Origin of the sequence: Lapidilactobacillus gannanensis (assembly GCF_003946675.1) — a bacterium.
In the GTDB taxonomy this organism is placed as follows: Bacteria; Bacillota; Bacilli; order Lactobacillales; family Lactobacillaceae; genus Lapidilactobacillus; species Lapidilactobacillus gannanensis.
This window is the reverse complement of record NZ_RHOT01000019.1, coordinates 1-43,615: the sequence shown is the minus strand read 5'-3', so window position 1 is coordinate 43,615 and position 43,615 is coordinate 1. Positions and strand designations below refer to the sequence as shown.

At 42.3% G+C, this 43,615-nt stretch carries 36 protein-coding genes, 1 other RNA gene and 1 pseudogene; 28 read left to right on the top strand and 10 right to left on the bottom strand.

Translation table 11 applies throughout. The features are described 5' to 3' along the window. The first annotated feature begins 227 nt into the window (after positions 1-227). Genes EKM81_RS06570 through EKM81_RS06530 form a run of 9 tightly spaced genes read left to right on the top strand, consistent with a single transcriptional unit; the run spans position 228 to position 9,035 of the window. Complete coding sequence (locus EKM81_RS06570; RefSeq protein WP_164509237.1) at positions 228-905, top strand: tRNA (adenine(22)-N(1))-methyltransferase; 678 nt, start codon at positions 228-230, stop codon at positions 903-905. Continuing rightward, complete coding sequence (locus tag EKM81_RS06565; RefSeq protein ID WP_125650076.1) at positions 899-1,714, top strand: Nif3-like dinuclear metal center hexameric protein; 816 nt, start codon at positions 899-901, stop codon at positions 1,712-1,714. The genes EKM81_RS06570 and EKM81_RS06565 overlap by 7 nt, the downstream gene beginning before the upstream one ends. A gap of 42 nt (positions 1,715-1,756) precedes the next feature. Further along, the gene (pepT, locus tag EKM81_RS06560) at positions 1,757-2,992 is read left to right on the top strand and encodes a peptidase T (RefSeq protein ID WP_125650074.1); all 1,236 of its coding nucleotides are present in this window, start codon (positions 1,757-1,759) and stop codon (positions 2,990-2,992) included. Then, a complete protein-coding gene (locus tag EKM81_RS06555; protein WP_125650072.1) occupies positions 2,982-3,869 on the top strand; it encodes a shikimate dehydrogenase family protein in 888 nt (295 codons plus the stop codon). The genes pepT and EKM81_RS06555 overlap by 11 nt, the downstream gene beginning before the upstream one ends. Positions 3,870-3,880: 11 nt before the next feature. Next, entirely contained in the window at positions 3,881-4,891 is a 1,011-nt protein-coding gene (gene aroF, locus EKM81_RS06550) for a 3-deoxy-7-phosphoheptulonate synthase (protein ID WP_225420204.1), read from the top strand. Between the two features lie 9 nt (positions 4,892-4,900). Then, positions 4,901-5,980, top strand: a complete 1,080-nt coding sequence (gene aroB / locus EKM81_RS06545; protein WP_125650069.1) for a 3-dehydroquinate synthase — start codon at positions 4,901-4,903, stop codon at positions 5,978-5,980. Position 5,981: 1 nt separating this feature from the next. After that, positions 5,982-7,214, top strand: a complete 1,233-nt coding sequence (gene aroC, locus EKM81_RS06540; RefSeq protein ID WP_125650067.1) for a chorismate synthase — start codon at positions 5,982-5,984, stop codon at positions 7,212-7,214. After that, positions 7,192-8,538, top strand: coding sequence for a 3-phosphoshikimate 1-carboxyvinyltransferase (gene aroA / locus EKM81_RS06535; RefSeq protein ID WP_125650065.1), 1,347 nt, complete (start codon positions 7,192-7,194; stop codon positions 8,536-8,538). Before aroC ends, aroA begins: the two co-directional genes overlap by 23 nt. Next, a complete protein-coding gene (locus tag EKM81_RS06530; RefSeq protein ID WP_125650063.1) occupies positions 8,535-9,035 on the top strand; it encodes a shikimate kinase in 501 nt (166 codons plus the stop codon). The genes aroA and EKM81_RS06530 overlap by 4 nt, the downstream gene beginning before the upstream one ends. A gap of 198 nt (positions 9,036-9,233) precedes the next feature. On the opposite strand, the gene EKM81_RS06525 is transcribed toward EKM81_RS06530, so the two are convergent. Next, entirely contained in the window at positions 9,234-10,658 is a 1,425-nt protein-coding gene (locus tag EKM81_RS06525) for a C69 family dipeptidase (protein WP_125650061.1), read from the bottom strand. 57 nt (positions 10,659-10,715) lie between these two features. Here EKM81_RS06525 and EKM81_RS06520 point away from each other — a divergent pair, with 57 nt between their 5' ends. Further along, positions 10,716-10,904 carry a 2-hydroxymuconate tautomerase gene (locus tag EKM81_RS06520; protein WP_125650059.1) on the top strand — a complete coding sequence of 63 codons (189 nt, stop codon included), beginning with the start codon at positions 10,716-10,718 and terminating at the stop codon, positions 10,902-10,904. A gap of 166 nt (positions 10,905-11,070) precedes the next feature. Here EKM81_RS06520 and EKM81_RS06515 read toward each other — a convergent pair whose 3' ends face one another. Further along, positions 11,071-11,874, bottom strand: a complete 804-nt coding sequence (locus EKM81_RS06515) for a Cof-type HAD-IIB family hydrolase (RefSeq protein WP_125650057.1) — start codon at positions 11,872-11,874, stop codon at positions 11,071-11,073. Positions 11,875-12,216: 342 nt separating this feature from the next. Here EKM81_RS06515 and EKM81_RS06510 point away from each other — a divergent pair, with 342 nt between their 5' ends. Together EKM81_RS06510 and EKM81_RS06505 are read left to right on the top strand one after the other, a co-directional pair. Continuing rightward, entirely contained in the window at positions 12,217-12,576 is a 360-nt protein-coding gene (locus EKM81_RS06510; RefSeq protein ID WP_125650055.1) for a DUF1304 domain-containing protein, read from the top strand. Positions 12,577-12,684: 108 nt separating this feature from the next. Continuing rightward, on the top strand, positions 12,685-12,981 hold the full coding sequence (locus tag EKM81_RS06505) for a metal-sulfur cluster assembly factor (protein WP_225420205.1): 297 nt from the start codon (positions 12,685-12,687) through the stop codon (positions 12,979-12,981). Between the two features lie 69 nt (positions 12,982-13,050). Here the strand turns inward: EKM81_RS06505 and EKM81_RS06500 are convergent, their stop codons facing one another. Beyond that, positions 13,051-13,236 carry an LBP_cg2779 family protein gene (locus EKM81_RS06500; protein ID WP_125650051.1) on the bottom strand — a complete coding sequence of 62 codons (186 nt, stop codon included), beginning with the start codon at positions 13,234-13,236 and terminating at the stop codon, positions 13,051-13,053. A gap of 93 nt (positions 13,237-13,329) precedes the next feature. Between EKM81_RS06500 and EKM81_RS06495 the strand changes: the two genes are divergently transcribed. After that, positions 13,330-13,647 carry a bromodomain-containing protein gene (locus EKM81_RS06495; RefSeq protein ID WP_125650049.1) on the top strand — a complete coding sequence of 106 codons (318 nt, stop codon included), beginning with the start codon at positions 13,330-13,332 and terminating at the stop codon, positions 13,645-13,647. An 89-nt stretch (positions 13,648-13,736) separates the two neighbouring features. On the opposite strand, the gene EKM81_RS06490 is transcribed toward EKM81_RS06495, so the two are convergent. Further along, complete coding sequence (locus EKM81_RS06490) at positions 13,737-15,080, bottom strand: PALP domain-containing protein (RefSeq protein WP_125650047.1); 1,344 nt, start codon at positions 15,078-15,080, stop codon at positions 13,737-13,739. A 122-nt stretch (positions 15,081-15,202) separates the two neighbouring features. On the opposite strand from EKM81_RS06490, the gene EKM81_RS06485 reads away from it, so the two are divergent. From EKM81_RS06485 to EKM81_RS06475, 3 genes are read left to right on the top strand one after another with little or no spacing between them, the layout of a single operon-like run. Then, complete coding sequence (locus EKM81_RS06485) at positions 15,203-16,000, top strand: hypothetical protein (protein WP_125650045.1); 798 nt, start codon at positions 15,203-15,205, stop codon at positions 15,998-16,000. Continuing rightward, on the top strand, positions 15,997-17,022 hold the full coding sequence (locus EKM81_RS06480) for a hypothetical protein (protein WP_125650043.1): 1,026 nt from the start codon (positions 15,997-15,999) through the stop codon (positions 17,020-17,022). Before EKM81_RS06485 ends, EKM81_RS06480 begins: the two co-directional genes overlap by 4 nt. Further along, a complete protein-coding gene (locus EKM81_RS06475) occupies positions 17,019-18,446 on the top strand; it encodes an RsmF rRNA methyltransferase first C-terminal domain-containing protein (RefSeq protein ID WP_125650041.1) in 1,428 nt (475 codons plus the stop codon). Before EKM81_RS06480 ends, EKM81_RS06475 begins: the two co-directional genes overlap by 4 nt. Before the next feature lie 352 nt (positions 18,447-18,798). On the opposite strand, the gene fni is transcribed toward EKM81_RS06475, so the two are convergent. From fni to mvk, 4 genes are read right to left on the bottom strand one after another with little or no spacing between them, the layout of a single operon-like run. Beyond that, a complete protein-coding gene (gene fni / locus EKM81_RS06470; protein WP_125650039.1) occupies positions 18,799-19,902 on the bottom strand; it encodes a type 2 isopentenyl-diphosphate Delta-isomerase in 1,104 nt (367 codons plus the stop codon). Beyond that, the gene (locus tag EKM81_RS06465) at positions 19,899-20,981 is read right to left on the bottom strand and encodes a phosphomevalonate kinase (RefSeq protein ID WP_125650037.1); all 1,083 of its coding nucleotides are present in this window, start codon (positions 20,979-20,981) and stop codon (positions 19,899-19,901) included. The genes fni and EKM81_RS06465 overlap by 4 nt, the downstream gene beginning before the upstream one ends. A 24-nt stretch (positions 20,982-21,005) precedes the next feature. Further along, positions 21,006-21,977 (bottom strand): diphosphomevalonate decarboxylase, encoded by a 972-nt coding sequence (gene mvaD, locus EKM81_RS06460; RefSeq protein ID WP_125650036.1) that lies wholly within the window; start codon positions 21,975-21,977, stop codon positions 21,006-21,008. Further along, positions 21,970-22,974: a mevalonate kinase gene (mvk, locus tag EKM81_RS06455; RefSeq protein WP_125650034.1), complete on the bottom strand. Its 1,005-nt coding sequence runs from the start codon at positions 22,972-22,974 to the stop codon at positions 21,970-21,972. The genes mvaD and mvk overlap by 8 nt, the downstream gene beginning before the upstream one ends. 226 nt (positions 22,975-23,200) lie before the next feature. On the opposite strand from mvk, the gene EKM81_RS06450 reads away from it, so the two are divergent. The 8 genes from EKM81_RS06450 to EKM81_RS06415 all read left to right on the top strand — a co-directional run bounded on the left by EKM81_RS06450 (position 23,201) and on the right by EKM81_RS06415 (position 37,170). Then, the gene (locus tag EKM81_RS06450) at positions 23,201-26,770 is read left to right on the top strand and encodes a PD-(D/E)XK nuclease family protein (RefSeq protein ID WP_125650032.1); all 3,570 of its coding nucleotides are present in this window, start codon (positions 23,201-23,203) and stop codon (positions 26,768-26,770) included. Next, the gene (addA, locus tag EKM81_RS06445; RefSeq protein WP_164509236.1) at positions 26,763-30,542 is read left to right on the top strand and encodes a helicase-exonuclease AddAB subunit AddA; all 3,780 of its coding nucleotides are present in this window, start codon (positions 26,763-26,765) and stop codon (positions 30,540-30,542) included. Before EKM81_RS06450 ends, addA begins: the two co-directional genes overlap by 8 nt. Before the next feature lie 36 nt (positions 30,543-30,578). After that, positions 30,579-33,338 carry a helicase C-terminal domain-containing protein gene (locus EKM81_RS06440; RefSeq protein WP_164509235.1) on the top strand — a complete coding sequence of 920 codons (2,760 nt, stop codon included), beginning with the start codon at positions 30,579-30,581 and terminating at the stop codon, positions 33,336-33,338. Between the two features lie 111 nt (positions 33,339-33,449). After that, entirely contained in the window at positions 33,450-33,923 is a 474-nt protein-coding gene (locus tag EKM81_RS06435) for a cell wall elongation regulator TseB-like domain-containing protein (protein WP_125650026.1), read from the top strand. Between the two features lie 18 nt (positions 33,924-33,941). Then, the gene (gene asnS, locus EKM81_RS06430; protein WP_125650024.1) at positions 33,942-35,240 is read left to right on the top strand and encodes an asparagine--tRNA ligase; all 1,299 of its coding nucleotides are present in this window, start codon (positions 33,942-33,944) and stop codon (positions 35,238-35,240) included. Positions 35,241-35,271: 31 nt separating this feature from the next. Continuing rightward, the gene (locus EKM81_RS06425; protein WP_164509234.1) at positions 35,272-35,928 is read left to right on the top strand and encodes a DnaD domain-containing protein; all 657 of its coding nucleotides are present in this window, start codon (positions 35,272-35,274) and stop codon (positions 35,926-35,928) included. Positions 35,929-35,955: 27 nt separating this feature from the next. Continuing rightward, on the top strand, positions 35,956-36,603 hold the full coding sequence (nth, locus tag EKM81_RS06420; protein WP_125650020.1) for an endonuclease III: 648 nt from the start codon (positions 35,956-35,958) through the stop codon (positions 36,601-36,603). Positions 36,604-36,645: 42 nt separating this feature from the next. After that, positions 36,646-37,170, top strand: coding sequence for a hypothetical protein (locus EKM81_RS06415; protein WP_125650018.1), 525 nt, complete (start codon positions 36,646-36,648; stop codon positions 37,168-37,170). A gap of 396 nt (positions 37,171-37,566) precedes the next feature. On the opposite strand, the gene EKM81_RS06410 is transcribed toward EKM81_RS06415, so the two are convergent. After that, complete coding sequence (locus tag EKM81_RS06410; protein WP_125650017.1) at positions 37,567-39,921, bottom strand: PBP1A family penicillin-binding protein; 2,355 nt, start codon at positions 39,919-39,921, stop codon at positions 37,567-37,569. Between the two features lie 8 nt (positions 39,922-39,929). Further along, entirely contained in the window at positions 39,930-40,568 is a 639-nt protein-coding gene (gene recU / locus EKM81_RS06405; RefSeq protein WP_125650015.1) for a Holliday junction resolvase RecU, read from the bottom strand. 68 nt (positions 40,569-40,636) lie between these two features. Between recU and EKM81_RS06400 the strand changes: the two genes are divergently transcribed. From EKM81_RS06400 to EKM81_RS06385, 4 genes and pseudogenes are all read left to right on the top strand, one after another. Then, complete coding sequence (locus EKM81_RS06400; protein WP_125650012.1) at positions 40,637-41,200, top strand: DUF1273 domain-containing protein; 564 nt, start codon at positions 40,637-40,639, stop codon at positions 41,198-41,200. Positions 41,201-41,491: 291 nt separating this feature from the next. Then, a pseudogene (gpsB, locus tag EKM81_RS06395) lies at positions 41,492-41,803 on the top strand (cell division regulator GpsB); the annotation flags it as partial. A 124-nt stretch (positions 41,804-41,927) separates the two neighbouring features. After that, positions 41,928-42,285, top strand: an RNA gene (gene rnpB / locus EKM81_RS06390) — RNase P RNA component class B. Positions 42,286-42,369: 84 nt separating this feature from the next. Beyond that, positions 42,370-43,506, top strand: a complete 1,137-nt coding sequence (locus EKM81_RS06385; protein ID WP_125650008.1) for a THUMP domain-containing class I SAM-dependent RNA methyltransferase — start codon at positions 42,370-42,372, stop codon at positions 43,504-43,506. Positions 43,507-43,615 lie beyond the last annotated feature (109 nt).

The following is a 43,615-nucleotide window of genomic DNA, read 5'->3' as shown; positions in this document are numbered from 1 at the left end:
GATCTGAATGATTGATACAAGTTCATTCTAGACAATGGCGGTTGTGAATTATAGCCGTGTAATATTTACTCGCTTACGACTGATCTCACCAACGCTTACTTTTTTATTTTCTGAAGAATCTTATTTTACTAACGTCAACTGTTTTATGAAGGCTGGATTTGGTATAATAGTAGGTAAAAATTAATCAGAAATCGAGGCGAGTCTATATCGTCAAATTATCACAAAGATTGCAAGCAGTTGCTGATTTAACAGCCCCTTGGCGGCGAATAGCGGATATTGGTTCTGATCATGCTTACTTACCAATTCATTTAATAGCTACTCAGCAAATCGATTACGTGGTGGCTGGCGAAGTCATCCCCGGACCCTTTGAAATTGCTCAAACTCATATTCAAAAAGCTGGTTATCAAGCTCAGATTCATGTGCGCTTAGCTGATGGTTTAGCAGCAATTCATGAAGCCGACCAAATTCAGTGTGTGGTTTTGGCTGGTATGGGTGGTCGCTTAATTACCGAAATTCTTAATCGCGAACCAGCAATTTATCAGCGGTTACAGGGATTGGTTCTAGAACCAAATCAGGATGTTGCTGATGTTCGCCAGTGGGTGGCTGATCATGGTTGGCAAATTACTAAAGAGCGAATTGTTTTTGATGAGGGTCATTGCTATCAGATAATGTTGGCGCAACCACAACCAGTTGCTCGACCTTATACAGCAGTAGAACTTTTAATGGGACCGATTCTATTACAAGCGCAACCACGAGATCCGGTTTTTACTAAATATTGGACGTTTAAATTACAGCAACGGCAACAATTGGTGCAACAACTGCAACAGGCCCAACAATTACCAGTTGTTAAGCTTGCGCAATTGAATCAGGAAATTGCCTTAATTAAGGAGGGTTTAAAATGTTAAATCCAACTGTGGAACAAGTTATCGAACGCATTGAGTCATTTGCACCACCAGCTTTTGCGGAGCCTCATGACCCAGTCGGTTTGCAATTAGGTAATCGCCAACAACCAGTTAAGAAAATCATGGTGACGTTAGATGTGCGGCCAGAAGTTGTCGCCGAAGCAATTGCTAATCAGATTGATCTTATTATTGCTCATCATCCGATGATGTTTCATCCAGCACATAATCTCGATTTTCAAGATCCGCAAAATCAGATGTATGCTGATTTGATTCAACATTCAATCGCCGTTTTTGCGGCACATACGAATCTAGACGAAATTCCAGCGGGAATGAATCATTGGCTGGCGCAAGCTTTGGGACTAACTCAGTGTCAACCTTTTAATCGTCAGCTTAAAGCCGATCCAACGGTTAAAGCTTATTTGGGAGTTGTCGGGCAATTAGCCCAGCCCCAAACAGTTCAGCAATTTGCCAAATTCTGTCAGCAGCAGTTTCAGCTAACTGGCTTACGTATGATTACCCATAAACCACAGCAACTAGTTCAGAAGGTGGCAATTATTGGCGGTGATGGTGGCAAGTTCTATCCCGCAGCAATCGCGGCTGGTGCCGATGTTTTCGTCACTGGTGATGTTTACTACCATACAGCACATGATATGCTGGCTCACGGTTTGTCAGTGCTTGATCCTGGCCACCATATTGAAGCAATTATTAAACAGCAATTACCGCCATTATTGCGACAATGGGCGAAACAAGCCGGTTGGTCAGTCACGATTACTAGCTCGCAATTAAGCACTGATCCTTTTCAATTTATTTAACAATCTTTAACAATATGAGACTCATTTAGTGGAGGTTATCCCATGGAAAAATATGAAAATTTATTACCACGCTTTTTAGATTATGTCAAAACAGAGACACGTTCTGATGAAAATTCAACGACCATTCCTTCAACAGCAACTCAAGTAGCTTTCCAACAAAAATTGGCTGCTGAATTAAATGGTATTGGCTTAACTAAAGTTAACTATAACGACGTTAATGGTTATTTAACCGCATTATTACCAAGCAACTTAACGAAAAAAGTGCCCGCAATTGGTTTTTTAGCACATATTGATACCGCCGACTTTAATGCCGAGAATATTAACCCCCAGATTGTGGAAAATTATGATGGTCAAGCCATCATCAAACTGGATGCTGCTGGCGAGTTTGTGCTTGATCCTGCAGAATTCCCAAATTTAAAGAATTATGCTGGTCAGACTTTAATTACGACTGACGGTCGCACGTTATTAGGAGCCGATGACAAATCTGGTGTCGCCGAAATTATGACGGCCATGAGTTATCTGATTGCTCATCCTGAGGTTAACCATGGCGATCTTTGGGTTGGATTTGGTCCCGATGAGGAAATTGGTACTGGTGCTGATAAATTTGATGTTAAAGCTTTTCCAGCTGATTTTGCCTATACCGTCGATGGCGGTCCTTTAGGTCAACTAGAGTATGAAACCTTCAATGCTGCTTCGTTAGATGTTGAAATTAAAGGAAAGAATGTTCATCCTAGTACAGCCAAAGGCATTATGGTCAATGCACTGCAATTGGGGATTGATTTTCAAAATGCACTTCCTGCAGCCGAAGTGCCTGAAAAAACGGCAGGTCGGCAAGGTTTCTTCCATCTACTGAGTTTTAACGGGACGGTCGATGCTGCGAAGATGAGTTATATTATTCGCGATTTCGAGCGGACTGGTTTAGAACAGCGGAAACAATTAGCTCGTGAGATTGCTGATAAGATCAATCAAGATTATGGTGAAGAACGGGTCAAAGTGATTTTACATGATCAATATTACAATATGGTTGAAGTCATGAAGGATCATTTAGATGTTGTTCGATTAGCAGAACAAGCAATGAAGGCATTACAAATCACGCCTGATGAAGAACCTGTTCGTGGTGGAACTGATGGTTCAAAGATTTCATTCATGGGCTTACCAACACCTAATTTATTTGCTGGTGGCGAAAACATGCACGGCCGCTACGAATTTGTTTCACTCCAAGTGATGGCACAAGCAGTTGATGTTATTTTGAAGATTAGTGAATTAAATGCCCAATAATGCTGAAATAAGTTCAGCGCCATTACCAATTACGGGGCAAACAGCGCTGTATGGCTTAGTTGCCCATCCGGCCCATCATAGTCTGTCGCCAATGATTCACAATTATGGCTTTAAGGTGCAACAAATTGCTGCCAGATACATGGCCTTTGATAGTCAGGCCTCAGCCGCAGAAATCGCGACTAGTATCCGCGCACTAAATATCCGAGGCTTGAATTTATCATTGCCTTATAAGGAGACAATGGTACCACTAATGTCTGAACTAACGGCAAATGCCCAATTAATTGGTGCCATCAATACTGTCAAAAACGACCATGGTCATTTGATTGGCACCAATACTGATGGACTTGGTTTGGTAGCCGCATTAACTGCGGCCCAAGTCAATCTGGCCACGCAACAGGTGATTTTGTTAGGTGGTGGTGCCACCGCACGGGCTATTTTACTTGCTTTAGTTGAAGCTGGCTGTTCCCAAATCACTGTGATTCAGCGGGCCAATAGCCAGCATTATCAGCAAATGCAGGCATTATTAGCTCAGTTACAGCTTCCTCAAGTTATTTGCCAGCCGTGGTCGGCTTTGACTAATTTAGCTAAAACCAACGTTACTTTGGTGGTTAATGCGACCAGTATTGGCTTTGGCCAACAGCAGGGACATAGCCCCTTAACTGCAAATTGGTTAAGTTGTTTAGCCACAAGCTGTCAAGTTTGGGATGTGATTTATCAGCCTCGGCAATCAGCCTTGTTAACCTTGGCTGCGGCGCGAGGTTTAACGACTCATAACGGCCTAGCCATGCTTTGCTATCAGGCAGCAGCATCTTTCGAATTTTGGACAGGACAAGTATTTCCAGTTCCGCCAATTTATCAACTTATTAAACAGAAATGAGGTTTCTATCCTTGATTATTCAATTTAAACAACCATTGAACCAAGCCGTTGTGCAAAGCTTGCTACAACAACTAAAAGAGGAACATCATCATGGCATGTTAGTCGCTAATCATTTAGTGATTTTTGATGCTGATGAGTTAACCTTGAATGAACGTCAAAAATCCGTTATCAGTGAAGTAATTCATACACAACCGCGGTACGTGCTAGGTAGTCGAGTTTTTCATCCAGAAGATACAATAGTTAAAACCCCACATAATAAAATCGGTGGTCATAATTTTACGGTCATGGCCGGACCATGCTCCGTTGAAAATGAGGCGATGATCCAAGACTTAGCAGTTCAGGTAAAGGCTGCTGGAGCCACAGTTTTACGTGGTGGGGCCTTTAAACCACGGACTTCACCTTATGATTTCCAGGGACTAGGTGAAACTGGACTAAGTTATTTACGTAAGGCCGCTGATGCCACTGGATTAGATGTCATCACTGAGGTCATGTCACCTGAGCAAATTCCGATGATGTTGCCTTATACTGATATTTTTCAAATTGGGGCGCGCAATATGCAGAATTTCGCTTTGCTCAAAGCTGTTGGTCAAACAAATAAACCAGTTGCTTTAAAACGTGGTTTGGCGGCAACCGTCGACGAAATGTTAAACGCCGCTGAATATATTGCTAGTCAGGGAAACTTACAGATTATTTTGATTGAACGTGGGATTCGTTCTTTTGATGATAAATATAGTCGCAACGTACTTGATGTTGGCGCGATTCCAATTTTGCAGAAGTTAAGTCACTATCCAGTGCTAGTTGATCCTAGCCATGCAGCTGGTCACGCCGATTTAGTCCCGATTTATGGTCAAGCTGGGGTTGCGGCTGGCGCTCAAGGTATGATTGTCGAAGTTCATCAGAATCCTAGCCAAGCATGGTCTGATGCTGCACAACAATTAACGCCAGGAACTTTCAAACAAATGGTCGTTACAACGGCAAAAATTCACGATTTACTAGTTGCTGATCAAGCGGCCAAGAATTAAGGTGCGCTCGTGAAAACTTGGTCGGTTCAATTGGCAGAACACCAATCACAAATATATTTTGCACCTGGAATTGGGCAGAACCTGGCGACATATTTGCCAGAGTTAACTCATAAAAAAATTCTTTTACTAACTGATAGCAATTTAGCGCCACTTTATTTAGATGAAGTGGTGGCGCAGTTAAAGCTGCTACCAGCTGAAGTTACACCAATGGTTATTCCAGCAGGCGAGCATAGCAAGGAATTATCAACTGTCTTGCAAGTTTATCAAACCTTGATAGCGCAACAATTCTCGCGTCAAGATTATTTACTAGCCTTGGGTGGTGGTGTCATTGGTGACTTAGGTGGTTTAGTTGCCAGTACTTACATGCGCGGTATGAAATTGATTCAGCTGCCCACCTCGATTGTGGCGCAAAGTGACAGTAGTTTAGGTGGTAAAACAGCGATTGACTATCAAAATTATAAAAATCTAATCGGGACTTTTTATCCAGCTAGTAAGATTCTGGTTGATCCAGTTTACTTACAGAGTTTGTCGGCCCGGGAAATGAGTTGTGGCTTGGCGGAAGTGATCAAATCACTATTAGTTAGCCAACAGCAACCGGCTGACTACCACTTACTAACTACCAGCCACTTTCAGTCTGGTGTCTTACCTGCTCAAGTTGCACGGTTGATTCAAGCGGCTTTGCAAGTAAAAACCGAATTTGTTAGAGCTGATTTTTACGATTTTAAAGAGCGGCGGTTTTTAAATTTTGGTCATACAATCGGGCATAGTGTTGAAGCCTTGGCCCATGGTCAGTTGCACCATGGTGAAGCAGTTAGTATTGGCATGGTTACCATGTTAACTGCCTTGGTCGAACATCGATTACTCGCACCAGCAGTTCTTAATGTAGTTGTTAATTGCTTGCAACAATTACAGTTGCCGCTCACAATTCCGGCCGACTTACCGCGTCCTGCAATTATTCAACAACTTTATTTAGATAAAAAAGCCGCCAACGGCCAAATCGAGTTAGTGTTACTAAAAGGCCCAGGACAAGCTTATTTACAAACAATGGCAATTCCTGAATTTGCCAAGTGGTTAGGATGGTCAAAATAACATGTTCAATTATGTGACTGCCGGGGAGTCGCACGGACCCTATCTGTCCGCAATTATTACTGACTTTCCGGCCCAAGTTCCTCTTGATCAACACCAATTCTGGGCTGATTTACAGCAACGTCAGCGCGGTTATGGTCGTGGTGGCCGAATGAAAATCGAAACTGATCGCGTTCAGATAACGAGTGGTGTTCGCTACGGCTTAACTTTAGGATCACCAATTGGTTTACTATTAGCCAATCGCGACTTCGCTAACTGGCAAGAAGTGATGTCAGTTTGGCCCACTGAACATAATGATGCCGCAACTAAAAGTTCAGCAGATCGACGTAAACGAATCGTGACTCAGCCCAGGCCAGGTCATGCCGACTTAGTTGGTGCCTTAAAATATGATCATCACGATTTACGTAATGTTTTAGAACGAGCTAGTGCCCGCGAGACCACAATGAGAGTTGCGGTTGGTAGTCTTTGTCAACAATTCTTACGTCAGTTCAAGATTGAAATTCTTGGTCTAGTGACTAACTTAGGACCTGTTGATTTAGCCGCAACTGATCTGGCTGCAGTTTCCCAAACACAAAGTCAGGCTAATTTTCGCAAGTGGCAACAGCAGGTGGAACAAAGTGACCTACGAACAGTTAACCCACAAACCGCTAGTGCCATGAAACAAGCGATTGATCAAGCCCAAGCTCAGCGCACCACTCTAGGTGGCCAATTCTGTGTGGTCGTTCAAGGACTGCCCAGTGGTTTAGGTAGTTATACCACCGCAGCTGAAAAGATAGACGCACGGCTGGCAGCAGCATTAACTAGTATTAATGCCGTTAAAGGCGTCAGTTTTGGTGATGGGTTCGCTTTAAGTGCGATGCCTGGACGAGCGACGCTAGATGAAATTATTGCTGATCCTGACCAAGGCCTAGTTCGTAATCATAATCATCAGGGCGGACTTGAAGGTGGGATGACTAATGGTCAGCCTTTAATTATTCATGGCGTGATGAAACCGATTCCCACACAACCAATTGGTGGGGCGACTGTGGATTTGCGGACTGGTCAAGCCGCGCGCGCAACAGTAGAGCGCTCAGATGTGACCGCCGTCCCAGCTGTTTCGGTCATTGCCCAGAGTATGGTTGCTATCACATTGATGCAGGCTTTTTGCGAAATGTTTGGCAGCGATACTTTACCGCGTATTAAACGTCACTATCAAGATTACTTACAGGAGCTTCATGAACGAACAACAAATTATTGATACTTATCAAACTAAATTTCAACCACAATTAACTCGCGGCTTACGTGGCAATTATCAGGCGCCCAGTGACAAAAGTATTTCTCAACGGGCGCTTATTTTTGCGGCGTTGGCGCAGGGGACGTCAGAACTGACCAGCATATTACCTGCTGAAGATGTTCGTCATACTGCTAATGCACTCATGCAGTTAGGCATTCAGATTGTTCAGCGCGAACAACTGACTTGGGTCGTAGGACAAGGCGGCTGGCAGTTTAAGCCGTTAACCTCACATCCTCAATTGGATTTAGGCAACTCTGGTACCGGAACACGCTTACTACTGCCTTTATTAGCACGGCAGCCTTTTACAAGTCAATTAATTGGCGATGCCAGTCTTTCGCAGCGACCACTAACCCATTTTTTGACAGCCTTACAGAAAATGGGTGCTAAATTTGTGGGTGGTCCGGGATTACCGTTGACCATTTTACCTAATGGGCAATTACAGGGGCTTGATTATCAGTTGCCAGTTGCCAGTGCGCAATTAAAAAGTGCGCTAATTCTGGCTGCATTACAAGCCCAAGGTCCAAGCCATTTGGTGACTCTAGCACCCACGCGTGATCATACGGAGCGGCTATTGCATTTATTTGGCGCGTCAGTGGCTGTACATCAGCAGCAAATTAATGTGTTACCTTTGCAACAGCCACTACAAGCAACTGGCTTAACCATTCCTGGTGATCCGTCAAGCGCAGCCTTTCTGATCGTGGCGGCATTATTACTTCCGCAAAGCCAGTTACGCGTCACTAATCATAGCTTAAATCCAACTCGGACTGGTCTGCTGCAGTTATTACAACAAATTGGCGCGCCAATTCAGATTCAACCAGCGTTGGTCAAGACGGCTGAACCGGTAGGAACGATTGCAGTTGGCAGTTTAGGGGCACAAGCATATGCACCGCTTTTAATTGATCAGCGTAATTTGGGCCAAGTCATCGATGAAATTCCGATTCTGAGTTTATTAGCCACGCAGTTAACGGGAACCTCAATTATTCGGCAAGCAACGAGTTTGCGCCATAAAGAGACTGATCGCTTACATGTTGTGGCTGAACAGCTGCAACTATTAGGCGCTCAAATCAGTGAACAGGCAGATGGTCTGACCATTGTTGGACCAACGCCACTGCATCTGCCTGACCAGCCATTAAATGCGCATCAAGATCACCGCATTGCGATGACCTTGATTGTGGCTTGCCTAATACTTGGTCAAAAGGTACCGATTATCGGCTTAGCTAGCATAGCAACTTCTTATCCGCATTTTCTAGATGACTTAATTGCTTTAAATCAGGGGGCGAGAGCATGACCGTTATTTTAATTGGTTTCATGGGTGTTGGTAAAACGACTATTGCTCAAGCCTTAGCAGCAGAATTTCAACTTTCTCAGCTGGATAATGACCAATTTTTGTGTCAGCGAGAACAACAAACAATCGCTCAGCTTTTTCAACTTTATGGTGAAGTTGGTTTTCGCCAACGTGAGTTACAAGCTTGTCGTGCGGCCATTCAACAAGCACCACAAGTTTTGGCACTAGGTGGTGGCATCATCGAATCTGCAACAAGTCGTGAGTTTTTACAACAACAGGCTAACGTGTTGTGGCTCCAAAGCGATTTTGCAACATGCTGGCAGCGAATCCAAACAACCACTAGCCGACCTTTAGTCCAAAGTTTGCAAGAATCCGGCTTGGCCGATCGTTTTCAAAAGCGTCAGAAATGGTATCACCAAGTAGCAACTGATGTCATGGATATCGGCCAACAATCCCCCCTGGATCTGGCAACTCAAATTTATCAAAAGTATTTTAAATAAATGCTCGCAGGCGCCAAAAAACGTGTGACAAAAGCAGGTAGTTGGTGTGCATTAACGTCAAATGCCGAACAATTCGTTAGAATTGCTCGGCATTTTTGTGTTAAGCGGAACCGGTTGCCTTTTGAGAACATGTTTCAGCAGTTAAAGTGCGTTTTATTTTGATAAAATAACGGATGTCCCAGGCCTTTCAAAGCCGGGTTATAGATTAGGATCAACTTTAAAATTTAACGGTGATTGTTGCGTTTGTTTCGTAATCAAGCGACTGATTAGTGCTTGATAGCCAGTCAAAGCGATTTTGGCGACTTGTGCATTATGCTGATCCAATTGTGCTTGTTGCTCCTCGTGACTGCTTAAGTTTGAGTAAACTTGGTCAGTGGCTGCTAATTGCTGCCAAAGTTTAGTCGTCACCTGACTTTGGGTCTGACTTAAATCACGGGCGAAGCGGAAATGATCGCGGTCAACCAAAACCCCAGCATGCTTGAACACCCAGTAAGCAGAACTAGGACTGTAATCAGCTTTACCTCGTTGATACATCAGTGGAACGTGGCTACCTTGGCTATAGAAAGGAACGTAAACGCTTTGAGCACTGACACCCATGGCTAACCAATGAACCCCAACTAAATTTGGTGCGACATTGGGACGTAATTGTAAGACATGTGATTCTTGGGTAGTCGCCACGCTGATTGGACGAAAACGCTTTGCAACTGGGTCGGCACCCATTAAATCATACTCAGTACCGTTAAAATGATCACTCAAGACGCGTTGAACATTGCTGACGGTAATTGGATAGTCAGCCCGTTGAATAAAGGGCAAATCCTGACTTTGTGGCTGTTGTACAATTGATGGTGTTAATAAGTGCTGACCACTCCAAACTCGTGGCGTATTGTAAACAAGATCAGAATCATCATTAGTGCCAAAAATTCGCCGAAAATTAAATGGTTTTTCCGTTGGCCACAGCTGATGTTCAGCCACAAATGTGCGCAGATTAGGGGCGGTTATAAATTGATTAGGATCATTAAAGTCAATGATCTCAATGGAAATTTGATTGGCAACAACAGCATAAGCGTCGTCAGGAATCCGTTGAGCGACCCACTGATGGCCAGTGGCAACCTCAAAGTACCAGGCTTCCGTTTGGTCCGCAAATAAAATACCATTGGCTTCAGCACTACCAAATTGATCAATGATTTTGCCAAGACGCTGGACACCTTCGCGGGCTGTTTTAACGAAGGGGAGAATAATCGTGATCATTGCTTCTTCTAATAAGCCACTAGTTTCATTGAAGGGATCATGAGCTAAGGTCCGTTCATTCCCGTAGGCACTTTCCGTGGCACTCATGGCAACATGATATTCGTTAATGCCACCTTCAGCAAACACGCCATAACGATCAGTCCATTCGGGCATTGCCGAATATTGATAACTAAGCGTCGGTAAATCAAGGGCGAATTTATTTGCTTTTGATTTGAAGTGACGGTTGGCCACTTCTGACCGTGCATTAAACGATAAATGTTTAGGCCAGGCTGTTTGACTATCTTCATTTCGACCAATCATTACCGAACCATCATTAGTGGCTTTGCGGCCGACAAGAATTGACGTACAAGAACTTCTTGAAATTTTAGGTTGCATTTTTTACGCTCCTTGTTCATGATAAAGAGATACTGTTAATAAAAGGGGGACTCCAAGATGCCTTTAGTTCATATTGATTTAATTGCTGGTCGCAGTGATGACCAACTCCGCCAATTGGTTAAGGATGTCACGGCTGCCGTGACAAAGAATACTGGTGCGCCAGCTGAACATATTCATATCGTCTTAAACGAAATGCAACCTAACCGCTATGCTGATGGTGGTGTGCTTCGCAGCGACGAAAAATAATTTATCCAGTTAGCGGAAATGTGTTTTGGAAAAAGCACTTAGTTCCGCTTAATATCAAAATACCGAGCAATTCATTGCGAATTGTTCGGTATTTTGCGTTAGTGCGCACCGGCTAATCGCCATCGTCAGATGCTGTTCTTATTTTGGCCTTTAGTGTAAGAAAAGATTAGACTGCCAAATATTTTTCAAGATAAACTGCCAAGCCATCTTCATCATTTGGCAGTGCAGTCACATCATTAGCAACAGCTTTAACGCGGTCAACACCATTGGCCATTGCAACGCCCCAACCAACATGCGTTAACATTTCCAAATCATTCACCTCATCACCAAAGGCAATAATATCTTTGCTAGGAATTTTAAAGTAATCAGCCAAGTATTCAACACCGGTATATTTGTTGATGCCTTGATGAACGATTTCTAGCGCATTGACTTGACCACCCCAACTATTTAATTCAATCTGGGGATACTTACTAAGTAGGGCTTGTTTGATGTATTCTTGATCGCGATTATCCACGAAAATGGTAAGTGAAGTTGGATCTTGTTTTAGGGAGCTTGAGTTAAGAATTTGGTTTTTAGTTAGCGTATTAGGAAAAAAACCAATGTCTAAATCTGCAATTTGATCAGCATAGAGAAAGTTTTTGCCTTCAGCAGCGACCATTCGAATGGGTAAGTCTTTTTTCAGTTTAAGCACATCAAAGACCAAATCACGAGGAATCGTGGTGCTTTTTTCACCAGCCCAAGTGTGATTAGGCACGTGAATCAAGCCACCATTGAAATTAACCATTGGGGTATCAAGTCCCAATTGGAAATAATAATTTTCACTGATTCGATTTGGACGACCAGTAGCAATTGCCACCATATTACCAGCTGCGGCCGCGCGGTGGAGTACATCAATTGTTTTTGGGGTGATTTTTGATTGTTTATTTAAGGTTGTCCCGTCTAAGTCGAGGGCAATTAATTTTTTTGTCATCTTAATTTCCTTTGTTTTCAATTTGGCGAGCGAGTTAGATCAATAAAAAAATGGTTGCCATTTTCTGCGATTCGAAACAGCAACTTCTGATCTAATCATCTTTAATTGCATTGGGTGCCAGTCAATCTTCAAAGTACCTATCTATTTTAGCAAATCATGCTTGTATTATAAAGTCCTTTATTTTGAATGATAGCCTGAATAAGCCAGGGTTAATGGGTATTTGGCGTAATCATTTGAATATTTGACTCGTTTTTTCGCAGCGACAATCATCTTTGATTTACAAAAGCTGACCAGCTGGTTACGATAAATAAGACGATCAGTTTGCTGAAAGGAGCGACAATAATGTCAATTTTAACAAAAATTTTAGGGGTACTTGTAGCGCTGGAGTTTTTATACATTTTATATTTAGAAACATTTGCAACGACATCGCTTAGGACAGGGCGAGTTTTCAAACTCAGTCAGACAACTTTAAAACGACCAGAAGTCGGGGTTCTTTTTAAAAACCAGGGTGTTTATAACGGCTTGCTTGCTGTCGGATTACTGTACAGTCTGTTCTTGGCAACTGCCAACGTAGAAATGACGCGGGCAATTTTAAGCTATATTATTCTTGTTGCGGCCTATGGTAGTTTAACCAGTGATCGGAAAATATTATTCACTCAAGGTGGGCTGGCCATTTTAGCTCTGATCAGTTCTTTCTTTTAGTTTATTACTGAGGATTATTTTCAGAGACTCTTTTTGAGGGTTGATTGCGATTTTTTAGGGATATCAGTATAATTAATGCAAGGAGTTGATCATGTGACTGCAGATGAAATGAAAGATAAAATTTTAACTGCACTGGAAGCAGTTATTGACCCAGAATTAGGGATTGATATTGTTAATTTAGGCTTAATTTATGAAGTGGAACTGGACGAAGATGGGCTTTGTACGATTAAAATGACCTTAACGACCATGGGTTGTCCATTAACAGACTACTTATCAGATCAAATTAATCAAGCAGTTATGCAAATTCCCGAAGTCAAGGACGTGGAGATTGATTTGGTTTGGTATCCACAGTGGACACCAGAACTGATGAGTCGCTATGCCCGTATTTCGCTAGGAATTGGCTAATGGATCAAAAAAGACATTAAAAAAGGTCGCGTCCAGCGCAACCTGATTTAATGCCTAAAATGGTGAACATTACTTTTTACTAGCGAAGTATGCACTTAATCGTTGTGCTTCTTCATCAGTTGGTTCAACTTCACCAGCCTTAATTTGATGAATCTTTTCAACACTGAAATGACTTTCAAAAGCGATTTGCGTATCAGTTAGTTCTTTTTGCTTTTGAAAATTGATTAATTCTTGTCCGACCGTTGATAATGCCATCTTTATACCTCCTTAAATATCGCCAGCAACTTGACGCAACTTAATTTTACCATTATCGCGAAAAGATAGAAAATAAAAATGTAGGTGATTATCTTGACAACAAATCTAAATGACTTTCCTGCCAATGAATTTGCGGCATTTTCAACCACAAAAATGGCTTATTTCTTACCTTACACTGAAGCCACAACCCCAGAAATGATCAAAAATTTCTTTGGGGCTGACTTTGGTAAAAAGGCCGACCTCATCAACAATAAATTAGTTGTTCTAGGTGGCGAAGGCTGGTCACCAGTTGATTATAATACCATTATTGCGCGTTTCGTCAATAACAAGTATAAAGTGATGGACGTTGATTACTATCGTCGTAATTTTAACGATCCCATCACTGACAGCGAAGGTAAGGGCATTTTCTAATTTTAATTTCGTAAAAAGGTTGCCCCGATCATTCTTTAAGACGAATGATTGGGGCAACCTTAAGTCCGTTTCTTCAAATCGTTATTGGCTTATTGATCTAACCAAGCTGCCAATTCGTCAGCAATTTGTGCGTGGGAGAAAGCTTGAAATTCTTGGATCTGCTGACTTTTCAAGTGAGTAATCATTCGGGGCATTGGCGCAGCAATGACTTGCCGTAAAATTTGTGCGGCTTCAAAGTCCCGTTTATCAGTGGGATGATTAGTAATCCCCGCCAACACAACATCAGGTGTTAAATAGGGGTCAGCTGGCGCCAAAACTAGTTGTGGTTGTTCAGAATCAGCGGCAACTGCTAAAGCTAACGCCGCCTCAGGACCGACGGTAATTTGTTGTCGGGATTGAGCCTGTCGAATCTCAGGTAAGGCCGCTTCTTGATCAACGACTTTAATCGTCAGAAAGTCAACTAACTGATCCTGAATCTCAGTAGCTGTTAATACAGGGCTGGCTTGGCCAGTCAGTCCAACTAATAGACGTTGTAAGTTAACGGCAGCAACAGAGGTTAGCATTGGTTCGCCATTTTCAAAGAATCGAGCCACTGGCGTCATTTGCTTTAAAGCCACTGTGACACCACTAATTGGTGCGCCAAGTTGTTGGGAATAATAGGCCGCTAAAACATTGCTAAAATCATGAGTGGTCGTCACAATTTCTGTAGCGGATGTGGCTGCTAGGCTGACTTTGAGCAGATTGAAAATTTGGCCCATTAGCAGACTGAACTGGCAATTATCCAATACAATTAATTGTTCTTGATTGGTCGCTGCTAACTCTTGAAAATGAGGTTTATTAACAGTCAGCTCAAGCTCTTGCGCGGTGATTGGCTCCTCTAACTGGTAGAGCTTAACTAGGGGCTTGTCCAAAGCAGCTGCTAACTGCTGACGTTGTAAGCCATGAACTTGTTCGGGGGCAAAGAAACCAACCAAGCGAGCAGTTTCTGGTAAGAAATGAGCCAGACTGATCAATAATGCTGGGTCATTTGCCAGAAAAATGGGTTCAGTTTGATCATGATTCAGTTGCTGCTGTAAAGCAAATAATTTGAAATAAAGACTAGCCGCTAAATCGCGATCAGTCATCGTTGGCTGATGATACAGTTCAGCAATCTTCAGTGAAGTATCAGTTGAAGTAATTGACAGGTGAGCTTTAGCCGAGAATACCTCGGCCAAACTGGCCGCAGCAATTGTCTTAGCCTGTTCAGATGTTAAATCAGGTTGGAATGTGGTGAGCACAGCACTGAGCAAGTCAACGTCAGTGCCCTGCTGAATTTCAGGTGCTAATGGGGCAATGTTAGTCGCCGCAATTGCAGGTGAATTAGCAGTCGTTGCCCAAGCAACAGCGGGTGTTACTGGAGTTAAATCTTGGCAAGTTAGATATGAAATCGTCATTTATTTCGCATCCTTATCATTTTGTATCCGTTTTATTTAACGCTCAATTCCATTCTAACTTTAATCAGATCAAATTAACAGTCTAGTTTTCAAAAGCTAGCTAACACTTTAAGGAAAAAAATATGGATTATTTGAAACAATTGCGTCAAGCGAGTCAACCGTATCAAACAAATATTAGTTTACAAACCCAATTAGCAGAGATTCAACGTGCTTGCCATGAGCTAGCTGCAGGACAACTGCTATCACGGCCTTTGCCCCCATTACAACTAACTGATGATGACTGGTGGGAATTCTTGCGATTAGGCGCGCAACAACAGATTTGCCCTGAACAAATTCAGCGTGATTATCAACAATGCCAGCACTTATTACGAAATTGTCGTAAGTATTTGCAATATCATTATGGTCAGTGGACCTTGATCTCACAACAAGCACTGCGAGTTTGGACTAAACACTGGCCGTTTCGTCGTTATTTGGAATTAATGGCAGGTGATGGTCGTCTAGCTCGGGGGTTAACAGCACGAGGTCAAGCCGTGATTGCTACCGATAGTTTGACTTGGCAACAAGAAAATCAAACGGGACGCCAGCTTTTCTTTCCAGTTCAAAAGCTAACTGCTCAGGAAGCAGTTCAGCAAATTGGTCCGCAAGTAGACGCAATTATTCTCGCTTGGAGCCCCAATAATGATCCAATTGACTGGGTATTACGTCAGCAAATCGCTGCCTTGCCCAATCAGCCTGATTTAATTGTTATTGGTGAAAAGTTTGGCGTGACCAATAGTGAATTATTTTGGCGAACTGAACCGGCGCAATTTTCAGCCCAAATGTTGCAACTGCGACGATACTTACCGGCAACTAGTGATGGTGTTCAGGAAGCAATTTATTTATATCGAGCAACTGCGAAAGGTGGTCGCGATCAAAAATGAAACGGAAAATTTTTTTGGATTTATTGTTAGCCGTCTTAACTGGCTTACTGGTTTTATGCTTTCAACAAGACGAACAACGTAATAGTATTAGTCAATTAAATCGTAACGGGTTATCAGAGAATAGCTTACAAATTAACCAGCATAAAAAAATGGCCGTGGAGCCACTAATCAAGAGCTTAGCTGCCAGTAAATTGACTAACTTTCAGATTCAATTTATCGCTAAAGATAATCCAAATTTCTCCTACGTTTATGCCAAAGGGAAGACAAATGAAAATTTACCAGTTTTAAGTGGTCGGACTTTTAATACAAATGATTATCAATCAGAAGTGCCATTTGTCGTGCTGGGTAAGAACCAGATAGAGAATACTTATCAGCCCCAATCACAAATGTATTATCAATATCAGCAACAATACTTAGCGGTTATTGGCACGGTTGGCACCGCACAAACATCAGCAATCAACGACCATACTTTCATTTCATTATCACCAGAACAGCCAGATCAAAACCTATTGACTAGTTCTTTCCGAATTGTCTATGACCCAGTAACATTGAATACTGCCCATACTAAGCAAATTCTAAAGATGTTCCAAGCCAGCACAGCCACACGTTTAATTGATAGTTCAACTGTTAAACGGGAACGTCAAGGTTGGTTTGAACGATCCGGTATTTTATTGACGCAAGTCATTTTGATTTTTACTTTTATGGTCATTATTACTTGGGCGTTGGTATACTTGATTTTAGTTTCAGGTCGTCGTTTTCAGTTAGGTGGATTTTTACGAGACCAGTTAACACTGAAATTAATTGGTGAAATCGCCTTAAATGTCTTATTGAGTACCATCGCCGGTCTTCTAGTTGGTTGGCAAGTCTTCCAAGTTAGTCATTTACCGATAATTGCTGGTTTAGTTGGAATTTTCGATGCTTTAACCATCATTATTAGTTACTTATATATGACTAACTCACGTCACTATGCTAAGTTAAAAAAGGCCGCCCGAATTCTTTATCAGGAGCAAAAACAAGAATGAAGTTACCACAAGATTTTCAAACCAAATATCAAACCTTATTGGGAGCGGAAAGCACAGCCTTCTTGGCCAGCTTACAAGAACCAGCCGTTAAGGGGTTTCGTCTTAATCCGAAAAAAATCGCTGCCCAACCAGAACTGCAGCAACGATTTCAACAAAACTATTCAGCAATTCCTTGGAGTCACTGGGGATTTTACGGTCAAGTTCCAGGTGATGATATCGCCCAATTGGCAGGTGATTTATATAGCCAAGAACCTAGTGCTCAAGCTGTGGCCGCATTAGCGAATCCAGCGGCCAATAGTCGCGTGCTGGATTTATGCGCAGCGCCAGGTGGAAAAACCACGCAATTAGCCAGCATTTTGAACGAAACTGGTTTGTTAGTTGCTAATGAAATCGATCGCCAGCGGGCCAAAGTGTTATCAGAAAATGTGGAACGCTTTGGTTACAGTAATACTGTGGTCACAAATTATGCGCCCGATCAATTGGCCCAGTTATTACCACATTTCTTTGATGTGATTGTTGTGGACGCTCCTTGTTCTGGTGAAGGGATGTTTCGTAAAGATCCCCAAGCAATTGATTATTGGTCAGCGGCTTATCCCAAACAATGTCAACAACGCCAACGTCAAATCCTTTTAAGTGCCTTAGCCTTATTAGCACCCAATGGGACCTTAGTTTATTCAACCTGTACTTTTGCCCCGGAAGAAGACGAAGAGAATATTGATTGGTTGCTGCAACAAGCACCTAATTTTGAAGTGGTGGCACCTACTGGCAGTGGCTGGGAGTTGGCCGCTGCTGGTCGTCCTGAATGGGGCCATCAAAATCCGCAACTTAGTAAAACAGTGCGTTTCTGGCCGCAATCAGTGCGGGGGGAAGGGCATTTTATGGCAAAATTGGTGGCAAAGTCAGCTGTAACTAACACTCATAACACTCGGCAAGAAACAGCTGAAATAGTACGCGGAAAACAACGCCCCAATCATCATAAGGGTCGTTCAACTACTGGTCCGACTTCAGCACAATTAGCTCAATGGCAAGCCTTTCAGCAGGCAACCTTGAAGCAACTACCTGCAGGTTTGACCACAGCAACTATTGTTAGTCGAAAAGAACAGCTTTTTGCAATGCCTACAGCTTTGTTGGTTCAACCACAACTACGATTTGTTCGGCGCGGTTTATGGTTAGGGGCCGGGCTTAAAAATAGATTTGTTCCCAATCATGCCTTATTAATGAGTCTCCCTCGGTCTGCGTTTAAAAACGTTATCGATTTAACGGAAAGTGACTACCAACATTATCGTCATGGTGAGACTTTATCTTTCCCGGAAATGGCTGGCAAAGGTTGGTATGCCGTCTGCTATCAGCAACAGCCATTTAGCTGGGGATATTTGACCAATCATACGTTGAAGAACTTTTACCCTAAGAATTTTCGGCGCTAGGCTTTGCATTTCATAAAACTGAATGCTAATAAACTCAAAGATTATAACTGTGGCATGAGTTATTTTAACAGAATAAAATGAGTTGGAACTGTTGAAATCTGTTCTCAAAAGGTATCCGATTCAGCTTAACGCTAAAACACCGATCAATTCGTTAGAAGAATTGATCGGTGTTTTAGATTGATGCCCACTAGCCAACCGCCTTTCAACATGAACTGGGGCCGTTTAGTTTTCTGATTTTAATTTTGCTAAATTTTCACTGCCTTTATCGTTGCTGTTAGGACTGACAAAGATAATAGGTAGGGCAGGGTTTAGGAGCCACTTATTCGATTGGATAATCATTAGCTAAGGTTAGTTAACGGCGCGTTGCCAAGTACTGCGGCCAATCAAAGCCAATTTGTTGCACAAAGTTTAATAAATCAGAACCCAGAATCAAATCAACCTGACGTAGAGACCACGGCGTCTGGCAACCAAACATTAATAGAATCCCTTTAAACTCAGTCAGCCATTGGTCAAAGATTTGAATCATTTCGTTAAGATCATGATGAAGTGCCAGATGCAGGAAGTAGGCCGACATGCCCACATAATCTGCCCCCAAGCTGAAAGCTTTGGCTGCTTCCCAGGGGGTACGAATGCCGCCACTTGCAAAAATAGTTGTTTGGCCATTTTGCGGTTCAATTTGCTGGGTATTTAAGTAACTCAAAAGGCTTTCAACAATAGATAGACCAAAGTCGCGATAATCTGCCACTAGCCGTTGCGAACGGCGTTCATTTTCTATTGCAATGAAGTCGGTGCTACTTGCACCAGATAAATCAATTCCTGCCACATCAAGGCTTAACAATTGATGAATGCTTGAACTGCTCATGCCAAAGCCAACTTCTTTAGCAATTAACGGCGTCACTGGACCAATTTGAGCTTGGAGCCGTTTAAAATTCTTAAACCAATGAAAATCTTGATCACCTTCGGCCATCGCAAATTCTTGTGGCGCGTTAAGATGAATTTGTAAAGCATCGGCTTGCAGTAATTGAATCATTTCTTGCGCAAATTTTACTGGATGATTGGCCCCTAGATTAGCGAAAATTAAGCCTTGCGGATTTTCTTGGCGAACAACTTGAAAACTTGCTGCAGCTGCTGGTGAGCTTTTTAAAATACTCATAGAACCTACCGCCATTGGCATACCAAAGTGGGCCGCTAATTGTGCTAATTTTTGATTGACCTGTTGGGCTGTCCGCGTACCCCCAGTCATCGCATTAATATAAAAAGGCGCGCTAACTGGCTTGCCAAATAGCGTCGACTTTAAATTTATTTCAGTTAATTTCAATTCGGGAAATTCTGGGTGTAATAAGCGCACTTGCTGAAAATCAGCATTTCCTTGCGGATGGGCGCGATAGAATTTCTCAGCAATTGCCATGTGAGCGCGTTTGCGCTGAGCTTGCAGTTCTGCCGGATTCATTGTCATACACTGGCCTCAGTTAATTGGAAGACGGATAAGGGCAGGGTAGTAATTTGTTGTTGGTTCCAGGCAGAAATTAAGCGTGCTTGATCAACGGTATGATCTGTTAGGACAATGCCACAGTCACCACCGCCAGCACCGGAAGATTTGGCTGCGCCACCACAATCCTCAGCAATCCGACAAAGTTCTTGTAGGGCCGGAGTTTCAATGGTAACCCCTGAGAAAAAGCCTAAATCTTTGATCAATTGCCGGTTATGTCTAATCTCGGCTTTAACAATTGGGAGGTGGTGATTGCGAATACCGTTGATCATCTTTTGAACGCATTTTTGACTTTCCGCGAGAAAATGCTGATATTGCTCATGCTCAGCAAATTTAGCAATCGTGATTTTGTCGACGAGCCTACTAGTCGAAGCGGGCGAACCGGTCCAGCCAATTAATAGCTCCAGTTCATTGGGAACATGTAATAGTTCAATTTTTAGGCCAGGCCATTCGCTGGCAAGAATTTCGCCAAAAGTATTGGTTTGTAAAACTGTCCGTAACCAATCCTTATCAAAAGTACTATAGGCAATCCAGCCACCGAAAACACTAGCGGCAATATCGCCAAGCGAGCCATTTCCCTGCACATTAAAATGAGCAATTGCGGCCAGTTTAAAGAAGTCCATCCGACTCAAGGGCAGTTCATAAAACTGACAAAGTGCCTTGACTGTGGCAACTGTCACCGCAGCCGAACTTCCTAAGCCATATTTGCGGCCACCTTGGTCTTCAAGCTGACTATTAATATCCAAATCGTAAATCTTTAGGGGACGCCCCATTTCGAGTGCCAGTGTTTCAACGACTCTAATCGCTTCTAGAATATAATGATAGGGATTATCACGATTATCAAAAATCATTTGATCGCCACTGCGCCGCCAATGGAAATCAGTTTCCGCGTATTGTCGTGAATTAATAGTGCCTTGTAAAGTCGCCTCTGAAACAGAAACCGTGATAAAGCGATCTAAAGCAACAATAATCGCCGGATGTCCGGGTTCCAAAACAGCGTATTCGCCAGCAATATAAAGTTTTCCTGGCGCTTTGACGGTAATCATTTAATAAATTCGACCTTTCTACGATTAATCAATTATTTGAACAGCTGGCCCTGGTTGACAGACGGTGCCAGCTAAGTTTGGTAAAACTTGATGAAGTTGTGTCATAATTTGGTCAACATCTTGCCTAGCACATATTAGTTTAGGGTTCGGTCCGGCGTCAAGGGTTAAATAACAACTTAACCCTTTCGTACGAATTTCCTGAACAAATTGCCAAATGGCTAAAGTTCCCGGGGAAAAATAAGTAAAAGGTGGGTCAGCACTTAAAGTAGTCGCATGCATTTGCATCGCATTCGTTTCCGCTAAAGCGCCAATTTGGGTAATATCACCAGCGGCAATTGCAGCCCGCATTGGCGCTAATGAAGCGGTCGCCGCTTGTACCCATGCAGGATAAAAAGGCGAATGGGCCACAGAATGCTGCATACCAACTGTTGATAAGACTTTTTTGGGGGCAGCATTCACCACTAGCGCAATCACTGCGATGGGGAACGGAACCGGATCTAATAAATTGGTCGCATATGATGACTGATCATCTGTACCTGCATGCCATTCAACAAAACCACCTAAAATCGAGCGACTAGCTGAACCTGAACCATGACGTGCCAGAATCGACAATTGCCGACTAGTTAGTGTCAACCCTGCTGCTTGACTACCAGCTGCAGCCAAAGCAGCAAACGCTGAAGCTGATGAGGCAAGACCAGCAGCGGTTGGGACAAAATTTTTGCTTTTAATAATGGCACTCCGATTAAAACCAGCCATTTGTCGAATTAAGTCTAAAACCCGACTCATTTTTGCGGTCGGGGCCTGCCACTTATTTTGAAAGTAAAACTGATCAGCTGTTTGTGCAAGCGTTTGGTCAGTAAAAGTCACGCTTGTTTCAGTATAAAATTGGTCTAACGTTAGCGAAATCGAATTGTTGTACGGGATTATCGCCGAGGTTGAGCGCTTGCCCCAATACTTGATCAAGGCAATATTGGTATAAGCACGAGCTTTAGTCATGAACAGACTCCTTTGTTGAATTAAGCGCGGTCAGCCAAGTGGTCAGACCAGCTTGTTGAAATTGTTGTTGGGCTGCCTGCGCACGAGCATAGTTACTAAAATAACCAAAGCTGCAGCCGCCAAGGCCACCGCCAGTCAGTTTGGCACCTAAAGCACCAGCGGCTTTAAGTTGCGCCAATTGTTGATCTAAATCAAACGTACTGACGCCAAGTTGCCGTAATGCTAGTTGGTTTTGATCTAACAACTGGCCAAATTTCTGTTGGCGCGTTGTTAAATCGGTTGTTTGTTCTTCAGCCGTTAACAATTGCCGCACTTGTGGCACCAATTGCTGGATTTGATCAATTTGTTGTTGCCAGAAAAGTGGCCGTTGCTGCCGTAATGCTGCCACTTGTTTAATGGCCACGCCAGTGCGACCGGTTTGACCACTATCAACAATCAATAAATAGCCTGGCAAGGTCAAAGTGATTGGCTGCGGTTGCTGCTGTTTCAAGAAATAGTACCCTTGACTTGCCCCAACAACCAGCGCGTCTAAACCACTAGGATTACCATGTTGCACCTTTTCTTCAGTGGCAATAATCGCTGCGATTATTTGTGGCGAATAGGGTTCAGGTAGCATTTTTTGGAGGGCGCGGGTAATTGCAATAGCAATTGCCGCAGAAGAACCCATGCCACGCTCAAATGGAATTTGACTGGTTACTGTCAATGAAATTTTTTCTGGGCGTAGGCTGCCAGCCGGCCAGTAATCAAAAAAGGCAGCTAACAACGCTTGCAAATTAGCCAGTTCTTCTGGTGCCAGTGCCAAGTCACCATGATATAAAACTGAATTAATCATTATTTGAGTTGCGCCCGTCGTCAGACTACCTGTTGCAGTTGCTTGCACAGTCACCGTTATTTCTGGTAATGGAATGGCAATTGCCGGTGTGCCATAAACAACAGCATGCTCGCCAACCAAAATTAATTTTGCATGGCTAATACCGGTGGTCGTTAATTGCTTCATAACTTCACGTCTCTTTTATGAACTATTAGCAGCTGACTGGGTAAAAATTGCCAATCAGTGCCACTTACTTTTATTTTACCTTAAATTGTGAAAACTGTCCTAGAAATCTTTTGTGTAGTTTTCAAAATAATCCTTAGCAATTTGATTAATTTTACTGGCAGTGGGGCAGTTTTAAGTGCTAGTTATGCTAAAATATTTAATAGCAATGGAAGGGTGTGGTCCTTGAATGAAAGTAATTTATGGTCGCCAACAGGATGATGTTAGAGCACAATTATACCAGCAAATTGGCCAAGATTATCAGGCTAATCCTCAAGCTAATTTCATTTGTTTAGTGCCAAATCACATTAAATTTAATAGTGAAGTTCAGATTCTGACGGCGCTAGGCACCAGTGATCCCCAGCTTAGTGCTAGTGGCATGATTGCGAGTAGTCGCTTACAAATTTTGTCATTTTCACGGTTACTATGGTATTTCTTACGGGATGATCCCATGTATAATCGCCCACAATTATCGGCCGCAACACAAGCAATGCTGCTGAGTGATTTGTTGAATGCGCATCAGACCGAACTGCCTATTTTCTTTGGTGAACGCCGGCGAGTTGGTTTCTTGGAACAGTTGGGACAACAATTGACCGAACTGAGCCAAGGCGACTTTACGGTGGCCGAATTAACCATGATCACCCAACAATTAGGTTTGCAGGATGTGCCTGCGTCAACGACCGCTAAATTAGCAGAATTAACGTTTATTTATGATCATTACCAAACTGAAATCAGCCAAAACTTTGTCACCAATGAACAATTATTGGCTTATTTAATTGCCCAAGTAAAACAACGTCAATTTAAACAGTATTTCATCTACTTAACTGGTTTTTCGCACTTTAACCAGCAACAATTGACGCTTATCAAGGCGTTGGCCCAACAACAGGCACAGATTTACCTGACGCTTTATCTACCAATGACAGATCAGAATAGTGCCACTAATTATTATTTTCATAGTTCTTATCAAACTTTAGCGCAATTAGGCGTCAGTGATTTTGCAGCGCTGGCAACTGATGAACGCTTGCCAGCAACTAAGTCACGTTTAAGTCCCGAATTAGCTGCTGTTGAGAATTTTTGGATTGCTTCAACAAATGGCACAACTTTGCCTGAGGCACCTAAGCTAGCTCATCCTGGTAATCTTCAGGTTTGGCAAGCAACCTCAATAACCAGTGAAGTACGTGCAGTAGCTAATTATATTCGTGAGTTGGTTGCCTTACAGCATTATCGTTTCCGTGATTTTCTAGTTGTCGCTGACGATTTGTCGCAGTACACAGCAACCATCGAAGCTTTGTTCCGCCAAAATGACATTGCTTATTTTAACGATTTACAAACACCGATGGCTAATCATCCCTTTGTCGTTTTCATGCGTTCATTATTGCAGCTCAGTCAAGGTAATTTTCAGCTAACTGACTTATTTGCTTGGTTACGAACCGAATTATTGCTTCCAGAATCGTTAACGGCGGCGGACTTTCGGGAACAATTAGATTTACTTGAGAATTACGCGATTGCTTATGGTATTCGGCCGGAACAATGGTTTAAGACAAATCCTTGGCATTTTCAAGGTCCCTATCAAAAAGTCGCAGCTGCTGATGTTGACTTAACGCCTTTACAACAAAATCAATTAGCCGCAATTGAAGGTTTGCACCAATTTGTGGCTCAAAGTTTAGGCCAATGGCGCCAACAAGTTAAAGCTTTAACGACTGGTCGTGAGTTTGCGACCGGACTTTATCAATTTCTTGAACACTGGGGCGTTTTGCGGCAGCTACAGCAATGGGAACAAGCCAGTATTGCTAGCCACAATCTGGTGTTAGCCCAGCGTCCACAACAGACTTACCAAGCCTTCGTTGATTTACTCGATGATTATGTGACTGTTTGGGGTGAGCGCGCATTTGATTTATCACTGTTTACAGATTTGCTCAACGCCGGTTTCGATAATACGGAGTTTGCCCAAATTCCCGCGACCTTAGATGCTGTTTTAATTTCAGAAATGGGGATGGTTCAAAATCAGGACCATCGAATCACGATTGTTTTAGGTGCAACGCGGGAAAATATGCCTCAACAGCGGCAAGCACAACAACTAATTGACGATCAGGAACGGGCCTTGATCAATCAAGTGACCGACCAAACCGCTGGCCCGCAGTTACAACCAACAACGGCAGAAAGTGCTGTGGATTTGCCCTTGCAATATGGCACGGTCTTCTTCAGTGGTAGCGAACGTTTGATTTTCACTTACCCAAGCACCGATAGTAGTGGCGCTAATAATGAGATTTCGCCTTACGTACAACGCATTCAGCAGTATTTTAAGCTAGGGGAGCCCACCTTGATGCGCGAATATCCGCCTTTGGTTGCGGCTAATCAAGCTCAAGAAATATTAGGTTTTGCTGCCTCAAAACGCGCTGTTAGTGGACAAGTGTTACTGTTAGCCCGACAATTACAAGATCAAGGGCAAACTTTACCAACACCATGGCAGTGGGTGGTAGCTGGATTAACAAGCGGACCTGATCAAGTGTTTTATCGTTGGTTACAAACAAGCCTGAACTATCGTAATCAACCTGTTGATTTAAGCCCAGAAAATGTGACTGGCCTTTACGGTCAACATTTATATAGTTCCGTCTCACAGTTAGAAACCTACTATCGTAATCCGTATGAATACTTTCTTCAATTTGGCTTAAAATTACGTCCGCGTCAACTTTATCAACTAAATAGCGCAGATACTGGCACTTTCTTCCATGATTATTTAGATCATTTCATTAAAATAATTGCGCAACAACAACTGAATTTAGCTAAGTTGAGTGGGGAACAGCTAACTGCACTCAATCAACAAATCACCACCGAATTATTGGCAAGTGCGCCTTATCAAATGCTTAATGGCCCCGGCCAAATGCATTATTACGCCCGTCGTTTAACGAAAACCAGTGCCTTTATGGCCCAGGTAATTAATGAGCAGGCGAAACATACAATTTTTCAACCCTTTAAAACAGAAGTGCAATTTGGGGTCATTGCTGGTCAAGCTGGCTTAACTGGGATTGAAATTGCGCTGCCTAATCAAACTAAACTATCTGTTCGTGGTAAAATCGATCGCATTGATCTCGCAAAAATTGGCCAAGAACAATATTATCAAGTGATTGACTACAAGTCTGGCCAGAAGAAGTTTGATTATACTTTGGCTTATTATGGCCTATCATTGCAGTTATTAACCTATTTACAAAGTGTGGCGAATAACCTGCATCAATTAGATTTAAATCAAACTCAACCGGCTGGCGCCTTTTACTTGCATATCGGTGATACCCCGGTTAAATATCAAAGCCAGATGAATGTCTTACAGGAAATTCTTGATCAACATCGTTATCAAGGATTGCTAGTTGATGCCGCCGATAGTGACGCTAGTTCAGATTACCTAGGCGCACTCGACCCGCAGGCAATTGAACAAAAATCCTGGTTATATCCCATTAATTATTTAAAATCCAAGCAAACTTATAAAATGGCAACCAATAATGTAGGTATCACACCCACGGAACTGGAACAGTTGCTGCAACATAACCAGCATTTGTTGCGCCAAGCAGCGACGGATATTTTCGCTGGTAAATTAAGCTTGGCGCCATATCGCTTAAGTAATAAAGAAACTGGTTTGCAATATAGTGATTTTAAAACCATTATGATGTTTGACGCGATGCTACCAGAAAATCGTTATCGCCAGTTAACTAGCTTAGATAAAAAAGATGTTTTCACTAAATTACAGGAGGAACAGCAGGATGACTGATTTTACACCATCTCAACAAGCCGCAATTACTCATCATGGTCACGACATCCTGGTGTCTGCATCAGCAGGTTCTGGGAAAACAACCGTACTAGTTGAACGCATAATCACGGAAATCTTGTCCGGCGTCAATCTTGATCAATTATTGGTCGTTACTTTTACTGATGCCGCGGCCGCAGAAATGCGTGGCCGGATTCGCCAAGCAATTGAAAATCAATTAGCGAGCACAACTGAACCTCAGCAAATTCAGTTTTTACGCCAACAACTAAATCTACTTGGGAGTGCCCAGATCAGCACGCTGCATGCTTTTTGCTTACAAGTTATTCGCAAGTTTTATTATGTTTTGCAATTAGATCCAAGTTTTCGTCTCTTAACTGATCAAACTGAACACGAATTATTGATGGAAAAAGTTTGGCAGAATATCCGTGATCATTATTATGATATGGATGATTCAGCTTTCTTTGCGCTGGCTGATCAATTTGGTAGCGATCGTTCTGACCAAGGCTTAGGCGAAACAGTTTTTCAACTGTATCAATTTGCTGTGGCTCGGCCGAATGGTGAAGCTTGGCTGCAAGGAATTGCCACTGATTACCAAACCGGTGAACAACTAACTGATAATCGTTATTTTCAGCGGTGGTTGCGACCATATTTTCGTGGCCAAGTTCAAGAAATTCAAGCGACTTTACGCCAATTGCTCACGGCTACTGAGCGAATTAGCAATGGCGAGAAATTGCTAGCTACAATTGAACAGAACTTACAATTGACTCAGACTTGTTTAGCGTTACCAGCCGCCAGCTATCGCGATTTTAAAACCGTTATCACGGGGCTCACTTTTCCGGCCCAGTTTGAATTGAAGGGGCGTAGTAAGGCCAATAAAGAGCTTTACGCAACTGAATTGCCCCAGCGCCAAGTGGTGAAAACATTACTTGAGCGTCTGAAGAAGGAGTTCCAGCAACCTTTAATCGATGATTTCTTCTTTGCTGACGAACAATTATTGATTCATGGCCAACGGGAAACGGCTCAGATTTTAGCAACCTTGACCAAAATCACCCAAGAGTTCATGACTGCTTACCAAGCCGAAAAACAACGACTAAAAGCACTAGATTTTAGCGATTTAGAACAATTAACTTGGCAACTATTAACATGGCAAGATGAAACCGGTGCACCTGTGCGCAATTATTATCAGCACCAGTTTCATGAAGTGTTAGTTGATGAATATCAAGATATTAATCCGTTGCAAGAGGCTATTTTGCAAGCAGTTGCCCAACGACAGCCGGGTAATTTATTTATGGTCGGGGATGTTAAACAGTCGATTTATGGCTTTCGCCAGGCCGACCCGAGTAAGTTTCTTGAGAAATATCAACAATTTAAGCTTACTGAGCAACCGGGCGAGCGAATTATTTTAGCAGAAAATTTTCGTTCCACCGCAAATATTAACCACAGTACCAATTTTATTTTCCAGCAGATTATGCATCATGACTTTGCCGAGTTGGATTATGACCAGGATGCGCAATTGGTCACTGGGGCTCAAGACTATCCTGCCGACTTAGAAACGACTACAGAACTATTACTTTATGATCAAAAGAGTGCTTCTGCAATAGACAGTGAGCAGTCTGAGGCGATTAATGACGAATTAGCTGCCAGTCAAGACAAAAAGTTAGCCACGATTCGCCTAATGGGACTTCGTCTGAAACAATTGGTTGACCAAGGTTATCAAGTTTATCAGCGTGGTGCCAAGGGTGCGGCTGGTCAAAAACGTCCGGCAACATATCGTGATTTTGCAATTTTGGTGCCAACAAGACAAAACAATCTAGAAATTGTCAGTCAATTTCAAACTTTGCAAATTCCTATTTTTGTAAAAGATGCCAATGATTTCTTCCAAACTACGGAAATTCAAATTATGCTAGCCTTATTACGCTTGATCAATAATCCGGAACAAGATATTCCCTTAGTGACGGTGTTACGCTCACCTATTGGTGGTTTTGATGAGAATGACTTGGCCGCCGTTCGTAGCCTAACTAAAACTGGGAACTTTTATTATGCTTTACGACAAGTGACCTTATCCACTGACAAGGTTGCGCCCGAGCTACTGGCAAAGGTCCAAACCATCCTCAACCGACTGCAAGCCTTGCGTGAATATGTCGTGCAGCATAGTATCGCGGAATTGATTTGGCAGATTTATCAAACAACCGGTTATTTGGATTACGTTGGCGGGATGCCAGGTGGGTTGCAACGTTCTTTAAATCTACAGGCCTTATATCAGCGTGCCTTTAGTTATGAACAAACAAGTTTTAAAGGTCTTTCACAATTTATTGACTTTATTGAGCAGATGCAGCAACATGATCAAGATTTAGCGCAAGCTCAAGTGGGAACTACTGACCAAGATGCAGTGCAATTAATGACGATTCATGGCAGTAAAGGATTGGAATTTCCCATCGTATTTATTTTTGATTTAGACCATCGTTTTAATATGCTGGATTTAACGCAACGAAAATTGATTTTAGATGGTAAATATGGTCTGGGTACGAAATATTTGGATTTAGACCAGCGCGTGAAGTATCCAACTTTAATTAACAGTTTCGTTCGCCGTCAGCATCAACAGGCTTTAATCGCCGAAGAAATGCGGAAACTATATGTTGCCATGACACGTGCCAAGCAGAAACTTTTATTAGTTGGGGCAGTAAGTGATTGGGATCGCGAATTAAGCAAAGATCAGTTAGTCGAGGGTGATGATTGGACGGCAGTTCTGTTGCCATTACGATTACGTCAGCCAGAAAAACTGAACAGTTTTTTGCAAATGATTTTACCAGCAGTTTTACGTTCGCCAGCTTTAAAAATTGTGGGTTCTCATAACGAACCAGATCTTCCTAGTGAACAGCAACTGCATCGTAATCAAGCCAATTACTTAATCCATCTTTATCAATTGGCTGATTTGATTCAACCTGCGCCATCTGTGCCAACAAATACTGCAGCTCAGGGCCCTAAATCCGCGGTGGATACTAAGCTCCAAGCAACAATCGAACAATTATTTAATTTTAAATATCCTTATCAAACGGCGACGCAAACGACAGCTTATCAATCAGTCTCCGAAATTAAGCAGGCATTTACTGATCCCGATCAATTTCAGCTTAGTTTCCTGCCCTTAGCCACTGGTGCGGCACAAGCGACACCACAAGTTGCCAGCGGGCGTTACTTGAATGATGATTTACCTAAACCAAAATTTTTAATGGCGGCGCAGGCAGTGACTGGTGCGCAAATAGGGACTGCCACGCATTTATTGCTGCAACGGCTTGATTTGCGGCAACCAATGACCTTAACTTATTTAGCAGCTTTACGGGACAACTTAATTGATCAAGGGTTACTGGAAGCAGCAGTGGCTGCCAAAATTGAATTAACTGAGGTTCAGCATTTCTTTACCAGCACATTAGGCCAAGCCTTGCAAGATCCTGCGAATCAAGTGTTCCGCGAAGTACCGTTTTCACTGTTGTTACCAGCGCAAGCAATTTTTGAAATGCCAGACGAACCCAGCGTTTCAAATCTGCTGGTTCATGGTATTATGGATGGGTACTTAATTGGCCCTAACGGGGTCACTTTGTTTGATTATAAAACTGATGCGATTTCGTCAGTGCAATCAACTCAGCGTTTATCCCAGTTAACGGAACGTTATCGTGGTCAAATCAATTTGTATGGTCAAGCTTTAAGTCATATTTTGCAACAACCAGTGACCCACAAGTTTCTTTATTTTCTCAGTGCTAATCAGCTGGTTGAATTATAGAAATTTAAAATCGGGTCCAGAAAGGAGTTGCTTGTTTTGTCAGGAAAAACATATGCCGTTGTTGATTTGGAAACGACGGGTACACAGCGCCATGCCAATCATCATATTATTCAGTTTGGCTGTGCCATTGTCTCTGATCAGAAAATCAGTACACATATTTCCTTGACGATCAATCCTTTGCGACCGGTCCCACGAGAAATTATTGAATTAACTAAAATTGATCCAGCTGTTTTGAAAACATCCCCAACTTTTGCGGAAGTGGCACCCACACTTCATGACTTATTAGCGGATAAAATTTTTGTTGCGCATAATGTTAATTTTGATTTACCGTTTATTAACGAGGAATTTAAAAATGTCGGCTTACCACCGCTAGCCGTTGAAGCCATTGATACAGTTGAATTGGCGCAAATCATGTTACCACAAGCACCTAGTTATCGCTTACAGGATCTCAGTGCTTATTTAAATATTGTGCATCGGCATCCGCACCAAGCAGACAGTGATGCCATTGCGACTGCTAAGATTTTACGGTTGCTCTTAAAACGCGTTCATCAAATGCCAGGACCTTTGCTAAAACAGCTGGCCCAACTAAGCCAAAGTTTGAGTTTGCAAACAGGGCAGGTCTTTCAGCAAGCCTATCAGCAAAACCAACAATCAGTTTTACCGGCTTATTTGCAGCAAATTGGGCCTTTTGTTTTACGCCGCGAAGTTAAAGCTGACGCAACTTTAGAATATCGCCAGTTACAAGACTATCCAGCAACAACTGCTGAAAAAGTCCGCCAGTGGGGCCACTTGTTAAAACCGCGACTTGCTCAATTTGAGATGATGGATTTTATTCAGCAACAATTATCAGCAACTAAGCAACAATCACAAAAGTTGGTCATTGAAGCGCCTACTGGAATTGGCAAATCTTTAGGGTACTTGCTGCCATTGTCTTACCAATTGACGGCAACACCGGCAAAACGCTTGGTCATTACGACGCCAACCACTGTTTTACAAAGTCAACTCAAGCGTCAGGCTTTACCAATGCTAAATGATTTACGAGCAACCAATTTTAGCAGTGTAGTTCTAAAAAGTGCTGCTCATTATCTTGATTTAAGTCGTTTTGCTAATTACCTGCGCGTTGGCCAGCAAAATCGCGGAACGGTCATTAATGAAATGCGGATTCTGGTGTGGCTAACACAAACTAAAACAGGCGATTTAGATGAGTTGCAATTAACTAATTATGAAACAGCGTTCTTTCAAAGTATTAATCATTTACCAACATTGTCGCCAGGTAATCGTTATTATCAGGTCGATTTTTGGCGGCGCGTGCAACAAGCGGCGGCAACGGCGGCAATTGTATTAACAAATAATGCCTACTTAGCGCAACATCTAAGTGATTTTTCGACGGAACAAGCCATTCTAGTGATTGATGAGGCCCAGCATTTTGCTGATGACTTAACGCGGAGCTCACGTCATTACTTCTCGACCATGCGTTTAGCTCAATGGGGACGGCAAGTGAACGATATTTGCCATTATCTACTAGACAATGCTGATATTGAACCAGCTTTAACCCCATATTATTACCAGCTAAACACTTGCCAGCACCAACTTGAGCAGTTCACCAGTGCCTTACAAACATTAAATGATCAGATCATTTTATTAGTTGGTCAGAGTTTTATCACTCAGCCAGTTTACCTAGATTTAAGCCAAGCCAAAACGCGGCAAAATTTACAGCACGCGCTAACAGCAACAATTAGCCAGTTGGATCATTATTTGGAACGTTGCTTGCTTGTGGAGACGGCCCTTAATCGCAGCCAACTTAGTGGGGCCACACAGCAACGTGTTCATCATTGGCAAAGCCTTAATAATCAGTTAGAGGCAAGTTTAGGTTATTTGATCGCCGCGCGTGACCATTTACAAGATCCAGTCTTTGCCAGTTTCGGCTTCTATTTAGATGTGGATGATGACGGTATTTCTTATCGATTTAATTGGTTGGCAAAAACACATGAGCAATTGCGGCAAGAATTAGATCAACAATTTCCTATTCAGCTGTACACGGGTGCGTCATTAGCAGTTGGTCAGAAATTCAATTACTTCCTACGCCAGTTAAATCTCGCTGCTGACCAAGTAACGACACTCCAACTAGCGTCACCGTTTGCTTACGAAAATAAGGCGGAGTTACTGCTACCGGCCACCACTTACTCACCGTCGGAAAATGGCGCTGATTATGATCGTTGGTTAGCTCAAGTTATTTTGCCGATTTTGCAAGCGACAACGCAACAAACAATGATTTTATTTAACTCCTTGGCCAGTGTGAAGAATGTTTACTACGCTTTACAACCAATCTTAGGCAATCAACGTGAGCTGTTTGCCCAAGGTGTCACTGGTAGCAATGATAAAATTGCGAAACGCTTTCGTTTTGCACACCATGGCGTACTCTTAGGCTCGCAAAGTTTCTGGGAAGGGGTCGACTTTCCTGGGGAACAATTGTCATTATTGATCATCACCCGAATTCCGTTTGAGTCACCCAAGAATCCAATGACCAATTATCGGCAAAGTCAAATGACCGCTGGTGGTCAGTCACCGTTTTATGCGGACACCTTACCCCGGGCAATTCTTAAATTAAAACAAGGTTTTGGACGGCTAATTCGCACCGAAACAGATCGGGGCATTGTCTTAGTACTTGATGAACGGATTGCTCACAGTAGTTATGCGCGTGAGATTCAGCAGGCTTTTCCTAAAGAACTCTCATTGCTCACGTTGGATAATCAAGTTTTACCACAACATATTCATGATTTTTATCAGCAGAATTAATGACAATAAGCTAATTAGTTTCATACAACTGAGCTGAATTATGTTCTGCGCGTGCTTCACAACTTGATATTTTTTGGTATAATTTAAAGGTGGTTAATTAAGGAGTTTGACATGACGCGTAAACGTAGAAGAATTATGTGGTTTAGTATTTTAGCAGTTGTGGTGGTTTTTTTCGGATTTTATCTGATGGCCTCAATGCCACGGATCAGTGCTCGCCAACAAACTGAAGCAATTGCCAAAAAAGCTGGCCTGACTGATGTTGATAATTTTTCGATGTATCAGCGGCAGCAGACATACTATGCCGTCAATGGTTATAATAAGCAGCAACAGCTGACTTATGTGATTGTTAATGGCAAAACAGGTAAAATCAAGCTACTAGCTGGTAGTAAGGGCTTAAGTCAAAATCAGATCCAGGAAATCGTCCAACAACGCTATCAGCCGGCTAAGATTTATGGTATTAGTTTAGGACTTGATCAAGGCGACCCAGTTTGGGAAGTAGCGGTCAAGAAAAGTAATGGTCATCTAAGCTATCGGCTATTGGATTTTTATACAGGTAAAACTGTGGATTTAATTGATAATTTATAAGTTGGGAGTCATTTGGGAATGGTACAGCAAATACGCATCAATCAAGCAAAAGATCACGTTGACGAAGAGGTTAAAATTGGCGTTTGGTTAACTGATAAACGGTCAAGTGGTAAAATTTCTTTCTTGCAATTACGGGACGGGAGCGCCTTTTTCCAAGGGGTTGTTGTTAAAAATAACGTCAGCGAAGAAGTTTTCGCTTTAGCAAAAGAATTACATCAAGAAAGTAGCTTCTGGGTTACTGGGGTGATTCATCAAGATGACCGCTCACACTTCGGCTATGAAATTGAAGTAAGCAACCTTGAGCTGATTGGTAATAGTGAAGACTATCCAATTACACCAAAAGATCATGGGATTGAATTCTTATTAGATCATCGTCATTTATGGTTACGTTCAAAGCGACCATTTGCCATTATGCAAATTCGTAACGAAATGATTCGGGCCACTTATGAATTCTTTAATAAAGAGAACTTCATCAAAATTGATCCACCAATCTTGACAGGTTCTGCCCCAGAAGGGACAACTGAGTTATTCCATATTGATTATTTCGATCAAGACGCCTACTTAAGTCAAAGTGGTCAGTTGTACATGGAAGCCGGTGCTCAAGCATTTGGTCGAGTGTTCTCTTTTGGGCCAACTTTCCGCGCTGAAAAATCAAAGACACGGCGTCATTTAACCGAATTTTGGATGATTGAACCTGAAATGGCTTTCACTCATCAAGCTGAAAGTCTTGAAGTACAAGAAAAATATATCGCGTATTTAGTTCAAAGCGTGATTGATAATTGTGCTTATGAACTGCGGTTATTGGATCGCGATGTTGAATTACTGAAGAAGTATACAAAGACGCCATATCCACGGATTTCATATGATCAGGCCATTGAGATGCTACAAAAGGCTAACTTCGATGTGAAGTGGGGCGATGATTTTGGTGCGCCAGAAGAAACTTATATTTCTGATCAATTTGAACAACCAGTCTTTGTATTAAATTATCCAACTAAGATCAAACCATTTTATATGAAGAAAGATCCAGAGCGCGATGATGTTTATCTTTGTGCAGATATGTTGGCGCCTGAAGGTTACGGCGAAATTATTGGTGGTTCTGAACGGGAAACTGACTATGAAGTCTTACGGCAACGAATTCTAGATGCTGGTTTGGATGAAAAAGATTATGACTGGTATTTAGATTTACGTAAGTTTGGTAGTACTCCACATTCTGGCTTTGGTTTAGGCTTTGAACGAGCGATTACTTGGATCTGCCACTTAGATCATTTACGCGAGGCCATTCCATTCCCACGAATGATCAACCGAATCGAGCCATAAAGTGATGGTTGTTATGTTTTAAAACGATGTCTTGAAGAATGAATTTTATGAAGTAAAGGAATTACGACTAATGAGTGAATATACGCTAAATGATTTAGTCGGAACGCCGCAAACAGTAATTGCCAACTTGATTCTGGATCATTACGCCTTATTAGGAATGGATGACCATCAATTGGCAATTTTTTTGCAAATAATCAAGTTTCGACAATTAAATGAAAACTTTCCCAGCCCGGAGCAACTGGCTCAAGTAGTCCGCCAACCAGTCACTAAGGTTTACCAAACTTTGCAAGAGTTGGTAAAAAATGGTTTTCTTGCAGTTACGGCTTTTAAAAAGGATGGCCAGCATCATGATCAATATGATTTAACGCCATTTTTCAATAAATTAGCGCAATTGCAAAATCAGAAAAATCGTGTTGACCAGTTTCAAACGCAACAGGCCGAAATTAGTCAGCTTTATAAAGAATTTGAAGTTGAGTTTGGTCGGACTTTATCACCAATCGAATTTGAAACGATCGATAGTTGGTTAAATCAGGATCATTATAGTGTCGAGATTATTCGATTGGCGCTAAGAGAAGCAGTGCTCAGTGATGCACGTTCTTTCAAGTATCTTGATCGAATTCTATTAGATTGGCAACGACGCCAAATTAAGAACAGTGCTGATTTACAACGTTATAAACAAAAATTCTAAATTGTATTTTGAGTAGGAGGTTAGAGAATGTTAACACCTGCGAAAAGTCGGCTGGCGATTGAGAAAATTATTGCCCTTTATCCAAATGCAGTGGGGAGTTTGACGGCGCGCAGTCCCTTTGAAATTGTGGTGGCAGTACTATTAAGCGCTCAAGCAACTGATGTCTCAGTGAATAAAGCCACGCCTGCTTTGTTCGAACGCTTTCCTGATCCAGCTGCTTTAGCTGCAGCTACCGCGCTGGAAGTGGAACCTTACATTAAACAAATTGGACTCTATCATAACAAAGCCAAATACCTAGTGGCATTGGGTCAGAAGCTAGAGACTGATTTTAATGGTGTGGTCCCGCACACAATGACTGAATTGACACAATTGCCAGGTGTTGGGCGGAAGTCGGCCAGCGTGGTATTAGGTGATGCTTTTGGTATTCCTGCTTTTGCAGTCGATACCCACGTTTCACGAATTGCCAAACGTTTGCAAATCGCCGCCGAACAGGCTAGTGTTCGGCAAGTAGAAACAGCGATTACGACCGCCTTGCCTAAAGCGGAATGGATTCACGGCCACCACGCGATGATTAATTTTGGTCGCGACATTTGTCACGCTCAGAAGCCAGCCTGCCAGACTTGTCCATTACTGCCAATGTGTGCTTTTGGCCAAAGCTATGTGCAGACTCATTAATCGCTAAACTTGTTTGTTACTGATTTGAAGGGAAGTTTTAAGATGCCCATTAATTATTGGTTCGCCATTTTTTCGCTAGTCATTATGTTGGTGCTGTTATTAGCGATGCTCAAGGGGAACACCCGTAAAGCTCAAAAAAAGCAAAATCATGATGATCCGGTTATCGTCGCTCGTTGGAATCTGTTGTTGGCGGAAAGCCAACCCGTTCTGTTTAAACAAACCAAGAAAAAGAATGTTCATTTTGGCGCCGCTATCTTTTTTTATTTGGCAAGTGTTGTCGTGATGTTTGCCAGTTTCTATTCGGTAACACGTTATGCAGATCTTGGCCTGTTTCAATTCAGTTGTCTCTCATTTGGCTTGTTTGCGCTAGTAAGTCTTGTGACTTATCGCCAGTATTATACCGTTCGCAAACAACTTATCACGCACGTTCCCGCTGAACATCCAGGCATTCCCGATGAGTTCGTTGCCCGGCGAAAAATGTTAGCGACTAAAACTGCCAACAAAACCTATTATTATTTTCTAAGTATGTTTTTTTTAATGCTCGCCGCATTACTGTTGACTATCTAGTGTTGAACTCAGCACAAAAATAACGAGTGTGTGATAAAAGGCGGTTAGCCGGTGCGCATCAACGTAAAATGCCGAACAATTCGTTAGAATTGCTCGGCATTTTTGCGTTAAGCGGAACCGGTTGTCTTTTTGAGAACACGTTTCAGCAACGAAAGTTCGTATTATTTTTTGGAAAATAGACTGATGTCCCAGACTTGTTATTTTATGTTAATGCTTGCTAGCCTGGATGCAATACTAATTATTTAACCTTTTTAAATTTTCAGAGGCTTTATTAATTTTACTTTATTGTCCTGGCTGAGTACTGGAACTCGTATCGGTGCTGGAAGAATCACTACCTTCGTTATTGCCAGTTTCATTATTGTTATCACCTGATGAGGGTGATTCGATTGTCGTATCTCATACACCTTCCTTATTGCCAGTTTCATTATTGTTATCACTGCCTTCACTATGTGAGGATTCACTGCTAGAACTACTTGATTCAACGCTAGTGCTACTTGACTCGGAACTACTTGATTCAACGCTAGTGCTACTTGACTCGGAACTACTTGATTCAACGCTAGTGCTACTTGACTCGGAACTACTTGATTCAACGCTAGTGCTACTTGACTCGGAACTACTTGATTCAACGCTAGTGCTACTTGACTCGGAACTACTTGATTCAACGCTAGTGCTACTTGACTCGGAACTACTTGACGAGGAGCTTGACGACGGTTTGTTGTCAGTCGTGGTTGCTGGTTGATGGCCTTTAACATAGAGCACATTCCCAATTCGAACAACCGTACTTGGTTTAGTCCAATCACTATTGGTCACATTAGTACTTAGGTAACTCATCATATTCCGATAAATTAACTGCGCAATGGTTTGGTCGGCGACCCCTTGTTGCGCCGATTTATCGTAACCGGTCCAAACAGCAATTGAATAATGCTTGGTATAGCCAGCAAACCAAGAATCTTTAACCGTGTTGTTCAAGGCAGGGTTCTTGGCTAATTCCTCATCAGTATAGCCAGTAGTCCCGGTTTTACCAGCCTGGTAGAGACCACTAATTTGTGTTGCCGTCCCACTACCACTGGTAATCACGTCTTTCAACATGTCAGTGATCATATAGGCTGTTGACGATTTCATGGCAGTTTGGCCTTCGTTATCGTCATAATGATGAACAACTTTATCAGCGGTCGTGATCGAAGCGACATATTGCGGTTGATAGTAAGTACCACCATTGGCAAAAGCATTGTAAGCAGCAGCCACTTGCAAGGTGGAGATATTATCGCCAATCCCGACTGATAAGCCAGCATCACTGGCAATTTTAATACCTAGATTACTAACAAAACTACTAGCTTTACTAAGACCCACAGTTTCTAGGGTGCGAACGGCGGGGATATTCCGGGAAACAGCTAAAGCTTGCCGCATTGTCATTTCACCTTGGTACTGGAGATCCCAGTCCTTCAATTGAATATTAGTTCCAGGATAAGTATATTCAGAGTCGTCCACGGTATGATTAGTGGCCCAATTTAAATATTCAATTGCTGGTGCGTAATCTAACAGTGGCTTCATTGTTGAACCATTGCTACGATCTGTTTGTGTCGCATGATTTAAAGCCATCTGGACTTGACCAACTTTACGATTACCAACCATGGCGATGACATTGCCGTTGTTGGGATCCGTGATAGTGACCCCAGTTTGTAAACTATTATCAGGGAAAGCAATGGTATCACCATTAACCAAATCATAAAGATGTTGTTGCGCGTCCCAATTAAGATTTGTTTTAATTGTCAAATTATCGCGGTAGGGGTCATAGCCTAATTTCTTGACTTGCTTAACAACTTCCTGAATATAAGCATCTGCAATCACAGCATTATTTTCACTGGCGGTAACTTCACTTTGTGACTTTAAGCCAGTGGTAATTGGCGTATTGATTGCTGTTTGAGCTTGAGCAGACGTGATTTTCTTATTATCGAGCATTGCTTGAATAACTAAGTCACGCCGCGCTTTGGCAGCATCCGGATGAACATAAGGATCGTAGCTTGAGGGGGCATTGGGGATACCTGCTAAAAGGGCAGTTTGAGCAAGACTTAATTGGCTTAAACTTTTACCATAATACAGCGTTGCCGCAGTACCCATACCATAAGCCCCATTAGACATGAAGACTTTATTAATATAATATTCAAGAATCTGTTCCTTGGAATACTTCTGCTGCGCCTGCATTGCTAACCAAGCCTCTTGAGCTTTACGTCTTAAAGTCTGATCTGACTTATTCGTTGAGAAATAAGAAAGTTTGATTAGTTGTTGGGTTAAAGTACTACCACCTTGAGGGGCACTATTGGGATTTGTAATATTATGCAAAGCCGATGACACAATCCGAATTGGATCAATCCCTAAGGGTTCTGAGTAAAAGCGGCGATCTTCGATTGAAACAACAGCGTCTTTTAACTGTTGGGGAATTTCTGAACTCTTAACATAACTGCGATTCTCACTGCCGAGTCGGGTAATTTGATGATTATTTGATGCCAAAACAACAGACGAGCCACCTTTAGTTAATTCCTCGGTGCTTAATTTTGGTGCATCTTTGGCATAGTAGAAGAAGAGACCAGCTCCTAGCAGGATACCTGCCAGAATAAGCAGGAGTGCCCAGCGAATGATTCGTCGCCACAATGGTCGCTTACGTTTGGGCTGCCCACCACGACCAGTTTTGGAACGAGTTTGGTTTTGTGAAGCTTTCCGAGCCTCACGAGTCATTGTATTATTTTGTGCCATTTTTTCACCTAATCCATTTGTTGAGTTTTCTGAATTAATTGATCAACCGCACCCAGATAATCGAGTAGCGGTTGATAGCCTATTTGCAGTTCATAACCCGTTTTAATAATTTCCGTTAAGGGGATGGACTTACGACCATTGGTTTGCTGTTGCCAATACTTTAATAGCAACGTCGCCGGGGTCAAGAAATAACGCTCTAAGCTAGCAAAGCGCATAATTGTAAAGCAAATGCCTTGTTGGTGCAAGCAATTTTGAAAGTGTTTGACTTGATGTTCGTGGAAATTTTTTAATGGGAAAGACTTCTTATTAGTCGTTTCCTTGGCTTCGAAATCTAAATAACGGCCTTGGTAGACCCCATTATAATCGGTTGTCGAAGCCTGGCGAAAGTAAGCTTCACGAATGACCGCTTTACTACGCTGTGGATAGTCAACTTTAACAATTTGAATTGGCGTTGGCTTCTTATAAATCACGGCGCGTTGTTGCTGCCGATAGTAAGTGTTCGTGTCATTGATCGTTTGTTCCAAAGTCATGCCACGACCGCCGAAGATCACATCGCTTTCTGCAGCCAGCAGTGGCCGTTTTATGTTAGACTGAGAATGATCAGTCGACAAACGATATGGTTCACCATTGGGATATTTAATCACCATTTCCTCACTCCTAATGCCAATATTATACCAGATTGTCGCAGCTTACTTCATTAGAAAGGTTGTTAGCTATGATAAAAAGACTGTGGTTGACTGGCTATCGGGCCTATGAACTTAACGTTTATCAGAAAAACGACCCGAAGTTAACAATCATTAAATATTCTTTAAAAAAAGCTTTAACGGCTTATTTAGATGACGGTTTGACTTGGCTAATTACTGGCGGTCAACTAGGTACTGAACAATGGGGCGTGACCGTAGCTACTGCTCTGAAAGAGACTTATCCTGAATTAAAAATTGCAGTCATGCTGCCATTTCAAAATTTTGGTCAGCAATGGAATGAAAATAACCAAGCTCAACTAGCCCAAATTTTAACGCAGGCTGATTTTGTCGGTTATGTTTCTAAGCAGGGCTACCAGAACCCCAGTCAACTAAGAAATTATCAAACTTTTATGGGTCAACATACTGATGGTGCTTTAATGCTGTATGATCCTGAATCTCCAGGCAAAGCCAGCTATGACTATCAATATATCACGGAGCAGCTGGCAACTACGGATTATCCCTTACAATTAATCGATTTTTATCAATTACAGGATGAAGCCGAGAATTATCAGAATGAACAAGCCGGGGATTTCTAGAAGTAGCGTTGTTTAATTCACTGTCATAAATCAAGTTCAAAAAAAACTAGTGACGATAATCAAATAGAATAGCGCCTGCCGCCATTGCGGGCTGCTTGTCGTGGAGTCAGAACCCGTTCTGCCCAACATCTTTACTGGCATTTTACGATGAATCATTAATTAATCTAAGAAATCGACTAGTTTTGGTTCTCTTTTCCGAGTTTTTTTGCTATAATTAATAAGATGCTTGACTAGTAATACGTGAGGTGTAGAATATTGGTGGCAAAATCAGATGATTCCCGCGAGTTTAAAATCAATTTTTCTCCGGAAGAAATTGTTAATAAAGATTTTAAGCAAAAATATCGTGGCTATGATGTCGCTGAGGTTGACCCATTCTTGGATCAAGTGATTCAGGATTATGAGGCCTTCCGCAGTCGCATCAAGACCTTGGAACAAGAAAATCAGCGTTTAGTTACGAAAGTCGATGAACTTTCGCGACATGGTGAATCGACACCGAACGCCAATAACTTTGTAACAACTGGTCCAAGCGTAACCGCAAATACAACGAATTATGACATTTTGCGACGGATCAGTAATTTGGAACGGCATGTCTTCGGCGAGAAGGAAGCTGCCAAAATTGCCAATAAGCCAGCTGCTAGTTCAGCAGCTCAGCCTAGTGATTATCTGAACATTAATAATAATCAGGGGTCAACAATCAATCGGTTTTAAGTGAATTAAATATTCGGTAAGTCTCAAGTAATCGCGGTCTATTTTAATAGACTGAGGAAAGTCCACGCTCGCACAAGCTGCGATGCTTGTAGTGTTCGCGCTTGGCCCAATAAGCCAAGGTACTTCTTTGAAGTAACGGCAGCTCAATGCCTAAAGTCTTTCGACCATGGCAACGAGCTTGAAAGTGCCACAGAAACGAACGATTAGTGAAAGTTAGTCGATGGAACGGGTAAACCCCACGAGCGAGCAATTCAAATTTTTTGGTAGAAGAGTCCAATGGCGGGAAATGAACCTAAAGTTGGAGCGTTAGCAGATAGATGATTACTGAAGATGGCAATGGACCTAGTTGTCATTGGAACAAAACGTGGCTTATAGAGACTTACCTTGGGTGTTGACGCAGAATTTTTAATTTTGCGTCAATTTTTTTAGACAAATTAGGAATTTTAAAATAGGAGTTCAGGATGACATATCAATTAATGGTCACAATGGCCGCAGGTTTTGAAGCAATTGTTAATAAAGAAATGCAAGCGTTGGGCTATCAAACTAAAGTCGACAACGGAAAAATTCTCTTCAAGGGTGATTTAACCGATATTATTAAAACAAATTTATGGTTGCGGACTGCTGATCGGGTCATGATTGTCATGAAGACCTTCAAATGTACAAGTTTTACTGAATTATTCGATCAAGTAGTCGCCTTACCTTGGGAACAACAATTGCCGATGGATGCTGAATTTCCAGTAACCGGCCGTTCCGTTCAATCTAAACTACACAGTGTTCCTGATGTGCAATCAATTGCCAAAAAAGCCATTGTTCAGCGTCTACAAACAGCTTATCATCGGAGCACACGCTTGCCGGAAACTGGTGCCAAGGTAAAAATTGATGTCCGCTTGCATAAAGATATCGCTGAGATTTTGATTGATACCACGGGTGATAGTTTATTTAAACGTGGTTATCGTCAAGATCATGGTGGTGCCCCGTTAAAAGAAAATTTTGCGGCCGGCTTGATTGCCTTAACGCCTTGGCGCGATAACGATCCATTCCTTGATCCGATGACTGGTTCCGGGACGATTGCGATTGAAGCTGCTTTAAAGGCACGCAATATTGCCCCGGGGATTAGTCGGCATTTTGCTTTCGAGCAATTTACCGAATTTAAGCCTGAATTGCTTAAAGAAGCTCGGGCTGCAGCTCAGGCCGCCATTAAGCAAGACCTGGAATTAACGATCATGGCTAACGATATTGATGGTAGTATGATCGATTTGGCTAAGGTCAATGCTGACCAAGCTGGTGTTTTACATGATATTCAATTCAAACAAGTTGCCGTTAAGGACTTTACCACTGACTTACAAAATGGCATTATGGTTGCCAATCCTCCTTATGGGAAACGATTGAATGACGAGGCTCAGGCACGCCAGATCTATCGTGAAATGGGCGAGATTTTCAATCCAATGACTACTTGGAGTAAATATATTTTAACTAGTGATATGGATTTTGAGCATTATTATGGCGCCAAAGCCACGAAACGCCGCAAACTTTACAACGGTTATTTACGGACAGATTTGTTCCAATTCTGGGGTAAGCCAACTTATAAGAAGCACTAGTCAATAATTAAGTAATCAAAAAGCTGTTCGACGGCTATACTCCTTCTTGGGTAGACAAGCAAATAATTAAAGCTTGTCTTCCTAGGAAGGAGTTTTTGTATGGGCCGGA

What these genes read in the sequence shown, in the direction of transcription:
- EKM81_RS06565 (WP_125650076.1), top strand. Translation starts at nt 899, where the DNA reads ATGTTAAATCCAACTGTGGAACAAGTTATCGAACGCATTGAGTCATTT.
- pepT (WP_125650074.1), top strand. Translation starts at nt 1,757, where the DNA reads ATGGAAAAATATGAAAATTTATTACCACGCTTTTTAGATTATGTCAAA.
- EKM81_RS06555 (WP_125650072.1), top strand. Translation starts at nt 2,982, where the DNA reads ATGCCCAATAATGCTGAAATAAGTTCAGCGCCATTACCAATTACGGGG.
- aroC (WP_125650067.1), top strand. Translation starts at nt 5,982, where the DNA reads ATGTTCAATTATGTGACTGCCGGGGAGTCGCACGGACCCTATCTGTCC.
- aroA (WP_125650065.1), top strand. Translation starts at nt 7,192, where the DNA reads ATGAACGAACAACAAATTATTGATACTTATCAAACTAAATTTCAACCA.
- EKM81_RS06530 (WP_125650063.1), top strand. Translation starts at nt 8,535, where the DNA reads ATGACCGTTATTTTAATTGGTTTCATGGGTGTTGGTAAAACGACTATT.
- EKM81_RS06525 (WP_125650061.1), bottom strand. Translation starts at nt 10,658, where the DNA reads ATGCAACCTAAAATTTCAAGAAGTTCTTGTACGTCAATTCTTGTCGGC.
- EKM81_RS06520 (WP_125650059.1), top strand. Translation starts at nt 10,716, where the DNA reads ATGCCTTTAGTTCATATTGATTTAATTGCTGGTCGCAGTGATGACCAA.
- EKM81_RS06515 (WP_125650057.1), bottom strand. Translation starts at nt 11,874, where the DNA reads ATGACAAAAAAATTAATTGCCCTCGACTTAGACGGGACAACCTTAAAT.
- EKM81_RS06510 (WP_125650055.1), top strand. Translation starts at nt 12,217, where the DNA reads ATGTCAATTTTAACAAAAATTTTAGGGGTACTTGTAGCGCTGGAGTTT.
- EKM81_RS06505 (WP_225420205.1), top strand. Translation starts at nt 12,685, where the DNA reads ATGAAAGATAAAATTTTAACTGCACTGGAAGCAGTTATTGACCCAGAA.
- EKM81_RS06500 (WP_125650051.1), bottom strand. Translation starts at nt 13,236, where the DNA reads ATGGCATTATCAACGGTCGGACAAGAATTAATCAATTTTCAAAAGCAA.
- EKM81_RS06490 (WP_125650047.1), bottom strand. Translation starts at nt 15,080, where the DNA reads ATGACGATTTCATATCTAACTTGCCAAGATTTAACTCCAGTAACACCC.
- EKM81_RS06485 (WP_125650045.1), top strand. Translation starts at nt 15,203, where the DNA reads ATGGATTATTTGAAACAATTGCGTCAAGCGAGTCAACCGTATCAAACA.
- EKM81_RS06480 (WP_125650043.1), top strand. Translation starts at nt 15,997, where the DNA reads ATGAAACGGAAAATTTTTTTGGATTTATTGTTAGCCGTCTTAACTGGC.
- EKM81_RS06475 (WP_125650041.1), top strand. Translation starts at nt 17,019, where the DNA reads ATGAAGTTACCACAAGATTTTCAAACCAAATATCAAACCTTATTGGGA.
- fni (WP_125650039.1), bottom strand. Translation starts at nt 19,902, where the DNA reads ATGACAATGAATCCGGCAGAACTGCAAGCTCAGCGCAAACGCGCTCAC.
- EKM81_RS06465 (WP_125650037.1), bottom strand. Translation starts at nt 20,981, where the DNA reads ATGATTACCGTCAAAGCGCCAGGAAAACTTTATATTGCTGGCGAATAC.
- mvaD (WP_125650036.1), bottom strand. Translation starts at nt 21,977, where the DNA reads ATGACTAAAGCTCGTGCTTATACCAATATTGCCTTGATCAAGTATTGG.
- mvk (WP_125650034.1), bottom strand. Translation starts at nt 22,974, where the DNA reads ATGAAGCAATTAACGACCACCGGTATTAGCCATGCAAAATTAATTTTG.
- EKM81_RS06450 (WP_125650032.1), top strand. Translation starts at nt 23,201, where the DNA reads ATGAAAGTAATTTATGGTCGCCAACAGGATGATGTTAGAGCACAATTA.
- addA (WP_164509236.1), top strand. Translation starts at nt 26,763, where the DNA reads ATGACTGATTTTACACCATCTCAACAAGCCGCAATTACTCATCATGGT.
- EKM81_RS06435 (WP_125650026.1), top strand. Translation starts at nt 33,450, where the DNA reads ATGACGCGTAAACGTAGAAGAATTATGTGGTTTAGTATTTTAGCAGTT.
- asnS (WP_125650024.1), top strand. Translation starts at nt 33,942, where the DNA reads ATGGTACAGCAAATACGCATCAATCAAGCAAAAGATCACGTTGACGAA.
- nth (WP_125650020.1), top strand. Translation starts at nt 35,956, where the DNA reads ATGTTAACACCTGCGAAAAGTCGGCTGGCGATTGAGAAAATTATTGCC.
- EKM81_RS06415 (WP_125650018.1), top strand. Translation starts at nt 36,646, where the DNA reads ATGCCCATTAATTATTGGTTCGCCATTTTTTCGCTAGTCATTATGTTG.
- EKM81_RS06410 (WP_125650017.1), bottom strand. Translation starts at nt 39,921, where the DNA reads ATGGCACAAAATAATACAATGACTCGTGAGGCTCGGAAAGCTTCACAA.
- recU (WP_125650015.1), bottom strand. Translation starts at nt 40,568, where the DNA reads ATGGTGATTAAATATCCCAATGGTGAACCATATCGTTTGTCGACTGAT.
- EKM81_RS06400 (WP_125650012.1), top strand. Translation starts at nt 40,637, where the DNA reads ATGATAAAAAGACTGTGGTTGACTGGCTATCGGGCCTATGAACTTAAC.
- EKM81_RS06385 (WP_125650008.1), top strand. Translation starts at nt 42,370, where the DNA reads ATGACATATCAATTAATGGTCACAATGGCCGCAGGTTTTGAAGCAATT.